We start from the raw sequence: 56,984 nt of genomic DNA on the forward strand, positions 1-56,984 counted from the left end.
GGGAGGGGGGCCGGGGGGGAAGAGGGGGGGGGGGGGGGGGGGGGGGGGGGGGGGGGGGGGGGGGGGGGGGGGGGGGGGGGGGGGGGGGCCCCCCCCCACCGCCAGGGATCCGCAGAGGACGACCAGGACAACCAGCAGACGCACCCGGATATTCGGCATGTTCACCACATTCCGGCGCGCCCCTGACGGCGTCAATACACCTGACTCCGAGGTAAGTTGACCAGCAGTCAGCTCCGGTCGGCTCTCTGCTCAGTCGCCCACCCTGCGGGTCACATTCAGCAGGTACTCCTTCCGGTTCAGCGGGTTGTGATCGGTACGCGGCCGCTCGGGGACCGTGCCCCGGGTGACCGGCGCGTAGTGGTCGAAGGCCGTCTCCAGCTCCCCCTCGCCCCGGGTGAGACCGGGCAGGCGTTGCTCCAGCTCGTGCACCCGGGCGGCCGGCACCGTGCCCTCCAGCACGACGGCCGCGCCGAGTGCGGCGGTGGTCTCCGGTACGGCACCGAGCCGGGCGAGCACCGGGAGCAGCGCGCCGAGTGTGTCGGCCGGGGCATCGAGCCGGAAGCGGTGCAGGGGCTCGTGCACCACGGTGCCGGCCCGGCGCAGCGCCTCGGTCAGGACCAGCGGGGTCAGGCCCCGGAAGTCGTAACCGGTGCTCGACATGCTCTTGTCGAAGCCCTGGTGGGCGTGACTCTGCCGGGGCGAGTAGCCGGAGTGGGTCATGGTGACCGTGCAGTCGGGGACCTGCCAGCCGTGCAGTCCCTGGCCGAGCGTCTCGTGGACGGTGTCCTCGACGGCCTTGAAGAAGGCGTACGGCATCGAGCCCAGCTCCACCTCCAGCCAAAACCGCACCCCGGAGCCGGGCGGTGCGGGTTCGACGCGCAGGCCGACGGTGGCCAGGAACGGGTTGGCGTCCTTCTTGTTGAACTCCACGGCGTGCCCGGTGCCGGCCGGCCGTTCGATGCACAGGGTCGTCGTCTCGCGGAAGGTGACGTCCAGGCCGTACTCCTCGGCGAGGGTCGCCTGGATGACCTCCTTCTGCACCTCGCCGTACAGGGACAGGGAGGTCTCCCCGCGCACGTCGTCGTGGCGGACCGCGATGAGCGGGTCCTGCTCGGCGAGCTGGGTGAGGGCGAGGTGCAGGGAGCGCCGGTCCGTGCCGGGGCCGGGGACGACGACGGTCTCCAGGGTGGGCGGCGCGAAGTGGTGCACGTACGCCGGCCTCGGCAGGCCGAGCGCGTCGCCGATCCGGATACCGCCGAGCCCCCACACCTTGACGATCCGCCCGGCCCCGGCCCTGTCCCGGCGCACGTCCACGCCCCGCTCGAAGACACTGATCCCAGTGACCCGCCCCTCCGCCCGCCCCCGAGCACGCCGCCCGGCCGCCTCAGGCCGACCACGGCCCTCCGGGCTCCCGTCGAGCCCCCGGCCGTTCCGACGGCCGCCGGCACCCCCCGCCACGGCATGACCGTCACAGGGCCGGACCTGCGAACCCTCGCCGGCACCCCGCCCCACCCCACGACCACCTGCACCCCCGGCCACCGCACGACCGTCGGTGATCCGGCCCGCTCCCCCGGCACCGGAGGCACCGCTGCCCGCACGAGGTCCACCAGTCCCCTCCCCTGCCCGGCCGACACCGGCAGCACCTGAAGCCCCGTCCCCGACACGACCGTCACCCGCGCCACCCGCCCGGCCGGCAGACCCGGCTCCCGCGCGACCGCCGCCGGAGCTGCCCTCCACCCGGCCACCGACGGCCCGACCCTCGCCCCGGCCGCCGACGGCCCGGCTCTCGTCGCGGGCGTCGACGAACCGGCTCTCATCCCGGGCGTCGACGGACCGCCTCTCATCCCGGGCGTCGACGGACCGCCTCTCGCCCAGGCCGCCGACGAACCGGCCCTCGTCCCGACCGCCGGCAGGCCAACCCTCGCCCCGGCCGCCGCCCGCAAGAGCCTCCTCAGCGCCCTCCCCGAACGGCACACGGTCGCGGACGCACAAGGTGCCCGAGAAGATCCGGGCGTAGGCCACCCTCTCCCCTGCCGGGCCGCGTTCGACCTTGAAGACGGTGGCCGACAGGGGGCCGGCCGGGTCGCCGTCGGCGGCGGGCAGCAGGTGTTCGATGCCGGCGATCAGCTCCGGTACGCCTGCGCCCGTGATGGCGGAGCCGAAGTACACCGGATGGACCAGGGCGCGCCGGGTCTGCGCGGCCAGGGCGGCGTGCAGGCGGGCCGCGGGCACACCGCCGTCGAGGAATGCGGCGAGCAGGTCGTCGTCGTGGTCGGCGAGCACCTCCGGTGCGGCCGGGCCGAGGCCGGGTACGAAGCGGGCGGCGCGGGTGCCGAGACCGGCGGCCCGGCCCATCGGGACCAGTGGTACGGCCAGCCGGTGGGCCATCTGGCGGAGTACCGCCTCCTCGCGGGCGCCCCGCCGGTCGATCTTGTTGACGAAGATCAGGGTGGGGATGCGCAGCCGGCGCAGGGTGCGCATCAGCACCCGTGTCTGCGCCTGGACGCCCTCGACGGCCGAGACGACCAGGACGGCGCCGTCGAGCACGCCGAGCACCCGCTCGACCTCGGCGATGAAGTCCGGGTGACCGGGGGTGTCGAGGAGGTTGACGGTGACGCCGTCGAGCGGGAACGACACGACGGCGGACTTGATGGTGATACCGCGCTGCCGCTCCAGCGCGAGTGTGTCGGTGGTGGTGCTGCCGGCGTCGACACTGCCGGCCTCGTCGATCACTCCGGCAGTGTGCAGCAGCCGTTCGGTCAGGCTGGTCTTACCGGCGTCGACATGGGCGAGAATTCCGAGATTGAGCAGATGCACTGAGCGTGATGTCCTTCGGCACGGGGCGGGTTTCTACCTGGGTGGACATGCACGCAGCGCGCATCGCTGGTCCTCTCTGTGTGACGACGTACGCCGCGCAGTGCAGCAGACACCGGCACCCGGCAGCAATGGATTAACGATCAACCAAAGCCCGGGCGGTGCACTCGCCCCACCCGGAGCACGGTCGTAGGGTGACCTACATCACGCCAGGTGGCTGAAAACCCTCTTCCGCACGGCCTGGAGGGCCCATGACCCGCATCTCGGTGAAGGTGGACGGCACGACGTACGAGGACGACGTGGAACCCCGTCTGCTCCTGGCCCACTACCTCCGCGACCGCCTCGGCCGCACCGGCACCCCGATCGGCTGCGACACCTCCAACTGCGGAGCGTGCACGGTGGACCTGGACGGAGCGAGCGTGAAGAGCTGCTCGCTGCTCGCCGTCCAGGCGGACGGGTGCGAGGTGACGACGATCCAGGGGCTCGCGCAGGACGGCGAGTGGACGCCGCTGCAGCGCGCGTTCCACGAGAAGCACGGTCTGCAGTGCGGCTACTGCACCCCGGGCATGATCATGGCGGCGCGCGATCTGCTCCGCGAGAACCCGCACCCCGGCCCGGAGGAGGTCCGCAAGGGTCTGGAGGGGAACCTCTGCCGCTGCACCGGCTACCAGAACATCGTCCGCGCGGTGCTCGCCGCGTCCGGACAGCAGGACTCTTCCGGGCAGCAGGCCACCGAGGAGGTCACGGCATGACCGGCCAGGCCGTCGAACGCGAGGTCGGCCGCGCCCGCCTGCGCAAGGAGGACGCCCGGCTGATCACCGGCCAGACCAACTGGACCGACAACATCCAGGTGGCCGGGCTCCTGCACCTGGCGATCCTGCGCAGCCCGATGGCCCACGCCCGCCTCACCCGCGTCGACGTCTCCTCCGCCCTCGAACGGCCCGGTGTCGTCGCGGCGTTCAGCGGCGCCGACCTCGCCGAGGGGCTGGGCTCACTGCCGTGCGCCTGGCCGGTGACCGAGGACATCGTGCTGCCCGACCATCCGCCCGTCGCCGTCGACGAGGTCCGCTACGCCGGCGACCCGGTGGCGGTCGTGGTGGCCCGCGACCGGTACGCCGCCGCCGACGCGCTGGAGGCGATCGAGGTCGACTACGACCCGCTGCCCCCGGTCCTCGACCTGGAGGCCGCGCTCGCCGAGGACGCCCCGCTGGTCCACGCCGACAAGGGCACCAACCGCTGCTACACCTGGCCGCTCGCCACCGGCGAGAGCTTCGAGGCGGTGCGGGAACGGGCCGAGGTGACGCTGAAGCGCCGCTACCACCAGCAGCGCCTGATCCCCAACGCGATGGAGCCGCGCGCCGTGGTCGTCACCCCGCTCGCCGCCTCCGGCGAGTACACGGTCTACTCCGCGACCCAGATCCCGCACATCCTGCGGATCATGCTCGCGACAGTGACCGGGATCCCCGAGCACAAACTGCGGGTGATCGCCCCGGACGTGGGCGGCGGTTTCGGCTCCAAGCTCCAGGTGTACGGCGAGGAGGCCCTCGCACTCGCGGTCGCCCGCAAGCTCGGCCGGCCGGTGAAGTGGACCGAGTCCCGCTCCGAGGGCGCGCTCGCCACCCACCACGGCCGCGGCGTGATCCAGGACATCGAGATCGCCGCCACCCGTGAGGGAAGGGTGCTCGGCCTGAAGGTGGACCTCCTCGCCGACATGGGCGCCTACCTGATGCTCGTCACCCCGGGCATCCCGATCCTCGGTGCCTTCATGTACCCGGCGATCTACAAGATGGACGCCTACGAGTTCACCTGCACCGGCGTGTTCACCACGCGCACCCCCACCGACGCCTACCGCGGCGCCGGACGCCCCGAGGCGACCTTCGCCATCGAGCGGACCATGGATGAGCTGGCGACCGAACTGGGGCTGGACCCCGTCGAGTTGAGGCGTCGGAACTGGATCCGGCACGAGGAGTTCCCGTACACCTCGATCGCCGGGCTGACCTACGACAGCGGCAACTACGAGGCGGCCACCGAGAAGGCCCTCGCCCTGTTCGGCTACGACGGCCTGCGCGCCGAGCAGCGCGAGCGCAACGAGCGCGGCGACCCCGTACGGCTCGGCATCGGCGTGTCGACGTACACCGAGATGTGCGGTCTGGCGCCGAGCCGGGTGCTGCGCGACCTCAGGTACGGGGCCGGCGGCTGGGAGGCGGCGAGCATCCGCATGCTGCCCACCGGCAAGGTCGAGGTCGTCACCGGCACCAGCCCGCACGGGCAGGGCCACGAGACCTGCTGGAGCCAGATCGCGGCCGACGTGCTCGGCGTGCCCTTCGACGACATCGAGGTGGTGCACGGCGACACCAAGGCGGCCCCGCAGGGCATGGACACCTACGGCTCGCGGTCGCTGGCCGTCGGCGGCGAGGCCGTGCACCGGGCCGCGCGAACGGTCGTGGAAAAGGCCCGGAAGGTCGCCGCCCACCTGCTGGAGGCCAGCGAACAGGACCTGGAGTTCAGCGGCGGCGTGTTCTCCGTCAGGGGGTCACCGGAGGCCCGCAAGACCATCCAGGAGATCGCGTTCGAGGCGTTCACCAACCACGACCTGCCCGACGGTGTCGAGCCCACGATCAACGCCGAGCACGTCGTGGACCCGGAGAACTTCTCCTACCCGCACGGCACCCACCTGTGCGCGGTCGAGGTCGACACGGAGACCGGGAAGACCAGGATCCGGTCGTACGTCTGCGTCGACGACGTGGGCCATGTCGTCAACCCGATGATCGTCGAGGGGCAGGTGCACGGCGGTCTCGCGCAGGGCATCGCCCAGGCGCTGTACGAGGAGGCCGTGTACGACGCCGACGGCAACCTGGTCTCCGGCACCCTGGCCGACTACCTCGTGCCGTCGGCGGCCGACCTGCCGGAGTTCACCACCGACCGGACGGAGACACCCGCGACGTCGAACGCCCTGGGCGTCAAGGGAGTCGGGGAGGCGGGGACGATCGCGTCGACGCCCGCCGTGGTCAACGCGGTCGTGGACGCGCTCAGGCCGCTGGGCGTGCGGGACGTACGGATGCCGTGCTCGCCGCACCGGGTGTGGCAGGCCATCCAGGAGGCACGCTCAGGAGGGGCCGACGGGACCAGCACGGCCGGCGGCACGGGCCAGGCCCGGTCCGGGCAGTCCGGACAGGCCGCGCAGTCCGGCGAGCTGGGGCAGTACGGCCAGCCGGGTGAGGAGGGTTCGGCATGATTCCGCCCGCGTTCGAGTACACCCGTCCGATGAGCGTGGACGAGGCGGTCCGCGCGCTCGCCGACGCCGGAGAGGACGCAAAGGTGCTGGCCGGCGGGCAGAGCCTGCTGCCCCTGCTGCGGCTGCGGCTGGCCTTCCCGGAACTCGTCGTGGACGTCGGCCGGATCCCCGAGCTGCGCGGGGTCCGCGAGGACGGCGACACGCTCGTCATCGGCGCGCTGACCACGCACCACGAAGTGGTCCACGACCCGCTGGTGCGCGAGCACGCCGGGCTGCTGGCCGAGGCGGCGGGCACGGTCGCCGACCCTGCCGTCCGGCACCGGGGCACCCTCGGCGGCTCGCTGGCGCACGCCGACCCGGCCGGTGACCTGCCCGCCGTGGCCCTGGCCCTGGACGCCGGCCTGGTCGTGACCGGTCCGGGCGGCCGGCGCACCATCCCGGCCCGGGAGTTCTTCGTCGACTACCTCCAGTCCGCGCTCGCCCCCGACGAGCTGCTGACGGAGGTACGGATCCCGAAGACGGACGGCTGGGACTTCCACTACGAGAAGTTCCACCCGGTCGCCCAGTCCTGGGCCATCGTCGGCGTCGCCGCGCTGGTACGGCGCGACGACGGGCGCGTCACCGACGCCCGCATCGGGCTGACCAACATGGGCTCCACCCCCCTGCGGGCCACGGCCGCCGAGGAGGCGCTGTCCGGCGCCGACGGTCCCGACGCCGTGGCGCGGGCCGCCGAGGCGGCGGCCGAGGGCACCCGGCCGTCGCAGGACCTGTCCGCCTCGCCCGAGTACCGGCAGCACCTGGCACGGGTGCTGACCCGGCGGGCGGTGCTGACCGCCACCGGAATGGGGTGAGCGCCGATCATCCGGATCGACGACCCGGAGCAGGTGGGGGCCCGCCTGGAGGAGACGGGATACCTCGTCGACGAAGGGCTGGCCGTCACCTGTTACCTGGCGCTGAGGCTGCACCGGCCGCTGTTCTGCGAGGGCGACGCGGGTGTGGGCAAGACCGCGCTCGCCGCCGCCCTGGCCAAGGCGCTGGGCGCGCCGCTGATCCGGCTGCAGTGCCACGAGGGCATCGACGCCTCGCAGGCCCTGTATGACTGGGACTTCCCGCGTCAGCTGCTGCACCTGAGAGCCGCCGAGGCGGCCGGGGTGACGGACGCGGACCGGCTAGAGAGCGAGCTGTACGACCGGCGCTTCCTGATCGCCCGGCCGCTGCTGCGCGCGCTGCAGACGCAGCCGTCGGTGCTGCTGGTGGACGAGATCGACCGGGCCGACGACGAGTTCGAGGCGTTCCTGCTGGAGCTGCTGTCCGAGTACTCGGTCACGATCCCGGAGCTGGGCACACTGCGTGCCGAGAACCCGCCGGTCGTCGTCCTGACCTCCAACCGCACCCGCGAGGTGCACGACGCACTGAAGCGGCGCTGTCTCTACCACTGGTTCGACCATCCCTCCTTCGCCCGTGAACTGGCCATCGTGCGGCGCCGGTTGCCCGGGGTGTCGGCGCGGCTGGCGGAGCAGGTCACGGCGCTGGTGCAGGCGCTGCGGGGCGCGGACCTGCTCAAACCGCCCGGCGTGGCCGAGACCCTGGACTGGGCCGAGGCCCTGGACGCGCTGGGGACGAGCGAGGTGGACGCGGAGCTGGCGGTGGCGACGCTGGGCTCGGTACTGAAGTACCGGGAGGACACGGACCGGGCGCGGGGCCTCGATCTCGCGGCGGTCCTCGCGGCCCGGGGCGGGTGAGGGCGATGGCCACGACCGGGAGCGGTGCGAACCCGCCGCCGGGAGCGGACGCCGCGCAGCAGGGCGGGAACCCACGGCTGCGCCCCCCGCCCACGGAACCGCAGGCCGCGCACGCCGAGCGGCTCACGGCGGACGACAGCCGATACGGAACGGCCCCCGACCCACGCGGGACGGACCCCGACCGGCTCAGGACAATCACCGACCCGCTGGGGACGGGCCCCGCACGACCCGACACGGACACCGACCCCCTCGGTGCGCGCCCCGGGCGGCTGGGGGCGGATGCCGTGTTGCTCGGGTTCGTGCGTGCGCTGCGGGCGGCGGGTGTGGACGCGAGCAGCGAGCGTCTGTACGCGTTCCTGCGTGCCGTGAGCGCCCTGCGGCCGGGAGTGCGTGCGGACGTGTACTGGGCGGGGCGCGCGACGCTGTGCGGCGGGCACGACGATCTGGAGCGGTACGAGCGGGTGTTCGCCGCGTACTTCGGGCCCTCCGGCGAGCAGGCCCCGCGCCCGGTGCGCGCCGCTCCCCCGCCCCGGCTCCGGCTGGTCGCCCGGCAGGCGCCGCACGGCGCGCCCGCACCCGGTGAGGGAGAACCGCCGGGACCGCCGGTCGCCGCGCTCGCCAGCTCGGCCGAGGTGCTGCGGCAGCGCGACGTAGCCGAGCTGAACGCCGTCGAGCGTGCCCAACTGCGCCGACTGCTGGCCGCGTTCGCGCTGCACGGGCAGACCCGGCGCTCGGCGCGGCGCAGGCCCGCCCGGCGCGGCGAGGTCGATCCGCGCCGCACCGTGCGGGAGTTGCTGCGGCGGGGCGGGGAGCCGGCCCGGCTGCGGCGGCACACGCGGGTGGCGCGGCCCCGCCGGGTGGTGCTGCTCGTCGACGTGAGCGGCTCGATGGCGCCGTACGCCGACGCGCTGCTGCGGTTCGCGCACGCGGCGGTGCGCACGGGCCGCACCGAGGTGTTCACCATCGGCACCCGGCTGACCCGGGTGACCAGGGAACTCTCGCACCGCGACCCCGATCTGGCGATGGCGGCCGTCGCGGCGGCCGTGCCCGACTGGCGCGGCGGCACCCGGCTCGGCGAGCTGGTGCGCGACTTCCTGAACCGCTGGGGGCAGCGCGGAATGGCGCGCGGGGCGATCGTCGTGCTGCTCTCGGACGGCTGGGAGCGCGGCGATCCGGAACTGCTCGGGCAGCAGATGCGCCGCCTGCATGCCCTGGCGCACCAGGTGGTCTGGGCGAACCCGCGCAAGGCACGCCCCGGTTACGCGCCGCTGGCCGCCGGGATGGCGGCGGCCCTGCCCAGTGTGGACGCCTTCGTGGAGGGGCACAGCCTGGCTGCGCTGGAGCGGCTGGCGGCGGTGGTGCGGGGCGCTCAGGCGGGTGCGGGCCCGGTGGTCCCGCCGGCCCCGGTGGTCCCGGACCCGGTGGTCCCGGTGAAAGGAGCGGATGGTGCGTGAGATCCTGCCGGCGCTGGCTCGCTGGCACGCGGCCGGTGTGCCGTTCGGGCTGGCCACGGTCGTCGCGGTCAGCCGCAGCGCGCCGCGCGGCCCCGGTGCCGCCATGGCGGTGGGCCCGGACGACGAGGTCGTGGGAAGCGTGTCCGGGGGCTGCGTGGAGGGCGCGGTGTTCGAGCTCGCCCAGCAGGTGGTGGCGAGTGGCGAGGCCCGTCTGGAGACGTTCGGCTACAGCGACGAGGACGCGTTCGCGGTCGGGCTCACCTGCGGTGGTGAGATCACCCTGCTGGTACGGCCGGTGACGTCCGAGTCGGATCCGGAGTTCGGTGCGGTCGCCGCGTCGGTCGCCGGGGGCGAGCCGGTGACCGTGGCGACGGTGGTGGACGGACCCGCGCCGCGCGGCGCCACGCGCGCCGTCTGGCCGGACCGGGCGGCGGGCACACTCGGCACGAGCGGCCTCGACGTCGCCGTCACCGCCGACGCACGCGGCGAACTCGCGCTCGGCGCCTCTCTCCTGCGGCACTACGGTCCGCACGGCGAGCGCCGCGAGGACGCCGTGACCGTGTTCCTCCAGTCGTTCGCGCCGCCGCCGCGCATGCTGGTCTTCGGCGCGATCGACTACGCCGCCGCCGTGGCCCGGATCGGTGACTTCCTCGGCCATCGGGTGACCGTGTGCGACGCGCGCCCGGTCTTCGCCACGCCCAAGCGCTTCCCCGCGGGCGTCGAGGTCGTGGCCGACTGGCCGCACCGCTATCTCGCCGGGACGGAGACCGACGACCGCACCGTGATCTGCGTGCTCACGCACGACCCGAAGTTCGATGTACCGCTGCTGGAGGAGGCGCTGCGCCGCCCGGCCGCCTACATCGGCGCGATGGGCAGCCGGAAGACCCACGAGGAGCGCCGCGACCGGCTCATGAAGGCCGGCCTGACCGAGGCCGAGCTGTCCCGGCTGCGCTCGCCGCTCGGGCTCGACCTCGGGGCCCGTACGCCCGAGGAGGTCGCCGTCTCCGTCGCCGCCGAGATCGTCGCCCTGCGCTGGGGCGGCACCGGCGCGCCCCTGACGACGACCGCCGGGGCCATCCACCCCACCCCCGCCTGACGCCTCCGGAAGGAGCAGGTCATGGAGCTGCACCACGAGTTCACCGTCCCCGTCCCGGTCGACGACGCCTGGCGCGCACTCCTCGACATCGAACGGGTCGCGCCCTGTCTGCCGGGCGCGGTCGTGGAGGACTACGACGGCGAGACCGTGACCGGCTCGGTGAAGGTCAAGGTCGGCCCGGTCACGGTCGCCTACCGGGGTACGGCCGTCTTCGAGGAACAGGACGCGGCGGCGCACCGCATGGTGCTGGTGGCGAGCGGCCGGGAGACCCGGGGCCAGGGCACGGCCCGCGCGACGGTCACCGGCACGCTCAGCGAACGCGACGGCGCCACGACGGTGTCGGTCCGAACGGACCTGACGGTGACCGGGCGCCCGGCACAGTTCGGGCGGGGGGTGCTGGCCGAGGTGGGCGACCGCCTGGTGAGCCAGTTCGCGACCTGCCTGGCGGAGCGCCTGACGGAGCCGCCCCCGGCCGCCGAGGAGCCCGCGCGGGCCGACGGCACGCAGCCTCCGCCGGCCGAGGAGCCGGAGCCACTGGACCTGCTGCGCACGGCCGGGCTGCCGGTGGCCAAGCGGGCGACGGCCCTGGCGGCCGTGGTCGGCGTACTGGCATGGGCGGCGGTGCGACTGCGGCGGCGAAGGGGACGCACCACCCGGCGCCGGTGACGGACCGTCCCCCGGAGGGAGGGTTGCCGGTGTGAGCCGTACCTCCGCCGGTACCACCGGTACTGACAGCCCATGCCCGCTACCGCGGCAGGCGGTGCAGGGTGACGTCGGTGAGCGCGCCGTCGGTGACGGTCGCCGTGAGGTAGGTGCAGTGGGGCTGGCGGCGCCGGTCGGTGGGTGAGCCGGGGTTGAGCAGGCGCAGGCCGGTCGGGGCGGTGGTGTCCCAGGGGATGTGGCTGTGGCCGAAGACCAGGACGTCGAGGTCGGGGAAGCGGGCGGCGCAGCGGGCCTCGCGGCCCTGGGCGGGGCCGGTCTCGTGCACGACGCCGAAGCGCAGCCCGTCCAGCTCGGCGTACGCCACCTCGGGGAGCCGGGCACGCAGCTCGGGGCCGTCGTTGTTGCCGTAGACCCCGATGAGCCGGCGGCTGCGGCTCTCCAGCAGGTCGAGGGTGGCGGTGTCCACCCAGTCCCCGGCGTGGAGGACGACGTCCGCGTGCGGGAGTTCGGCCAGCAGCGGCTCGGGGAGCAGCTTGGCGCGCTTGGGCAGGTGCGTGTCGGACATCAGCAGGAGGCGCACCGGACCAGCCTAGGTCGTCCGGGAGGTCAGCCGGCGCAGGCCGGTGACCGCGCCGAGTACGGCGGCGCCGGTGCCGAGGGCGGTGACGGCGGGGTGCCGGGCCAGGGCCTGCTGCCAGGAGCGGGCGTGGGCGCTGTCGTCGAAGGAGCCGTGGGCGCCCTGGTCCGCGGCGGGCTCCGTGTCCACCGGTTCGAAGAGGTTGTCCAGGCCGGCCGGCGGGATGCGGTCGGTCTGCTGGGAGTCGAAGCCGGTGCGGGCGAGGTAGCGGTCGAGCAGGGCCGGGGCCAGGCGGTTGGCCCAGATGGTGGCCACGGTGCTGGCGCCGACGTAGTACTGCTTGCGGCGCGGATGGTCGGCCGCGTACACCACGCCCCGCGCGGCGACCTCCGGCTGGTAGATCGGCGGCACCGGCATCGGGTGCTCGGACAGCCGGGAGCGTACCCATTCGAACTGGGGTGTGTTGACCGCGGGCAGCTGGGCGACGGTGACGTGGACGTTGCTGCCGCGGTGCAGCAGTTCGGTGCGCAGGGAGGAGGTGAAGCCGTTGATGGCGTGCTTGGCGCCGCAGTACGCCGACTGCAGCGGGATCGACCGTTCCCCGAGGGCCGAACCGACCTGCACGATCGTGCCGCGGTCGCGGGGCAGCATGCGCCTGAGGGCGGTCCGGGTGCCGTTGACGAAGCCGAGGTAGGTCACGTCCGTGATCCGGCGGAATTCCTCGGGGGTGATCTCGTCGAACGGCGCGAACACCGATGAGAAGGCGCAGTTGATCCAGACGTCGATCGGGCCGAACTCCTTCTCCGCGGCCTCGGCGACGGCCTCCACCCGGGCCGCGTCGGCCACGTCGGCCGCCTGCACGAGCGGGCGTCCGCCGAGCGCCGCGACCTCGTCGGCCGCCGCCTCCAGGCCGCCCTGGCCGCGCGCGACCAGCACGACGTTCGCGCCGCGCCGGGCGTACAGGCGGGCGGTGGCGCGGCCGATGCCGGCGCTGGCGCCGGTGATGACGACGGTGGGGGGCATGTTCCGCTGTCCTCCTGCTCCGTTCGGTACTGCCGTCTACTCCGTTCGGTACTGCCGTGCCCGCTCCTCGGCGAGGGTCAGGCCCAGCCCGGGTGCCCCGTCGGCGCCCGGTGCGATGCTGCCGCCGCCGGGGTCGAGGACACCGTCGAAGAGGAGCCGCTCGATGCGGACGTGGTCGTGGAACCACTCCAGGTGGCGCAGATTGGGTACGGCCGCGGCGGCATGCGCGTGGGCGTGCGGTGCGCAGTGGCCGGAGACGTCGATCCCGCGCGCGTGGGCGAGGGCCGCGGCGCGCAGCCAGACGGTGATGCCACCGCACCGCGTGACGTCCGCCTGGAGGCAGTCGACCGCGTGGGCGGCCAGCATGTGCTCGAAGTACGGCAGCGTGTAGCCGTACTCGCCGGCGGTGACGTCCATCGGCAGGCGGCTGCGCAGGTCGGCGAGCAGGGTCAGGTGGTCGGAGGAGACCGGCTCCTCGTACCAGGTGACGCCGTGGTCGGTGAGCGCGTCGCCGATGCGCAGGGCCTGGCCGCCGGTGTAGCCGCCGTTGGCGTCCACGTACAGGTCGACGGCGTCGCCGACGCTCGCCCGGGCGCGGGCGACCCGTTCGAGGTCGCGGGACGTGCGGCTGCCCCAGGACTCGGCGATCTTGATCTTGACGCGGGGGATGCCCTCGTCTTCGGCCCAGCCGCGCAGCTGACGGTCCTGGCGCTGGGCGTCGTACGTGGTGAAACCGCCGCTGCCGTAGACGGGCACGTCGTCGTGGGCGGCGCCGAGCAGGCTGACGAGGGGCAGGCCGAGCAGCCGGGCCTTGAGATCCCACAGGGCGATGTCGACGGCGGCGATCGCCTGGGCGGCCAGGCCGGGCAGTCCGGCGTTGCGCACGGCCCGGCACATCCGCTCGTTGGCGCGCGGCACGTCGAGCGCGGTCAGGCCGGTGACCGTCCCGGCGAGGAGTTCACGGACGACGTGGGCGGTGGCGGCCGGGGCGTAGGTGTAGCCGAGGCCGGTGGTGGTGCCGGAGCGGACGGTGGCCAGGACGAGGGTGGTCCTGTCCCAGGCGAGGGTGCCGTCCGCCTCGGGGGTGTCGGTGGGGACGGTGTAGACGGCGGTGTCCACCGCGTCGATGGTCGGCTGGTCGCTCATGCCGCCTCCTCAGCTCCGGCGCCGGAGCAGCCGCAGCCCCAGTGCGGCGCCCACGGGAAGGGCCGTCGCGGCGGCGATCGTCGCCCAGCGGGCCGTGCGCGAGGGTTCGGGCGGGCGGCCGGCCAGGCGTTCCGGGTGGTCGCTGGGCAGGTTGCCGTCCAGGCCGAGCGCGAGGACCTCGGCGAGGTGCAGGGCGCGGCGGCCGGTGCCGCCCTCCTCGATCTGGGTGCGGCAGCTGAAGCCGTCGGCGAGGACCAGGCTGTCGGGTGCCGCTCCGCGTACGGCGGGCAGGACGCCCTGTTCGGCGACGGCCATGGAGACCTCGTGGTGGCCGCGTTCGAAGCCGAAGTTGCCGGCGAGGCCGCAGCAGCCCTCGTCGAGGACCTCGGCGTCCAGGTGGGCGCGGCGCATCAGTTCGCGGTCGGCGTCGAACTTCATGATGGCGTGCTGGTGGCAGTGGGTCTGCACGGTCGCCTGCCGGGCGAGCTGCGGTGGCCGCCAGCCGTCGGGGGCGTGGTGGACGAGCTGCTCGGCGAAGGTGCGGACCTGTCCGGCCAGCCGCTGCACGTCCTGGTCGGCCGGCATCAGCTCGGGGGCGTCGGCGCGGAAGACGGCCGTGCAGGAAGGTTCGAGGCCGATGATCGGGGTGCCCGCCTCCAGGTAGGGGCGCAGCACTCCGAGCGTGCGGGTCAACACCTTCTTGGCGACACGGAGTTGGCCGGTGGAGATCCAGGTCAGCCCGCAGCACACCGGCTCGGTGGGGACGGCGACGCGGAAGCCCGCGTCCTCCAGGACCCGTACGGCCGACTTCGCGATCGAGGGGTGGAAGTAGGTGCTGAACGTGTCGGGCCACAGCACCACGGTGCGCGGGTCGGACGGGTCCGGCTCCTCCTTCCCGCGGGACCGCCACCACTGGACGAAGGACTCCTCGGCGAACACGGGTGCCGAGCGGGCCTCGTCGATGCCGGCGAGCCGCTTGCCGAGGCGGGCCAGACCGGGCGCGTGGAGCGCGGCGTTGACCACGGAGGGGGCGATCCGGGAGAGCCGGGCCCACACCGGCAGGTAGCCCATGGAGTAGTGGGCCATGGGCCGGATGCGGCCCTCGTAGTGGTGAGCCATGAACTCCGCCTTGAGGGTGGCCATGTCGACGCCGGTCGGGCAGTCGGACTTGCAGCCCTTGCAGGCCAGGCACAGGTCGAGCGCGTCGCGTACGGCGGTGGAGCGCCAGCCGTCCTTGACCGCGGAGTCGGCGTGGCCGTCGAGCATCTCGAACAGCAGCCGGGCCCGGCCGCGGGTGGAGTGCTCCTCCTCCATGGTGGCCCGGTAGGAGGGGCACATGACGCCGCCGGAGTGGCTGCGGCAGTTGCCGATGCCGACGCAGCGCATCACCGCGCGGTTGAACGAGTGCTCGTCCTCGGGGAAGTCGAAGTGGGTCGAGGGGGTGGCCGGCCGCCAGGAGGGGCCGAGCCGCAGCTGGCCGTCGACGGGGTTCGGGTGGACGACCTTGCCGGGGTTCATCCGGTTCGTGGGGTCGAACAGCGCCTTCAGTTCGCCGAAGGCGGTCACCAGCCGCTCGCCGAACATACGGGTGAGCAGTTCGCCGCGGGACTGGCCGTCGCCGTGCTCGCCGGACAGGGAGCCGCCGTAGGAGGCGACGAGGTCGGCGGCGCGCTCCACGAAGCGCCGGAAGTGCGCGACACCCTCGGCGGTACGCAGGCCGAACGGGATGCGGGTGTGCACACAGCCCTGGCCGAAGTGGCCGTACAGGGACGGGTGGTCGTAGTCGAACTCGTCGAACAGGTTCTTCAGGTCCCGCAGGTAGTCGCCGAGCCGGTCGGGCGGTACGGCGGAGTCCTCCCAGCCCTCCCAGGTCTCCCGGTCGTCCGGCGGGCGCGCGGTGACGCCGAGTCCGGCCTCGCGGGCCTTGAGCATCTTCTGCTCGCGTTCGGGGTCGTCGGAGAAGGCGACGGTGCGCTCCTTCTCGTCGCGGCCGATGGCCCGGAGCAGGGCGTGGGCCTGCTCGTCGACGTCCTCCTGGCTGTCGCCGCTGTACTGGACCATCAGCCAGCTGTCGCCCTCGGGCAGCACGTTGAGGGAGTCGAGGTAGGCGCCCTCCTCGCGCATCAGCTGGGCCATGCGGCCGTCCAGCGCCTCCAGCTGGCTGGGCGAGCAGTGCTCCAGCAGCCGCGGTACGTCGTCGGCGGCGGCGCAGATGTCGTCGTAGCCGAGGACGAGCAGCGACTGGTACGCCGGCACCGGCACGAGGTCGAGTTCGGCGCGCAGGACCGTCACCAGGGTGCCCTCGCTGCCGACGAGTGCCCTGGCCACGTCGAAGCCGTTCTCGGGCAGCAGGGAGTCGAGGTTGTAGCCGGAGACGCGGCGCGGGATCTTCGGGTAGCCGCGGCGGATGTCGGCGAGGTACTCGGTGGCGATGCGGTCGAGGCCGGCGTAGATCTCGCCGAGCCGCCCGCCGCCGCTGACGATCCGGTCGCGTTCGTCGGGCGGGGTGGGGCCGACCCAGGCGCGCTGGCCGTCGTAGGTGAGGATCTCCAGGCGCCGGACGTTGTCGACGGTCTTGCCGTAGGCCTGGGCGGAGGCCCCGCAGGAGTTGTTGCCGATCATGCCGCCGAGCGCGCAGTGGCTGTGGGTGGAGGGTTTCGGCCCGAACTGCAGCCTGTGGACCGCGAGTTGCCGGTTGAGCTCGTCCAGGACGATCCCGGGCTCCACCACACAGGTGCGCCGCTCGGGGTCGACGGTGATCAGCCGGGTGCAGTACTTGCTCCAGTCCAGCACCACGGCGGTGTTGGTCGACTGTCCGGCCAGGCTGGTGCCGCCGCCCCGGGACAGGACGGGGGCGTCGAAGCGTGCGCACACCGACAGCGCCCGGGCGCCCGCCTCCACCGTGCGGGGGACGACGACACCCAGGGGGACCTGCCGGTAGTTGGAACCGTCCGTGGCGTAGGCGCCGCGGCTGCCGGCGTCGAAGCGGACCTCGCCGTCCACCTCGGCGCGCAGCGCCGCCTCCAGGCCGGTCATGTCCGCAGGGGTCATCTGCGCTCCCTTGAGTTCACCGACGTGCTGCCCCTTCCGGGGACGGGCGAGTACCCGTCAATTCATCAGGCAAAACTGAACAGTCCGAGCTGGACAGTTCCGGCTGTTGGTCCTAGGGTGGACGCCATGGCTGACATCTCCGACTCCGCCGTGCGCACCGCACGCGACCTGCGCGTGGTGTTCAGCCGGCTGCGGCGCCGCATCCGCGAGGTCGCCCAGGACACCGATCTCAGCCCTTCCCAGGAGTCGGCGCTCACCCTCGTCGGCAAGCACGGCGCCGCCACGGCCAGCGCGCTCGCCGCCGCCGAGGGGGTACGCCCGCAGTCGATGGCGACCACACTGGCGGCCCTGGAGCGGCACGGTCTGATCCGGCGCGCCCCCGACCCGGACGACGGCCGCCGCCAGCTGGTCACCCTGACCGACGCCGGGCGGGCCCGTATCGAGGGCAACCGGCAGATCCGCGAGGAGTGGCTGGCCCGCGCCTTCCAGGACCGCTACACCGAGGAGGAACGGCAGACGGTGCGCACGGCGCTGGAGCTGATGCAACGGCTGTCGCAGCCGTGATACCGGGGCTCACCGCCCTGTTGCCGGCGACGACCCAGCCGGACCGCTCGCTCGGCCGGCTCACCACCGCACGGACGACCACCCTTCGAAAGGTCTGACCAGCCCATGTCGCTCACCACGCTCGACCCCCGGACCGCCCTCGTCGCGATCGACCTGCAGCACGGCATCGTGGGCATCCCCGTCAAGCCGCACACGGCGGCGGACGTCGTCTCCCGCACGGCCGAGCTCGCCGACGCCTTCCGCTCACGGGGGCTGCCCGTGGTGCTGGTGCGGGTCTCCTTCGCGCCCGACTGGGCCGACGCGATCCCCGGCCGAACCGAGCACCAGGCACCGGTGGCCGCCTTTCCGGAGGGCTGGGACGTCATCGTCGACGAGTTGTCCGGCCACGACGGCGACATCCATGTCACGAAGCACAACTGGAGCGCCTTCCACGGCACCGACCTGGACGTCCAGCTGCGCCGCCGCGGCATCACGCAGATCGTGCTGACCGGCATCGCCACCAGCATCGGCGTGGAGTCGACCGCCCGCGACGCCTACGCCCACGGCTACCACGTCACCCTCGCCACGGACGCGATGGCCGACGCCTACGCCGAGGCACACGCGAACAGTGTCGAGCGGATCTTCCCTCGGCTCGGTGAGAGCGGCACGACCGCCGGGATCCTGGAGCTGCTCGCCAAGACCTCCAACTGACCGGCCGGCCCGGCCCCTTGCCGCGGGATACCCGCCCGCCGCCGCGAGGGGCCGGGTTAGCATGCGGCCACGCGCACCGTGCCACGGACGCAACGGCCGGCGGACGAGGGGGGCTTGGAACCGGATGCCGGTGAGCTGTTCCGCCGCAACCACCCGCGCTCCGCGGTCGTCGTCGAGCGCTGCGGCTCCGGGGTCGCCGTGCCGGGCGGACGGACCCTGACGACCACGACGACCTGGAAGGCATGAGGCGTGCGACAACTGGGGATAGAGGGTGCCTGGGTGCTGGAGCCCCAGGTGTTCCCGGACGAGCGGGGCAGCTTCCACGAGTGGTTCCGGGGCGCGGACTTCCGCGAGACCACCGGCTACGACCTCGACCTCGCCCAGGCCAACTGCTCGGTGTCCCGGCGGGGTGTGCTGCGCGGCATCCACTTCGCCGACGTGCCGCCCGGTCAGGCCAAGTACGTCACCTGTGTGCACGGAGCCGTCCTCGACGTCGTGGTGGACATCCGCGTCGGCTCCCCCACCTACGGGCAGTGGGAGGCGGTACGACTGGACGACGGGACCCGGCGTGCCACGTTCCTCGCCGAGGGCCTCGGACACGCCTTCATGGCGCTCACGGACGATGCCACGGTGGTGTACCTGTGCTCGACCGGATACGCGCCGAAGCGCGAGCACGGGGTGCACCCGCTGGACCCGGCGCTGGGCATCACCTGGCCCGAGGGGATCGAGCCGGTGCTGTCGGACAAGGACGCCGAGGCCCCTCCACTGGCCGAGGCGGAGCGGTCCGGGCTGCTGCCCACGTACGCGGCCTGCTCCGCCCACTACGAACGGCGGCGCTCGGGCGGGCTCAGCGGCTGACGCCTCGGTCGGCTCAGTCCTCGCCCCGCACGATGTTGTCCTCGCAGACGGTGCCCTGCTGCGCCCGGCCGCGGTCCACCGTCGCGGGGAGACAGGTCCGCACTCCCCGGCCTCGCCGGCGGCGGGCCTTCGCCCAGCCGGTCTCGGCGTAGGGCAGGGCGGGTTTCTCACTGGGATGCGCGGTCACGTCGTCCATCTTCCTTCTGCGTTCTGCCGGCCGGAGCCGGTCCGCCGGCCCTGCGTGGGCCCGTGTGCGGCCGTGCCTCATCGGGGGCCTGTCTGCGATGTGTGCCTCACCGGGTCCCCGGAGCGCCGCGCCCGCAAACCCGGCGCCCCCCGCACCCGCTGAGCCCCCTGCACCAGCGACCCCCTCAGGTCCGGCCGCCGCCTCCGCCGCCGAAGGACCCGCTGGAACCGGGCGACCAGCGGGGGCGGTGCTGGTCGTCGGCGCGCCGGGAGCGGACGTTGCCGATCTGATAGGGAGTGAGCCGCTCGTTGTCATCCCCGGCCTGAGGCAGATCGTCGGGTTCACGCATCTCGACGGTCTCGTGGACCGGGCCGGTCGGCGGCATCGTGGGGTGCTCGTGGGGTCGCGGCGGGGCCGGTTCGCGCTCGCGTACCTTGAAGCCGAGCCGGACGGCCCAGATCAGTCCCGCGACGCAGGCGACCCCGGCCAGCAGGATGAGGACGTATCCGAAGACCTGCGCACCCGCTGCTGCTACGTACATGGCGACGTTCATGGGGCGCCGGGTACCCGGCCGAGCGACGGATACGACCCCCGATACGAGGCGTGGCGCGCCGGAGGCCGAAGGTCACGCGGAGTAGCGTCATCCGCGATGACGGAACTACCCGAATTGCCGGACACCCAGGAGATCGTCGCCCGCTACACGGCACCCGCCCCGCGCCCGGGCCGGGCTGTGCTGCGCTGGCTCTCCACCGCCGACCACAAGGTGATCGGCCGGCTCTACATGGTCACGGCGTTCTGCTTCTTCCTGCTCGCCGGGCTGCTCGCCCTCGGAATGCGCGCGGAACTCGCCCGGCCGGGTCTGCAGTTCCTGAGCAAGCAGGGCTACGACCAGTTCTTCACCATCCACGGCACCATCATGATGCTGCTGTTCGCGACCCCGATGTTCGCCGGGTTCGCCAACGCCGTGATGCCGCTGCAGATCGGCGCGCCCGACCTGGCCTTCCCGCGGCTGAACGCGCTGTCGTACTGGATGTACCTGTTCGGCGGCCTGATGGTGGTCTCCGGCTTCCTGGTGCCCGGCGGGGCGGCGGCGTTCGGCTGGTTCGCCTACGCGCCGCTGAACAGCGCCTACTACTCCCCCGGCGCGGGCGGCGACCTGTGGGCGATGGGGCTGGTGATCTCGGGTGTGTCGACGACGCTGACCGCGGTGAACTTCATCGCCACGATCGTGTCACTGCGCGCGCCGGGCATGACGATGTTCCGGATGCCGATGTTCACCTGGAACGTGCTGTTCACCTCGATCCTGATCCTGCCCGCGTTCCCGGTGCTCGCGGCGGCGCTGCTGGCACTGGAGGCGGACCGGAAGTTCGGGGCGCACGTCTTCGACGCGGCGAACGGCGGGGCGCTGCTGTGGCAGCACCTGTTCTGGTTCTTCGGGCATCCGGAGGTCTACATCGTGGCGCTGCCGTTCTTCGGGATCGTCTCGGAGATCATTCCGGTGTTCTCCCGCAAGCCGCTGTTCGGTTATGTGCCGATGATCGGGGCGACGATCTCGATCACCATGCTGTCGGCGGTCGTGTGGGCGCACCACATGTTCGCCACCGGCGCGGTGCTGCTGCCGTTCTTCTCGATCATGTCGTTCCTGATCGCGGTGCCCACGGGCATCAAGTTCTTCGCGTGGATCGGCACGATGACCGGCGGCTCGGTGTCGTTCGAGACCCCGATGCTGTGGTCCATGGGCTTTCTGGTGTCGTTCCTGCTCGGCGGGTTGAGCGGGGTGCTGATCGCCTCACCGCCGCTGGACTTCCATCTGACCGACACCTACTTCATCGTGGCGCACCTGCACTATGTGCTGTTCGGCACGGTGGTGTTCGCCATGTTCGCCGGATTCTACTTCTGGTGGCCGAAGTTCACCGGGAAGATGCTCGACGAGCGGCTCGGCAAACTGCACTTCTGGCTGCTGTTCCCGGCGTTCCAGCTGACGTTCCTGGTGCAGCACTGGCTCGGCGAGCAGGGGATGCCCCGCCGGTACGCGGACTATCTGCCCACGGACGGCTTCACCCTGCTCAACACCCTGTCGTCGGCGGGCGCGTTCCTGCTGGGCATCTCCACGCTGCCGTTCCTGTACAACGTGTGGCGCACCGCCGCCAAGGGTGAGCAGGTCACCGTGGACGACCCGTGGGGGTGGGGGCGGGGCCTGGAGTGGGCGACGTCGTGCCCGCCGCCCCGGCACAACTTCGTGGCGCTGCCCCGGGTGCGCTCGGAGTCGCCCGCCTTCGACCTGCACCATCCGGAGGTCGAGCAGCCGGCCGGGGAGAAGGAGATCCGATGAAGGCGGAGGCGATGCTGTTCGGCGGGGTCGCGCTGTTCTTCGGCGGGGTCGCCGCACTGTACGGGGTGTGGTCGGGAGAGGAGGCGGGCACGGTCGCGCTGGTCGTCGCGTGCGGGATGGCCGGCCTGGTCGCGTTCTTCTGCCTGATCCAGTACCGGCGCCGCGGGACGCGGGCGCAGGACCGCACCGAGGCGGAGATCGCGGACGCGGCCGGGCCGGTGGCGTTCTTCCCCGACGAGAGCCTGTGGCCGATCGTCACCGCGCTCGGTTTCGCCCTGACGGCGACCGGCGTGGTCTTCGGGCTGTGGCTGTTCCTCATCGGCCTGGGCGTTCTGGCGCGCGGGGTGTTCGGGATGGTGTTCCAGTACGCGCACCGGTGAGCGCTCTGCGCGGGGCGCCGGGCCGGAAGGTCTCCACGGGCTCGTGATCGGTCTCGTAGCCGCCGGTGACGCTCTGCCGGATCTCGCCCGTCGGCACGCCCTCGGCGAGGCGCTCGTTCTCGGCCGCCGTCAGGGCCCGGCACAGCCACCGGGTCACCAGGAAGGCGAGGACGGGTGCCACGATCAGGGCGATGCGCAGGACCCAGGTGATGGCGTTGACGGAGATCCGGAAGGTCTGGGCGATGACGTCGTTGCCGCCGGCCAGCAGCAGCACGCCGTAGAACACGGTGCCCGCCACGCCGAGCCCGGTGCGGACGGGCCGTTCGCGGGGCCGGTCGCACAGGTGCCGTTCGGCCCACCACTCCCCGGTGAGGCGCTGTTCGACGAACGGATAGGCGTACAGCGCGGTGAACAGCAGCCCCGGCAGGACGACCGCGGGGAGCAGGACGTTCCACATGAGGGTGTGTCCCGCGACGTTCGTCTCCCAGGGCGGGACCAGCCGCAACGCGCCCTCCAGGAAGCCGACGTACCAGTCGGGCTGGGAGGCGGTGGACACCTGGTCGGGGCGGTAGGGGCCGTAGTTCCAGACCGGGTTGACCTGGGCGACGCCGGCCAGCAGCACCAGCAGGCCGGAGACGATGACGGCCAGGCCGGCGGAGGTGCCGGTGAACTGCGGCACGAACGGCTTGCCGACGGCGTTGCGCTGGGTGTGTCCAGGACCGCGCCACTGGGTGTGCTTCAGATGCACCACCAGCATCAGGTGCACGGCGACCAGGGCGAGGAGAGCGCCCGGGAGCAGCAGGACGTGCAGCGGATACAGGCGGGTGATGATGTCGTGGGACGGGTACTGGCCGCCGAAGGCGAGGAAGGCCACGTACGTGCCGACGACCGGGATCGACAGCATGATGCCCTGCGCGATGCGCAGCCCGGTCCCGGACAGCAGGTCGTCGGGGAGCGAGTAGCCGGCGAAGCCCTCGGCGAGCGAGACGGCGAACAGGGTCACCCCGATCACCCAGTTCAGCTCGCGGGGCCGGCGGAACGCGCCGGTGAAGAAGATCCGCAGCAGGTGCGCGCCGATCGCGGCGACGAAGACCAGCGCGGCCCAGTGATGGGTCTGCCGCATCAGCAGCCCGCCGCGCACGTCGAAGCTGATGTGCAGGGTGGAGTCGAAGGCGGCCGACATGCGCACACCGCGCAGCGGCACATAGCGGCCCGCGTAGACGACCTCGCGCATCTCCGGCTGGAAGAACAGGGTCAGCCAGACCCCGGTCACGATCAGCACCAGCAGGCTGTACAGCGCGAGTTCGCCGAGCAGGAAGGACCAGTGCTCCGGGAACGCCTTGCGCAGCAGCGGGCCGGCCTCGTACACCGGCAGCCGGGCGTCCGCTGCGTCCACGAGCCGCTCGGCGCGGCGCCCCGTACGGCTCATGCGGTCTCCGGCTCCGCCGCCGCCCGGGCCACCTCGGCCTCGACCTCGGGGCGCGGCCGGCCCGTCTCCTTCGCGTACTCGCTCACCGCGGTCTGCGCGTCCCGGGCCAGGTCCCGCCAGGCGCGCAGCGCGGTCTCGTAGGTGCCCGACTGGGCACCGCTCATCCGCCGTTCGGCGGGCGGGCCGTAGGCGTCCCGCAGCTCCTCGACCGTGGCGTGGGCCGCCTCGGCCGCACGCTGCTTCTGCACGAGTTCTTCGAAGGTGTGTGCCACACCAATCGACCCTAGGCACCGCATCCGGGATACGCCTCTCCAACCTGCCAAAACGCACCCGTGTGGCGGTCAACCACGGGGGACGGCCGGCCGCAGGCGACACGAGGCCGCCCGTGCCGGCCAGCCGCCCGGTACCCGCCCGGCCCCGGCGGTCAGCCGCCCGGTACCAGGTCGGCCCAGACCTGTTTGCCGCCGCTGACCGGGAGGGTGCCCCAGGCTGCCGATACCGCCTCGACCAGGAGGATGCCCCGGCCTCCGGTGGCCTCCCAGCCGATGCTGGCGGGCTTGACCGGACTGCGCGGGGAGGAGTCGGCGACGGCGAGACGGAGACGGTGGTTGACCAGGCTGAGGTCGAGACGGACCTGCCCGCCGGTGTGCACGAGCGCGTTGGTGACGAGTTCGGAGACCACCAGCAGGGCCGTGTCGAGGGTGTCCTGCGAGACGCCCCAGGCATTCAGCGTGCGCCGGGTGAAGCGGCGGGCGTGCCGCACCGCCTCCGGCACCCGCCACACCGTCCAGCTCTCGCGCAGCGGCCGTACGGCCATGCCGTCGTAGCGCATCAGCAGCAGGGCGACGTCGTCGTCGCGGTGCGCTCCGGTGAGCAGCGCGTCGGCGAGCAGGCCGAGGTGGGCCGGGTCGGCGGCGGACAGCTCGCGGGCGAACCGGTCCATGCCGACGTCGATGTCCTCGTCCGGTGACTCCACCAGGCCGTCGGTGGTCAGCGCGATCACCGTGCCGGGCTGCAGCCGCAGCGGGGTCATCGGGAACTCGGCCCGGGCGAGCACTCCGAGCGGCGGGCCGCCCTCGGCCCGGACGATCTCGGCGGTGCCGTCCGGGTGGCGCAGCACCGGGTGGAGGTGGCCGGCGCGCACGCACCAGGCGGTGCCCTGCTCCATGTCGACGTCGACATAGGCACAGGTGGCGAAGAGGTCGGTCTCCATGTCCAGGAGGAGCCGGTTGGCGTGGTCCACGACCACGTCCGGGGCGTGCCCCTCGGCGGCGTAGGCGCGCAGCGCGGTGCGCATCTGGCCCATCAGGGTCGCGGCGCCCGCGTTGTGCCCCTGGACATCGCCGATGACGAGGGCCACATGGTTGTCGGCGAGCGGGATGACGTCGTACCAGTCGCCGCCGACCTCCAGGCCGGCCGTGGTGGGCAGGTACCGGGCGACGGCGACCGCACCGGGCAGCCGGGGCAGGCGGCGCGGCAGCAGGGTGCGCTGGAGCATGCCGACGAGTTCGTGCTCGGCGTCGAAGGCGTGGGCGCGCAGCAGGGCCTGGCCGGTGAGGCCCGCGCAGGCGGTGAGCAGGGCGCGTTCGTCGGGGCCGAAGTCGCGCGGGCGGTCCCAGCCGATCAGGCAGGCGCCGGCCATGCGGCCGCCGGCGGGCAGCGGCAGCACCGCGAGGCCCCCGGGGCCGACCTCGGCGAGGGCGGGCTCCAGCTCGGTGCCGGCCGGCCAGATCCGGGCCCGGCCCTCGCGCAGCGCGGCGGCCAGGGTGGGCATGGTGCGCACCGGCGCGTCGGGCCACTCGGTGCGCCACTCGCTGCGCCACACCTCGGGCCAGGCCTCGGGCTGGGGCGGGTCGAGGACGGTGACGACGAGCCGGTCGTTCTCCAGTTCGGCGAGCGCGATCCGGGAGGCCTGCAGCGGCCCGCGCAGGGCGGCGACGACGGCGTTGCCGACGTCCTTGACCGTGCCGGCGGTGGCGAGGGCGGCGGCCAGGCGCTGCACCCGGGCCACGTCGGTGACGTCGGAGCGCAGGGTGGAGGCGTCGGCGACGGTGCCGACGAGACGGGCGGAGCGGCCCTCGCCGGCGGGCTCCAGCCGGCCGCGCAGCCGCAGCCACCTCGGTGCGCCGGACGGCTGCAGGATGCGGAACTCCAGCTCGCGCTCGCCGATGGACATGTGGTCCGCCTCGACCACGGACATCAGCGCGGGCAGGTCCTCGGGCACGGTGCGCCCGAGCAGGGTCTCCACCCGGCCGTCGAAGGCGTCCCGGGCGAGCCCGAACAGGCGCAGGATCTCGTCGCCGACCTCGACCCGGCCGCTCTCCATCACCAGGCTGAAGGCGTCCGGCGGCAGCTCGCCCCGCTCGCCGGCGGGCGCGGCCGGAACGGGTACGGCAACGGCACGGACGATCAGTTCCAGGCAGGCACGGTCGTCGGCGCCGAAGCCGCCGGGGTGCTCGCTGACGGCCAGCAGACAGCCGCCGCCCGCCGGGCCGAGCGGCAGGGCGGCCAGGGAGAAGTCCGGGGACGGGGTGCGCCGTGCCTCGGGGCAGCCGGCCAGCTGCTCGGGGGCGAGCCACAGCGGGCGTCCGGTGCGGTGGGCCTCGGCGACCGGGGAACTGCTGTCGGCCGGATAGGCGTCGCGCAGTCCGTACAGGGTGCGGGGCAGGCCCGCGGACTCGGCGAGGAACAGCTCGGACGGGAAGTCGCCGGGCACGTACACCCCGGCGAAGGACGCCCCGGCGAAGACCAGCGCCTGTTCCAGGACCCGGTGGAGCCGGTCGGGCGTGTCGGGGGCCGTGGCGAGCGTGTCCAGGGCGGCTTCGGCACGCTCCGGCGCCGTTCGCGTTCCGCTGATCGCAGCGCCCTCACTCACCACGTTCGCCATTACAGCGCGTACGGGCCCGCGGCGCAGCCCCTGCGGACGTTCCGGGTGTTCCCGGCGCGTGCCCGTGTCGTTCGAAAGCCGCCGAACGCATCTTGACGCGTGAGTTCCGCACGGTGTCCTCGTGACAGACGTGACTGTCCGCACCCGGCCGGCTCCTGCGAGTGTCTTTTCCGGTCACACGACGAGGGGCGGGAGGCGCATGGACAAGCGGTACGAGGTGTACGCGCTCGCCGACGGGCACTTCTACGACACGCCCGACCGGCTCCCCGGGGCGGACGGGGCACCGGCGGCGCTGTTCGCGACGGCGCGCCGCACCGTCCCGGAGGGCTGGCACGCGGCGCGCTCCGGCGACTGGCTGACGCTGACCCCGCTCGACGCCGACGGGGCGCCGCTTCCGTCGCCGGCGCAGGGCTGGAAGGTGCACTCCTCGGCGACCGCCGCGAACGCGGAACGGATCGCGGACATCGTGTGGGACTACTGCGTGCCGCGCCGCATCCCGTTCAAGTTCGTGCCCGGCCCGCATCTGCTGCACCTGCGCAACGCCAAGTACGCGGGCCGTGACACCAGCGGCAAGTTCGTCACCGTCTACCCGGCGGACGAGGATCAGCTGCAGCGGGTGCTGCGGGAACTGGGCGCACTGCTGGAAGGCTTCGAGGGGCCGTACATCCTCACCGACCTGCGCTGGCACGACGGCCCGCTCTACGTCCGCTACGGCGCTTTCGCCCGCCGGTACGTCGTCGACGAGCGCGGCTCGCTGGTCCCGGCGGTGACCGACGGCACGGGCCGGCTGGTACCGGACCGGCGGGCCCCGTCCTTCCAGGTGCCCGCGTGGGTGACGCTGCCGGAGTTCCTGCGGCCGCACCTGGAGGCGCGCAACACCACGACGGTCGGCGAGCTGCCGTACCGCATCGAGAAGGCGCTGCACTTCTCCAACGGCGGCGGCGTGTACGTCGGCACCGACACCCGGGACGGGCGCCGGGTGGTATTGAAGGAGGCCCGGCCGCACGCGGGGCTCGCCGCCGACGGCGCGGACGCGGTGGCCCGGCTGGAGCGGGAGAAGGCGGCGCTGGAACGGGTCGCCGGCACCGGTGTGGTGCCAGAGGTCCGGGACTGGTTCACGCTCGGCGAGCACCGGTTCCTGGTCATGGACCACTTGGCGGGCCGCCCGCTGAACTCCTTCTTCGCCGAACGGCATCCGCTGCTCACGCCCGACCCGGACCCGGCGAAGGTCGCCGCGTACACGGCGTGGGCACTGCGGATCAACGCGGCGGTGGAGCGGGCGGTGGCGGCCGTGCACGCGCGCGGGCTGGTCTTCAACGACCTGCACGTCTTCAACATCATGGTCTCCGAGGACGACCAGGCCGGGGACGAACGGGCCGGGGACGAACGGGCCGGGGGCGAACAGGCCGAGGACCAACAGTCCGTGCATCTCATCGACTTCGAGGCCGCCGCCCCCGCCGAGGCGAACGCCCGGCAGACCGTCGCCCACCCCGGTTTCTTCGCCCCGCCCGACCGCCGCGGCACCGACGTCGACCGCTATGCGCTGGCCTGTCTGCGGCTCGCCCTGTTCCTGCCGGTGACCACGCTGTTCGTGGTGGACCGGGGCAAGGCCGCGCATCTCGCCGAGGTGATCGCCGAGCAGTTCCCGGACGTGCCGCGTGCCTTCCTGGACGAGGCGGTCGCCGAGATCACCCGGGACGCGGCGGGCGGGCGGCGCAGCCGGCCGGCCCCGCCGGTGGTGCCCGGCGACTGGCCCTACAGCCGGGACTCGATGGTGAAGGCGATCCTCGCCTCCGCCACCCCCGAACGCGACGACCGGCTCTTCCCCGGTGACATCGCCCAGTTCTCGGACGGCGGCGGCCTCGGCCTCGCGCACGGCGCGGCCGGGGTGCTGTACGCCCTCCAGGTGTCCGGGGCCGGACGCTACGAAGAGGGCGAGCGCTGGCTGCTGGCCCACACCGCCCCGCCGCCGCCCGGCACCCCGCTCGGCCTGTACGACGGCCTCGCGGGTGTCGCCCTGGTCCTCGACCAACTCGGCCACAGGCAACGGGCGTTGGACCTGGTCGACGGCATCCTGCGGGAGAACTGGCGCAGCCTCGCCTCCGACCTGCACGGCGGACTCGCCGGCCTCGGCCTGGTCCTCGGCCGGCTCGCGGACACGACCGGCGAGCCGGCCCTGCGGCAACACGCCGCCGAGGCCGCCGACATCCTCGTACGGCGACTCACCGAGCCTCTTCCTGACACCCCGCGCCGACGCGCCGGGCTGCTGCGCGGCGCGACCGGGCCCGCGCTGTTCCTCCTGCGCCGGTACGAACAGACCGGTGAGGACCGCTTCCTGACTGCGGCGGCCGAGGCGATCCGCCGTGACCTGGACTGCTGTGTGACCCAGGAGGCGGGCGGCGGCCTGGAGGTGGACGAGGGCTGGCGGACGCTGCCCTACCTCGGTGACGGCAGCGTGGGCATCGGACTGGTCCTCGACGACTATCTGGCGCACGCGGACAGCGCGGAGTTCGAGCGCGCCCGGACCGGCATCCTGACCGCCGCCACCTCCCGTTTCTACGCCCAGCCCGGTCTCTTCCAGGGCCGCGCGGGAATGATCCTGCACCTCGCCCGCGGCACCGCGCCGGGCGTCACCCGGGAACGGCTGGAGCAGCAGATCGCCGGGCTCGGCTGGTTCGCGATGGACTACCAGGGCCAACTCGCCTTCCCCGGGCATCAGATGATGCGGCTGTCCATGGACCTCGCCACCGGTACGGCAGGCTGCCTGCTCGCGCTCGCCGCGGCCCGCGACGACGCCCGCACCGCGCACCTGCCGTTCCTTCCGCCGCCACCGGCGGCCCCCGCACGCGGCTCCGCACCGACGGAGCCGTGACACACAACCCCCGTCCCCAACCAGGAAAGGACAACGTCATGGCACTGCTCGACCTGCAGACCCTTGAGTCCGAGGAGTACACCCACACCGGCGCGAGCACCGCGAGCCTGCTCTCCTGTGTGTCCGCGGCGAGCGTTCTGCTCTGCCTCTGACCGGGTGAGTCCACGGCTCCGGACGGCACCGTCCCGTGGGGGCGGTGCCGTCCGGAGCCTTCCCGTTCCCGCCCGACCCGAGCGAGGTCGCAGCCGATGAACTCCCGCCCCGACCGCGCCACTTCGGCAGCCGCCCGTGCCTTGTCGCGCGCGGTGCTGCGCCAGGGCGGCGCCCGCTGTGCCGTGCTCTGCGCGGTGAGTACGGCGGCCACGGCGGCCGGTCTGCTGCTGCCCGCCGTGCTGGGCCACACCCTGGACCTGCTGCTGGCCCGCGCCCCGGCCGCCCTCTGGGTCGCCGGCTGCGCCGGGCTCGTTCTGCTGCTCGCCCTGCTGGACGGCTGCGCGGGTGTGCTCAGCGGCACCGTCGACGCGCAGGCCACCGCATGGCTGCGCCGGTATCTCACCGGCCACGTCCTGGCGTCGGGTCCGCGTGCGGCGGCCCGGTTCGGCGCCGGGGATCTGGTGGCGCGGCTGGTCGGCAACGCGGCACAGGCGGGGACGGCGCCGGGTGCGCTGGCCGCCCTGCTCGCCGCGCTCGCCGGACCCGTCGGGGGCGTGGTGGCGCTCGCTCTCATCGACCCCCGCCTGGCGGCCGTCTTCCTCATCGGGGCTCCGGTCCTGGCCCTGTTGCTGCGCGCCTTCACCCGGGACACCTCCGCGTGCGTGGCCGACTACCAGCGGGTGCAGGGCCGGATCGCCGGCGCGCTGGCGGAGGCGGTCGACGGTTTCCGTACGGTCCGGGCCGCGGGCATCGAGGACCGCGAGACCGCCCGGATCCTCAGGCCGCTGCCCGAACTGTCGCGTGCCGGGCACCGCATGTGGCAGGTGCAGGGGCGGGCCGCCGCGCGGGCGGTCGCCGTGGCACCCCTGCTGAACCTGGGCGTGCTGGCGGTGGCGGGGCTGCTGCTGGCGCGGCACCGCCTGTCCGTGGGCGAGGTGCTGGCCGCCTCCCGGTACGCGGTGCTCGTCACGGGCGTCGGCGCGCTGGTCGGGCAGCTGGCCGCACTCGCGCGGGCCCGCGCGGCGACCGGCCGGCTCGCCGAGGTACGCGCCGAGCCGGCACCCGGACACGGCACACGCCGCCTGCCGCCGGGCAACGGCCGGCTGGAGCTGCGGGCGGTCAGCGCGCTCCGGGGCGGACGAACCGTCCTGGACGGCGTCGACCTGACCGTCCCGGGCGGCACCACCCTGGCGGTCGTCGGACGTTCCGGCGCCGGCAAGACCCTGCTCGCACAGGTCGCCGGCCGGCTCGCCGACCCCGACACGGGCGAGGTCCTCCTCGACGGCGTCCCGCTGCGCGACCTCGCCCACGCCGAACTGCGCCGCGCCGTCGCCTACGCTTTCGAGCGCCCCGCCCTGCCGGGTACGACCATCGAGGACACCATCGCCTTCGGTCTCACGCCCGCGACACCTGCCGCCGTCCGCGCCGCCGCCCGGCGCGCCCAGGCCGACGGCTTCGTACGGCGCCTCCCGGACGGCTACGCGACCCGCACCGCAGACGCACCCCGCTCCGGCGGCGAGTCCCAACGCCTCGGCCTGGCCCGCGCCTTCGCCCAGGGCGGCCGGCTGCTGATCCTCGACGACGCCCTGTCCAGCCTGGACACGGTCACGGAACACCACATCAGCCGGACCCTGCTGGCCCCCGACCCGTCCCGCACCCGCCTGCTGATCGCCCACCGCGCGACGACCGCGGCCCGCGCCGACCGGGTCGCCTGGCTCGACGCCGGACGCGTCAGGGCGGTCGGGACCCACCGGGAACTGTGGCGGCGGGAGGCGGAGTACCGGGCGGTGTTCAGCGGCGACGGAGAAGAGGAGAGGGAGAGCGCGACGGGGGCGGCACGGACCACCGGCACCGGGGTGCCACGGGAGACCACGGCCGGGCGCGGGAACGCAGGCGCCGTCGAGAGCGGGGCCGGGGCGGAGGGCCACTGACGGCGGCGGGGACACGGGACGGACACCGCTCCGGGAGCCGGAGCCGCCGCGCATGCCGGGCGGGGACCGGGAGCCGGCAGATACGCCGGACCAGGACCGGAAGCCGACGAAAGGGCGGAGCAGGACCACAGGCGGGACTGGCACACCGGGCCAGGACCCGAAACCGACACACACCGGGAGCGGAAGTTGGGGAGCGAGGGCGGGGAGCGGGAGGCGGCGGGAGTGCCGAGCGGGGGACGCCGGTCCCGGCTCGCCGGTCGGTCCGGTGCCGTGGCCGCGGGCCGGATCCCCGGGGACCCGGTGTCCGTCCGTGTCCGAGCGGGCCGGTTCGTGCGGGAGCGGTGGCGGGTGCTGGTCCGGCTCGGCGTGTGGTCCGTGCTGGAGGCGGGACAGACCTTCCTCGTCGGATACGCCCTCGCACGGGCCCTGGACGCCGGGTTCCTCGCCGGGAACACCCGGGCCGGGCTGCTGTGGCTGGGCGCCGCGGGACTTTCGGTGTGTGCCGGGGCGTACGGGACCGGACGGGTGTACGGCGTGGTCGCCGAGCTGGTGGAGCCGGCCCGGGACCGGCTGGTGACGGCGGTGGTCACGCGCGGGGTGCGGGAGGCGGACACGGGTGCGCTGTCCGGGCTCACCCAGCAGGTGGAGATCGCCCGGGACACGCTCGCCGGTGTGGTGATGGTGACCCGCTCCTTCCTGTTCACCGCCGCCGGCGCCCTGATCGGCCTGTTCTCACTGGCCCCGCTGCTCCTCTCGGTCGTCCTGCCGCCGCTGCTCGCCGGGGTGGCCCTGTTCGCCGCGACGCTTCGGCCACTGGCCCGCCGCCAGGAGGCGTTCCTCGCCGCCGACGAGGCACTGGCCCAGGAGCTGGGCGCGCTGCTTCCGGCGCTGCGGGACGTCACCGCGGCCGGTGCCGAGGAGCGGGTCGCCGACACCCTCGGCGAACGCACCGACACGGAACTGCGGGCCGCCCGCTCCCTGGCGCGCTGGAGCGTGGCCCGGGTGGCCGCCCTGGCGGTCGGCGGCGAACTGCCGGCGGTCCTGCTGCTGGTCACTGCGCCGTGGCTGCTCGACCACGACGTCACCCCGGGCGCCCTGGTCGGCGCGCTCGCCTACGTCACCCAGTCCCTCCTCCCGGCCCTGCACACCCTCGTCCACGGCCTGGGCACCAGCGGCTCCCGCCTGACGGTCGTACTGCGCAGACTGAACCGGGACTCTCGACCCCGGGCAGAGCAGCCCCCCAAGGGGCGCGGGGCCGTGTCCATCAGCGGCTCCGCCGCGGGGCGCGACCAGCCACGGCAGACCGGCACCCGCCACACGACCGCACTCGCCCTTTCCTCCCAGTCCCCGCCCGCCCTTTCCCTTTCCTCCCTCACCTTCGCCTACGGCCCCGCCAGTGAACCCGTCCTGCACAACCTCGACCTCATCCTCCAGGAGGGCGCCCACCTGGCGGTCGTAGGGCCGAGCGGAATCGGCAAGTCGACGCTCACCGCCCTCATCGCCGGTCTGCTCACCCCGCAGCACGGCACCATCCGGGTGTACGACCACCCCGTCCCCGCGCCGCAGGCGACCGTGCTCATCCCCCAGGAGGCCTACGTCCACACCGGCACCCTGGCCGAAAACCTCACCCTCTTCCGCAACGGTCCCGTGCCGGAGGCCGAACTTCTGGCAGCCGCCGACGCGGTGGGACTCAGCCCGCTCCTGGGGACACTGGGCGGCCTGAGCGCCACGGTCACCCCGGCGGAGCTGTCCGCAGGCGAGCGGCAGCTGATCGCGCTGACCCGCGCCTACCTCTCGCCCGCCCCGCTGGCCCTCCTGGACGAGGCGACCTGCCATCTCGACCCGGAGGCGGAAGCGCGCGCCGAACGGGCCTTCGCGGCGCGTGCGGGCGGCACGCTGATCGTCGTCGCCCACCGGATCAGTTCGGCCCGCCGCGCCGAGCGCATCCTCGTCATGGACGGCCCGCGCACCGCCTGCGGCACCCACGGCGAACTCCTGCGCACCTCGGACCTGTACCGGGAGCTGGCCGGCGGCTGGACGACGCACCCGGCGCCGCAGCCCGGCTAGTCACGCCCTCCCCCGCGCACCCAGTCCTCCCCCGCACACCCAGCCCTCACCGTCACACCCACCCCTCCCCCTGCGATATGCGAATCGCGTCGATCCGGTTGCGTGCGCCCGTCTTACGGGTGATCGACGCCATGTAGTTGCGGACCGTGCCGAGGGACAGGTGCAGGCTGCCGGCGATCTCCGCGATGGAGGCGCCCGCAGCCGCGAGGGACAGCACGCTCAGCTCACGTCTGGTCAGTGGCATCTGGGCCGCCTTGAGGAAGCCGAAGCCCAGCGAGGCGTCGACGAAACGTTCCCTCTTGGCGACGGACCGGATGGCCCCCACCAGCCGGTCCGGTGAACCCGCCTTGTCGACGAAGCCGAGCGCGCCCGCCTCGGCGGCCCGCTTCAGCAGTCCCGGCCGGTTCCCCTGGGCCAGCACCACGAGCGCGGGCGGCCTGCCGCCGGTGCCGGGCGGGCACAGGTCGCCGAGCGGCGGCATCCCCTGGCCGTCGGTACAGTCGAGGTCTGCCGCGCACACGTCCGGGCATAAGGACCGCACCCGGGTGGCGGCACCCTGCCACGGCGTGTCGTGCACATCCAGTCCCGGCTCCCGGCGCAGCCACTCCGCCAGGACCGATCGCACCAGACACGCGTCGTGCACCAGAAGCACCCGGATCACTGCCCGCCCCCTCGGCTGTTCGTCTACACCCGTTCTCGTCGCCGCCCGTGTCGTGCCACGGCACAGCGCGTGCCCATTCTTGGGCGCCGTTACCATTCGCGGGCGCGGAGATCCGGCCATCGGGGTGCGCGGGGGCGCACGCGAGGCGCCCGTACGCCGCCCGCGCTTCCACCACAGGGGCATGGAGGCGGGCGGAGCGGGTATCCGGAGGCATCCATCGCTACGGGACCACACACCGCGGCCGGGGCACTCGCCATGCGCGGGGCGCTGCCGTGAGGGAATCTTGTCCCCAGGATGCGCGGCGCGGCCGTACGAGGAGGTGGTCGGCGTGTCCGAGGGGCCGGGCCGGGGACCGGCACCGGCGGCCGACGGGGCGCCGGCCGCCCAGCCGGTGCTGTCGCTTGCGCTTGTGTCGATGATGCACGAGGTGCGCGCGCACTCCGGCGCGGTCTACCTGCTCAGACCCGACGAGCCGGTCCTGGAGATGGCGCTGATGGCGGGCATGCCCCGCGCCTTCGCGGCGCCCTGGCAGCGGGTCGGGCTGAGCGCGCCGATACCGGTCGCCGACGCGGCGCGCGAGCGGCGGTTGGTGTGGGTGGGCAGCGAGGAGGAGATGGCCGGCCGCTATCCGCGGATCGCCGTGGTGCTGCCGTACCCGTTCGCGCTGGCCGCGCTGCCCGTGGCGACGGAGCGCCGGTTGTACGGCGCGGTGTTCGTGACCTGGCCGGGTGCGCACGCGCCGGAGCTGTCCGACCGGGACCGGGACCGTCTGTGGGCGGCCTGCGACCGGCTGGCGCTGCGGCTGGAGCGGGCCGCGCGGGACGACCGGCCGCTCGGGGGCGAGGCCGATGTGGTGGCGGAGCCGGTGGCGGGCGTGGCCGACACGCTGGGCTCGGCGGAGGCGGCGCGGATGGTGTCCCGGCTGCCGTACGGGCTGGTGTCGCTGGATCTGCACGGCCGGATCGGGTTCGTCAACACGGCCGCCGCCGAGCTGCTCGGCAGACCGGCCGGCGAACTGCTCGGCACGCTGCCGTGGGTGTCGGTTCCCTGGCTGAACGACCCGATGTACGAGGACCGTTACCGGGCGGCGCTGCTCAGCCAGCAGGTGACGTCGTTCGTGGCGCTGCGTCCGCCGGGCGAGTGGCTGTCGTTCCGGTTGTATCCGAGCACGACCGGGCTGAGTGTGCGGATCAGCCGGGCCCGGGCGGTGGCGGACATGGCGCGGGGTACGCCGCAGGAGGGCGCGTCCCCGTCCCGGCTGGTGACGATCTCCCAGGTGCTGAGTCTGGCGGGCGCGCTGACCGAGGCGGTCGGGGTGCAGGACGTGGTGCAGCTGGTCTGGGACGAGGTGGCTCCGGCGGTCGGCAGTCAGGCGATGATGATCCTCGGCTCGCAGGGCGGGCGGCTGCACGTGCTCGGGCATCGCGGGTACGGCGACCCGCACACGGTGGAGCGGTTCCACGGTGTACCGCTGACCGAGCGGACCGCGGGCACCCAGGCGCTGAACAGCGGGGTGCCCGCGTTCTTCGACTCCCGAGAGCAGCTGGAGCGGCTGTATCCGCGCCGGAACGAGATCCCGGACGGCTTCGCGGCCTGGGCGTATCTGCCGCTGATCGCGTCCGGGCGGCCGGTGGGCACCTGTGTGCTGGCGTACGCCGAGCCGCACGTCTTCCCGGCCGACGAGCGGGCCGTACTGACATCGCTGGGCGGGCTGATCGCGCAGGCGCTGGAGCGGGCGTTGCTGTACGACGCCAAGCTCCGGCTCGCGCACGGGCTCCAGCAGGCCCTGCTGCCGCACTCCCTGGCACCGCCGCCCGGCATCGAGGCGGCCGCCCGCTATGTGCCGGCCACCCAGGGCATGGACATCGGCGGCGACTTCTACGACCTGGTGCCGACGCTGCCGCTGGCGGCGGCGGTGATCGGGGACGTGCAGGGGCACAACGTGACCGCGGCGGGCCTGATGGGGCAGATCCGCACCGGTGTCCGGGCGTACACCACGGTCGGTCAGGCGCCGCACGAGGTGATGAGCAGCACCAACCGGCTGCTGATCGATCTGGGTGCCGACCTGTTCGCCAGTTGTCTGTATCTACGGCTGGACCCGGCGCGTGGGCGGGCGGTCATGGCCCGGGCGGGGCATCCGCCGCCGCTGCTGAGACGGCCGGACGGGCGGGTGCGGGTGCTGGACCTGGCCGGCGGCCCGCTGCTCGGGATCGACGCGGCGGCGGTGTATCCGACGACCGAGGTGTCCCTCGCGCCCGGCTCCGTGCTCGTGCTGTACACCGACGGTCTGGTGGAGGCGCCCGGCATCGACATCGAGGACGCGCTGGCCGGCCTCGGCGGACTGCTGACGGAGATCGGCGACCAGCCGCTGGAGCAGCTGGCGGACGAGGTCGTCCGGCACAGCGCGGCGGCGCGGGAGCGGGTCGACGACGTGGCGGTGCTGCTGCTGCGGGCCCGCGAGGGCGCATGAGAGGGGATGAGAAGGGTCCGGCCCTCCCGCCGGAGGGCCGGCCCACCCCGGCCGGCCGGAACCGCGGGTGAGGCCGGCCGGGGAGCTGGGTGACGTTCGGGTCAGCGACTGCCGGTCAGGGACGATCCGTCGTGGGCCGAGCCGGCGCCGGACTGGTCGCTTCCGCTGCCGGACTGGTCGCCGGAGCCCGCGCCGTTCCCCGATGGGGCAACGGTGCCGTTCCCGGACTGGTCACCGGCCGAGGCGGACGGGTCGGCGGATCCGGACTGGTCGCCGGCGCCGGACTGGTCACCGCCCGCGCCGGACTGGTCGCCCGCCGAGGCCGACGGGGCGGCGGAACCGGACTGGTCGCCCGCGCCGTTGCCGTTGTCGCCGGCGCCGCCGTTCCCGCCGTTGCCCGCGTTTCCTCCGTTGCCCGCATTCCCTCCGTTGCCCGCATTCCCTCCGTTGCCCGCATTCCCTCCGTTGCCCGCGTTGCCGCCGTTGCCGAGGGTCGCGCCGGTCGCCTGCAGGGCGGCGGTGACCGGCTGGAAGAAGGTCTCGCCGCCGCTGGTGCAGTCACCGCTGCCGCCGGAGGTGAGGCCGACGGCGCCGCCGTCCTGGGTGAACAGGGAGCCGCCGCTGTCGCCGGGCTCCGCGCAGACGTTGGTCTGGATGAGGCCGTTGACGGTGTCGACACCGCCGGGGTTCGTCTCGCTCTGGAAGTTCACGGTGGCGTCGAGCCCGGTGACCTGGCCGTCGTGCAGTCCGGTGGTGGATCCCATGCGGAACACGGTCTCGCCGACGGTCGCGTCGGCGGCCTGGGTGATCTGCACGGTCTGGCCGTTGCCGGTGTTGACCTCGCTGGGCGCCTGGGTGGTCGCGTCGTTGTACTTGACGAGCGAGAAGTCGTTGCCGGGGAACTTGGCCTGGTCGACGGTGGCGATCGGCTGACCGTTCTGGGAGTCGGACCAGTCCTTGGCGGCGACTCCGCAGTGACCGGCCGTCAGGAAGGCGGGGCTGCCGTCGGAGGCGGTGACGTTGAAGCCGAGGGAGCAGCGCACGCCGCCCTGCTGGGTCTGGGAGAAGATGGCGTCGCCGCCCGAGACGAAGGTCTTGAAGGTGCCGGCGGACTTCTTCAGGGTGGCCATGCCGGAGCCGAGGCTCTGGACGGTCGACTGCAGTCTGTTCCACCGGGCACCGGTGACGGTGGAGTCGGCGGTGACCAGGATCTTGTTGGTGCGCGGGTCGACGGCCCAGGAGGTGCCCGGGATGGTCGCCCTGGTCTTCAGCGTTCCGGCGGCTGCCTTCAGGGCGCGGGTGCTGTTCTTCACCTGGCGGACGACCGCGCCCGCCTGCTGTGCCTGGGCGATCGTGTTGCTGTCACCGCCGACCACGTCGACGACGAGCTGCTGCTTGCCGCTGTCGAAGTACGACCCCGCGAAGGCGTCACCGAGGGACTTCTGGAGCTGCGCGGCCAGGTTCGAGGCCTGAGTGGCCTTCAGCGTCTTCGCCGTGCCGGTGGTGCCCGACGCCTGGTCCTTGTCCTGCGACGCGTTGGCGTTCGGCAGCAGGAGGGCCGCCGCTCCGAGCGCCGCGACACCGCCCACCGCTATCGCGGCCTTGCGCTTGGGCATTCGCTTGTGACTCAAACTTCTCGACCTCCTGGGGACGGGGGCTCTGCCACTGACGGGCAGTTGATTGCGGGGCGCCTGGATGGCCGTACGTACGGACCGGCTGCGCGGTGTGTTCAATTCCGTTTCCCAACAGCCGTACCGGACGGGCGAATCGGCCATGGTCCGCGTGTCGTGGGAGGCCGCCGGGAACAATCCCCCGTATGACGATGACCCCCGCCGAAGCCGACAAGATCCTCTCCGCCAACTTCGCCCCCTGGGTGCTCGATCTCGGACTGACCGTCGAGACGCTGGGCGAGGACCGGGCCGTGCTGCGACTGCCCTGGTCGGAGCGGCTGGCCCGGGAGGGCGGCGGGCTGTCGGGGCAGGCGCTGATGGCCGCCGCGGACACCGCGACGGTGATCGCGGTGTCCGCCGCGCGGGGCGGCTTCGTGCCGATGACGACGGTTCAGCAGTCGACGTCGTTCCAGCGCGCGGTGACCGGTTCGGATGTCCGGATCGAAGCGATCCTGACGAAGCTGGGCCGCCGGATGGCGTTCGCGGACATCACGCTGAGCGATGCCGGTTCGGGGGCGCTCGCGGCCCGGGCGAGCACGGTGTACGCGATTCTGGGCTGACACGCTCCGCTACTGATCAGTAACGGTCCGTTCTGAGCACGATGTGGAATCCCTGCTTCAGGGAATCTACACATTGAATACTCAACCAAGTCACCGCCGACCGGGGATCTGCACATCCGCGCGCCCCCCGGCACACCTTTGGCGTGGAGTGCCGGTTTCGCCGTCCGGCGGGCAAGGGACCGGACGCGCCGATGCGGTGCCGCATGTGAAGGAGTCGCCGACACCGCGTGCACACGCCTGCACGGATGGCCCCTTTCCACCGTCAAATTCCCAGGTGAGAGCCCTGGTTGATTGGAAGCGCGCCCCGTGTGCGTGCTTTGATCCATCGCACCGCGGGGGTCGCGGCGGGCTCCCGGAGACGGGGGTCCGGCGCCCGCGGCCGCGGCCGTCCGTCTGTCCCCAGAGGGGGCCGCTCTCCCCCTTGTGAAATATCCATCAGGAAGGGAAGTTCCACCATGAACTCCACCCCCCAGGTTGAGACCGTCGAGATCTCGGACGCCGAGCTGGACAACGTCTCCGGCGGTCTCTCCGTGAACGCCCTCAACACCGTGACCGGTGCTGTGAACGGCGTCGCCCCGGTTTCCGGCGTTGCCGACACCGCCATCAGCACGGTCGAGGGTGTCACCGGTCTGAACGTCGCCCCGGTCACCAACCTGGTCGCCGGTCTCTGATCGCACCTCGTTGCATCGGAAGTCCCGGAGCCGTTCGTCGGTTCCGGGACTCTCGGATGCCCTGAAACACCAGCGTCTCTCCCACAGGTGAGGGAAGTCCCGTGCAGTTCCGCCAACAGGCCCTCGCCAAGCTCCAGTCGCCCGAAGAGCTGGACCTTCCGGTACGGCTGGCCCGCCCGCAGGGCTGGCTCGCCCTGGGTGTCACCGTCGTCGTCATGGCGGCGGCCTCCGTCTGGGCCGTGACCGGTTCGGTCGCCTCCACCGTCGGCGCACCGGCCGTCCTCACCCACGGGCAGGGCAGTTATCTGCTGCAGAGCCCGGTGTCCGGCCAGGTGACGGCCGTCCTCGCCAAGCAGGGCGAGCGGCTGCCCGCGAACGCGCCCGTCCTCAAGGTCCGTACCGGCCAGGGCGATTCCGTGGTCCGCACGGTCGCCGCGGGCCGCGTCACCGCGCTCGCCGCCACCATCGGGCAGATCATCCGGACCGGCACGAATGTCGCCGCGGTGGAGAAGGTCGCGCACGCCTCCGACCCGCTGTACGCGACCGTGTACGTCCCCGCCGAGAACGCCGCCGCAATCCCGGCGCACGCCGCCGTCGACCTCACCGTCTCCTCGGTGCCGACCCGGACGTACGGCGTGTTGCGCGGCCATGTGAAGGCCGTGGACCGCACCGCGCAGTCCGCCCAGTCGATCTCCGCGTTCCTCGGCGACAGCCAGCTCGGCGAGCAGTTCACCCGCAAGGGCCGCCCGGTGGCCGTCCTGGTCGCACTCGATGAGTCGACGGCCACCAAGAGCGGTTACCGCTGGTCCACCACCGACGGGCCGCCGTTCCGGCTGGACTCCATGACGCTCGCCTCCGGTTCGATCAAGCTGGCCGACCAGCATCCCGTCGATTGGCTCCTGCCGTGACCGTTTCGACCGAAGGCCCGCGGGCTGCCCGCAGACGCGCCGCCCCGGCCAAACGGCGGCCGGTCCCCAAGCCCCGTGGCGGCACGGTCCGTACTCCCACCGTGCTCCAGATGGAGGCCGTCGAGTGCGGCGCCGCCTCCCTCGCGATGGTCCTCGGCCACTACGGCCGGCACGTCCCGCTGGAGGAACTGCGCATCGCCTGCGGTGTCTCCCGCGACGGCTCGCGCGCCTCCAACCTGCTGAAGGCCGCCCGCGGTTACGGCCTCACGGCCAAGGGCATGCAGATGGACCTGGCCGCCCTCGCCGAGGTGCGGGCACCGGCCATCCTGTTCTGGGAGTTCAACCACTACGTCGTCTTCGACGGCATGGGCCGCCGCTTCGGCCGGCGCGGCGTGTACATCAACGACCCTGCCAAGGGCCGTCGGTTCGTGCCCATGGAGGAGTTCGACGGCAGCTTCACCGGTGTGGTGCTGGTCATGGAGCCGGGCGAGGGCTTCGCCCGGGGCGGCCGCAGGCCCGGGGTGCTCGGCGCGATGCCGGCCCGGCTGCGCGGCACCGCCGGCACCCTGCCCGCCGCCGTCCTGGCCAGCCTGCTGCTGGTCGCGGTCGGCGCCGCCGTACCCGCACTCAGCCGCACCTACATCGACACGTTCCTCATCGGCGGCCAGACGTCCCTGCTGGGCGTGCTGTTCGCATCGATGGCGACCTGCGTCCTGCTCACCCTGGTGCTGACCTGGCTGCAGCAGGCCAATCTGCTGCACGGCCGGATCATCTCCTCGACCCTCTCCAGCGCCCGCTTCCTGCGTCATCTGCTGCGGCTGCCGGTGACGTTCTTCGCCCAGCGCTCCCCCGCCGACCTGGTGCAGCGGCTGCAGTCCAACGACCAGGTCGCCGAGACCCTGGCCCGCGACCTCGCGGCAGCGGGCGTCGACGCGATCGTCGTCGTGCTGTACGCGGTGCTGCTCTACACGTACGACCCGCAGCTGACGTTCGTCGGCATCGGCGTGGCCCTGCTGAACGTGGTCGCCATGCGGCTGGTCGTACGGCTGCGCGCGACCCGTACGGCGAAGCTGCGCGCGGACACGGCGCGGCTGACCAACACCTCGTACACCGGCCTGCAGCTGATCGAGACGATGAAGGCGACCGGCGGTGAGGACGGCTACTTCCGCAAGTGGGCGGGGCAGCACGCCGCCACGCTGGAGGAGCAGCAGCGGCTCGGTGTGCCGAGCGCCTGGCTGGGTGTGGTCGCTCCCACCCTCGCCACCTTCAACAGCGCGCTGATCCTGTGGATCGGCGGCCTGCGCGCGGTCGAGGGGCACATCTCGGTGGGTCTGCTGGTCGCCTTCCAGGCACTGGTGACCCGGTTCACCGCACCGCTGACCCGGCTCAACGGCGTGGCGGGCCGCATCCAGGACTTCGCGGCCGACGTGGCCCGGCTGAAGGACGTGGAGAACTTCCAGACCGACCCGCTCTACGCCCGCCCCGGCGGCGCCGACTCCACCCGCCGGCTGCACGGACATGTCGAGCTGGAGAACGTCACCTTCGGCTACAGCCCGCTGGACAAGCCGCTGCTGAGCGGCTTCGACCTGACCGTGGGACCGGGCCAGCAGGTGGCGCTGGTGGGCGGCTCGGGCAGCGGCAAGTCCACGGTGTCCCGGCTGATCTCGGGCCTGTACACCCCGTGGGACGGCGTGATCCGCATCGACGGCCGCCGCCTGGAGGACATTCCGCGCGGCGCGCTCGCCGCCTCCGTCTCCTTCGTCGACCAGGACGTGTTCCTCTTCGAGGGCTCGGTCCGCGACAACGTGGCGCTGTGGGACCCGTCGATCCCGGACGAGGCCGTGCTGGAGGCGCTGAAGGACGCGGCCCTGTACGACGTGGTGATGCGCCGGCCCGGCGGCATCCACAGCAAGGTCGAGCAGGACGGACACAATTTCTCCGGCGGTCAGCGCCAGCGCCTGGAGATCGCGCGGGCGCTGGTGCGCCGGCCCAGCATCCTGGTGCTGGACGAGGTGACCAGCGCGCTGGACGCGGAGACCGAGCTGGTCGTGATGGACAACCTGCGCCGGCGCGGCTGTGCCTGCGTGGTGATCGCGCACCGGCTGAGCACGGTCCGCGACAGCGACGAGATCGTCGTGCTCCAGCACGGCACGGTCGTCGAGCGCGGGCGGCACGAGGAGCTGGTGGCGCGCGGCGGTGCGTACGCCGCGCTGGTCAGGGAGCGATGAGATGACGACCGTTCAGGAGGGCTACGACGGCGACCTCGTCCTCGGTGCGCTGGGGTCCCTGGGCACCCGCATGGACTGCGCCGGTCTCAACCGCCTCGACCTCGAAGGCCCGCAGGTGCTGTGGCTGGTAGCGGCCGGCGCGCTCGACCTGTTCGCGGTGGACGCCGTCCAGCAGGGCCACTGGCACCACCTGGGCCGGCTGGAGGCGGGGGCGCTGCTGCTCGGCCCGGTCGCCGGGCCCCAGCACACCCTGGTGGCCCGCCCGGTCCGCGACTGCGTGGTGCACCGGATCAGCCTGCGCGAGCTGTACCAGCCGGCCAACACCCAGACCTGGTCGTACGACGAGTACGGCAACCCCCAGTACGTGCCGCCCGCCACCAGCCCGCTGGAGTACGCGGTCGCGCTCGGCGTAGGGCGCGGTCTGTCCGTGCTCTTCCAGGCGCCGATGGCGGAGGAGCGGGCCCAGGCGCCCACCGACGACGACGTGTTCTGGATGCAGGTGCCGCCGGGCAGCGTCCAGTACGGCTCGCTGTACGGCGCGGAGGCCGCCGCCGACCTGCTGATGGACCCGGCGCTGTGGCAGTCCATGGTGGACCAGCAGTACCGGCTGCTGACCGCGCTGGACCGGTGGATCGAGCAGCTGGAACGCACCCACGAGACCCGTACGGCGGCCGGGATCAAGGCCGGTGAGGCGGTGCGCGCCGAGGCGGACCAGACGCTGCTGGCGTCCATCGGCAAGCGCTCGGCCCGCCGCACGACGGCCGCCGACGCCGACGCCGGGTACGCGGCCTGCAAGCTGGTCGCCGAGGCGGCCGGGATCAAGCTCGCGGAGCCCGCGCAGAGCGGCACCGAGAGCGAACGCCTCGACCCGGTCGAACGGGTGGCGCTCGCCTCCCGGGTGCGCACCCGGGCCGTACGGCTGCAAGGACGCTGGTGGCGGGAGAACGTCGGCCCGCTGGTCGGGCACCGGGCGCTGTCCGGGGCACCGGTCGCGCTGCTGTGGCGGCGCGGCGGGTATGTGGCCGTCCATCCGGGCACCGGCCGCGAGACGCCGGTCGAGAAGGCGAACGCGGAGGAGTTCGAGCCGCGCGCGGTGATGTTCTACCGGCCACTGCCCGACAAGGGGCTCTCGCCGTTCGGCCTGCTGCGGTTCAGCCTTCAGGGCACCCGCGGGGACCTGCTCGGTCTGCTGCTCGCCGGGCTGGTGACGGTGGCGATCGGCGCGCTGGTGCCGATCGCGACGGGCAAGGTGCTCGGCGAGTACGTGCCGCGCGCCCAGGAGGGCCTGATCGTCCAGGTGTGCCTGGCCGTGATGGTGAGCGGCGTGGTGGCGGCGGCGTTCACGCTGCTGGAGAACCTGTCCATCCTGCGTCTGGAGGGCCGTATCGAGGCCGCGCTGCAGCCGGCCGTCTGGGACCGGCTGCTGCGGCTGCCCACCCGGTTCTTCACCCAGCGCTCCACCGGTGAACTCGCCAGTGCCGCCATGGGCATCAGCGCGATCCGCCGGCTGCTGGCGGGCGTCGGCCCGGTGGTCGCGCAGTCGGTGACCGTCGGCGCGATGAACCTGGGCCTGCTGTTCTGGTACAGCCCGTCGATGGCCCTGGCGGCGATCGGCATGCTCGTCGTCATCGCCGCCGTGTTCCTGGGGCTCGGGCTGTGGCAGGTGCGCTGGCAGCGGAAGCTGGTGGTGCTCGGCAACAAGCTGAACAACCAGGCCTTCCAGACCCTGCGGGGGCTGCCCAAGCTGCGGGTGGCGGCGGCCGAGAACTACGCCTACGCGGCCTGGGCCCGGGAGTTCGCACACAGCCGTGAACTGCAGCAGAAGGTCGGCCGGATCAAGAACCTCACCACGGTGCTCGGCGGGATCTATCTGCCGGTGTGCACGCTGCTGATGTTCATGCTGCTGGCGGGCCCGGCCAAGGGCGCGATGTCGGCGGCCGACTTTCTCACCTTCAACTCCTCGGTGACGATGGTCCTGACCTCGGTCACCCAGCTGACCGGATCGTTCGTCTCGGCGGTGGCCGCGCTGCCGCTGTTCGAGGAGATCAAGCCGGTCTTCGAGGCGACCCCCGAGGTGCGCACGTCGAGCACCCGGCCGGGCCCGCTGTCCGGCGCGATCGAGGCCCGCCGGCTCTCCTTCCGGTACGCCGACGACGGCCCGCTCGTCCTGGACGACGTGTCCTTCGCCGTCCGGCCGGGCGAGTTCGTGGCGGTCGTCGGACCCAGCGGCTGCGGCAAGTCCACGCTGCTGAGGCTGCTCATCGGCTTCGACAAGCCGGTCTCCGGCAGTGTCCTGTACGACGGCCAGGACCTCGCGGCGCTCGACCAGTCGGCGGTGCGCCGCCAGTGCGGGGTGGTGCTCCAGCACGCGCAGCCGTTCACCGGCTCCGTCCTGGACGTCATCTGCGGCACCGAGCCGTACACGCCGGAGGAGGCGATGGCGGCGGCGGAGCTGGCGGGTCTCGCGGAGGACATCAAGCGGATGCCGATGGGCCTGCACACCATCGTGGCCGCGGGCGGGGCGATCTCCGGCGGTCAGCGGCAGCGCCTGATGATCGCCCAGGCGCTGATCCGGCGACCGCGCATCCTGTTCTTCGACGAGGCCACCAGTGCCCTGGACAACGACACCCAGCGCATCGTCATCGACAGCACCCGCAAGCTGAACGCCACCCGGGTCGTCATCGCGCACCGGCTGTCGACGGTCCTGGACGCCGACCGGGTGATCGTGATGGAGGAGGGCAAGGTCGTCCAGCAGGGCACCCCGGCCGAGCTGCTCGCCGACACCACGGGCCGGCTGCACGAGCTGGTGCGCCGGCAGCTGGCCTAACCGGGCTCCTCCTCGGCATCCGGGTGGTCGTCGTGGTGCGGCATCCAGTGGTGCTCGCAGAACCAGCGGCCGAACAGGGCACCGCCGTAGATGACGAAGCCGACGCCGATGAGCCAGGACTCCACCACGAGCACGGTGCCGACGGCGCCGTAGCTGAGCGCGTTGGTGACGATGAGCGGGGTGAAGACGAGGTGGGAGAAGGCTCTCAGGCCGACCAGGCCGATGACCGTGGCCACGGCCCCCGGGAACAGCGAGCGCCAGTGGATCTGGCCGCCCAGCAGGAAACGCTGCCCCCACCAGAAGAACAGCACGCCGCTGACGGCGGACAGGGCGATCCGCTGGCCCCCGTGCAGCGAGTTCTTCGTCGCCACCTCCTGGTAGAGGTAGGCGGTGAGCACCACCAGCCAGGTCGCCTGTCGCCAGATCCGGTGCCAGGGGCCGGGGGGCACGCCCCAGATCCGTTCGTAGGCGTTCTGCACGCTGCCGCCGAAGGACACGCCGAACACGGCCAGCAGGACACCGCCCAGGACGCTGGTCGTGCCGATGACCTTGCGCGGCGGGCTGATGACGTCGGTGATCACACGGGCGGACGGGCCGGACAGGCCCATGCCGTCGGTGAGCCACGAGGCGAAACCGCCCCGCACCAGGGGATCGGCGGCGGCGACCACGATGAGCAGCGGTGCCAGCGTCACCAGCGCCAGGGTGGCGAAGCCCATGGCCCGGTGCATCAGTTCCAGCTCGCGGCCGTGTTCGAGCAGGGCTCCGGCCCGGAGCCACTCCCAAGCGCGGTGCAGCCCGCGCCGCAACCGCCTCACGGCTCCTCCCGTGCTCGCCGCCCACACGCTGTCCTGTGCCGATTCATCCACCCCGGCGCGCTCCGGGCAACTCACGCCGGTGCCGTGTCGCGTGCCCGTGCTGTCGGTGACACGGCGGCGGAGTGAGCGGTTTGCGGGCGGTGCGCACCGGAGAATCGGAACCCGTGCGTACTCCTGCCGAGGTGCCCTGCCCGGAACCGGCCATGCCGGGCGTCCGGCGACGCCCGCTGATCCTGAGCGCGAGCATGGGAGCCGGTCACGACACCGTGGCCGCCGAACTGGCGCGGCGGGCCGCGGCGTGCGGACACGAGCCGCAGGTGGCCGACGTGCTGCGGCTGCTGCCGTACGGCCTGGGCGGCGGGCTGCGCCGCTCGTACCAGGCGTCGGTACGACACTTTCCCTGGGCGTACGCCGGTGTCTACGGCGCCTTCCTGCGCGGCGGCACGGGGCCGCGCCCGAGCGGAGTACCGCTGGCCCGGCTCGCCGCTGACCGGCTGACGGACCTCGTGCGGCGGCTGGACGCCGATGTGGTGGTGTCGGTCTTCCACCTGGCCGCGCAGCTCACCGGTCATCTCCGGGTCCGGGGCCGGCTGCGGGTGCCGAGCGCCGTCTTCCTCGTCGACTTCGCCGTGCACCGGCAGTGGCTGCACCCCGGCAACGACCAGTATCTGTGCCTCACGGACGGGGCGGCGGCCGAAGTGCGCCGGGCCGTGGGCAGGCCCGTCGTGACGACCGGTCCGGCGGTCGCACCGCAGTTTTGTGCACCGGCACCCGGTGCGGCCCGGTGGCGGGAGCGCTTCGCCGGGCAGGCGCCCGGCCGGCGGCCTGTCCTGCTGTCCGCCGGCGCCTGGGGCGCGGCGTCCCGGGCGGAGACCACCGCCCGGCTGCTGGCGGGGGCCGGATATCTGCCGGTGGTGCTGTGCGGGCGCAACGCCGGGCTGCGGGAGCGGGTGGCCCGGGTGCCCGGGGTGCTGGCCCTGGACTGGGTGGACGACATGCCCGGGCTGCTGTCGGCCGCGTACGCCCTGCTGGACAACGCGGCCGGCCAGACCGCCGTACAGGCCCTGGCCGCCGGGCTGCCGGTGATCGGGTACCGGCCGCTGCCCGGCCATGGGGTGGACGGGGTCCGCCGGATGGCCGACCTCGGCGTGTCGGAACTGGCTCCGGACGTGCCCGGTCTGCTGAGGGCCCTGGACAGGCTCACGGAAGGCAGCCCGGAGCGGGCGGAACGGGTGGCCTGGGGGCGGGCGCTGTTCCGGGGTGACCCGATGGCGCATGTGACGGCGCTGTGACGCGACGGCGCACATGTGACCGCGCTGTGACCCGACGGCGCACATGTGACCGCGCTGGGACCCGACGGCGCTGTGACGCAGGAACACGGAACGCCGACGCCCGCACCACCGCGGCCCACCGCGCCGGTCAGCCGACGGGAGGCTGGGGGCCAGGGGCTTGGGGCTCCGGGGCGCGGGCTCGGGGCCAGGGCTCGGGGGCTCCGGAGCTCGGGCTCGGGGACAGGGCTCGGGGGCTCCGGAGCTCGGGGCTAGGGCTCGGGGCTCCGGGGCGCGGGCTAGGGCCAGGGCTCGGGGGCTCCGGGGCGCGGGTCAGGGAGCTTGAGCCCCGGGCTCGGAAGTCAGGGGTTGGGCTCCAGGGTCGGGGCCCCGGGCTCGGGCCAGGGAGCTTGAGCCCGGGCTCGGGGCCCGGCTCGCGTTCGGCTCCTCAGCCTCTGCCCGGCCACACGTCGGGCGACTCCCCGGCCCCTGCCCGGCCACCGCCTCGGGCGATTCGCCCGCGTCTGCCGGCCACACGTCGGGCGACTCCCCGGCCCCCGACCCCGCATCAGCGCCCCGCGTCCACCCAGCCACGCGGCAGGGAGTTCTCAGTGAAGTGCCCCGTGGTCGCGCAGGGGGCCGATCGACAGGCCGGCCTCACGGCAGTCCGTCACCAGGGCGGGCAGCGCGCCGAGGGCCGAGCGCCAGCAACCGGGGGCCGCGAAGCGGTCGGAGTCGTGCAGCAGGACGGTGCCACCACCGCGCAGATCCGCCGCGACCCGGTCCCGTACGGACGCCGGGGTGGCGTCGGCCGTCCAGTCCTTGCCCCACGCCGACCACAGCACCGGCCTCAGCCCGGCCCGGCGTGCGGCCAGCCAGCGTCCGGAGGTGAGGATCCCGTAGGGCGGCCGGTACCACTGCGGCAGGTGGCCGCAGATGTCGTGCACCGCGCGGACGGTCCGGGCGACCTGCGCGGCGTCCCGGGCGGGGGCGGGCTGCCAGGGGCGGTCGTGCGTCCAGCCGTGCACCGCCAGTTCGTGTCCGCGCCGGGCGGTCTCCCGGGCCAGCGCGGGATGGCGCACCACGTTCTCGCCGAGCACGAAGAAGGTCGCCCGCACGCCGAGCTCGTCCAGCGCGTCCAGGAAACGTGGCGTAGAGGCGGGGTCCGGGCCGTCGTCGAAGGTCAGCGCGACGTGCCGGCGGCGGCCGGTGCCGCAGAGCCCGGGGAACAGCAGCAGCCGTACGCCCGGGAGCCAGGTGGCCGCCGGTCCGATGTGTGCGGCCGCGACCCCGACCGGGAGCAGCAGGGCCGCCTTCCGCCATGGGCGGCCGGACATCAGGGACATCGCTGAACTGCCCTCCTGGTGGTGGGGCCCCGCTCTCTCACGGCGCCGTCCTAACGGTGTGCTCGGTTCGAGTGACGTGTCCTGCGGTCCCGGCGGTCCCGCACGTGCGTGTCCCACTCCTGTCCCTCGGCCGACGCGTGGCCGAGCCCGAGGCTGCCCGCACCGATCAGCCCGACACCGATGACTTCCGGAATCACGCGCAGTCCGAGATGGATCACCTCGTCGAACAGCACCCAGCCGAGGATGACGCTGGTGATCGCGTCGCCGAGGGTGAGGGCAGGCTGGGAGGCCGTCAGGGAACCGGCGCCGAACGCGCTCTGCAGCAGCAGGAAGGCGACGATCCCGACGGCGCCGGTGGCGTACAGCGACCAGTGGCCGAACATCGCGTCCGGCCCCTGGCCGAGCCGCCCCACGGCCTCCTTGAGCAGTGCGGCGGTGGTCGCGAAGGACACGGCCGAGGCGAGGCCGAGCAGCGCGGCCCGGGCGGCACCCTTCGTCGGACGGGCGGCCGCCACCAGCAGCACCACGGCACCGAGCGCTCCGCAGCCGCCCACCAGCCAGGACCGGGGCGATGCCGTGGGCAGCCCGGCGGACGGCGACGCGGCCACGAGGAAGAGGGCCAGCCCGACGGCGAGGGCGGCGAACGCCAGCCAGGTCCGGCGGTCCGGCGCACGCCGGAAGACGACACTGCCCACGACCAGGGTGAACAGCAGCTCGGCGGCGAGCAGCGGCTGGACGAGGGACAGGCTGCCGGTGGCCAGCGCCCCGCCCTGCAGCACGCTGGACAGCGCCAGCAGCCCGGTGCCCGCCAGCCAGTTGGGGCGCTGCAGCAGATGGGTGAGCCGGCGCAGGGCGGCCCGCGCTCCGGTGCCCTCGTCGGATTCCTGCACGGCGGCCCGGCGCTGCAGCACCGAGGCGGAGGCGTTGGAGAGCGCCGCGAGCAGGGCGAGCAGCACGGTCACGGCGGTCATGGCGGTTCATCCGAAGCGCGCGGCGAGCCGCCGGTAGAGCCCGGGCGCGACGCCGCGCACCCGGGCGGGGAAGCCCAGCCAGCCGGGGACGTACACCTCGTCCTTGCCGTGCAGCACGGCACTCCAGACGGCGTCCGCCACCCGTTCGGGTGACACAGGGCGGGGCCAGGCCCTGGTGTAGGGGGCGCCCCGCCGCTCGAAGAAGGGGGTGTCGACCACGCCGGGGATCACATGGGTGACGCCCACCCCGGTACGGCGCAGCTCGTAGCGCAGGGAGTCGGCGAAGGCGGCCAGGGCGGCCTTCGCGGCGGAGTACACGGCCTCGCCGCGCACGCCGAAGCTGCCCGCGACGGATCCGATGAGCACGATGCGCCCCGAGCCGGCCGCGACCATGTGGGGCAGCAGAGCGCGCACGAGGTGCAGCGTGGCCAGCAGGTCGACGCCGACGACCTCGTCGATGCGGGCGTGGGGCATTCCGGTGAAGTCGCCGGCCCAGCCCACGCCGGCGCCGGCCACCAGCAGGTCGAGGCGTCCCGCGTGGTCCAGGACGAGATCGGTGAGCAGACGGCCGGCGCCCGGCCCGGTGAGGTCCGCCGGCAGGGCCAGGGCGCCGACCTGGGCGGCCACCTGCTCCAGGCGTGCGGTGTCGCGTCCGTTCAGCACCAGCCGCCAGCCGCCCTCGGCGGCGAGCCGGCGGGCGACGACGGCGCCGATGCCCGAGGAGGCACCCGTCACCAGGGCGGCGCGGTGCCGGCCGGCCTGGTCCCGGGATCGTGGGGCGGGACCCGGCTCGGGGACGGAGGTCGCGACCGGCCCGGTGCGGTCCGACGGTCCTGCGGGGGGCGGGGCATGGGACATGGTGACGACCTCACTGCGACGTGTGTGCACGGGCTCGCGAGTTCCGGGGCCGAACCCTCGCGGTGTATCCAGGGCGCCACACACTGAAACACCGCGCACGGCGGAACCCCGCCGAACGCCTGCGTCGGCCGGAACCGAGGTGCCGAAATCGCCGGATGGTGCGGGCGGGGTACCGCCTGGCTGCGCACGACTCCTCTTCGTCCTGGGCGGCGCGGCCGTGCTGGTGCCGGGGTGGCCGACCGGTGGCTGACGGGCCGGTCAGGGGTGGCCGCCGCTGGAACCGGGGCTGGTGCGCCGGTCCGGTGACGCCTGCGAGCGGTAGGGCGGGCGGTGCCGGCCCGGTGTACCCGGCGCATTCCCCGGCGGGACGCTTGAGACGGCACGGGCGGGTAACCCGTGGTGGATCAAGACGTCGGCGAGGACGGGAGGAGGCGCCATGTCCGGCGGGAACGGTGGCAACGAGCACGAGGACCGGCCCGAGTCGGCGCTGGAGGAGGTGCTCCGGGAGGTCGAGGAGGCCGAGAAGCGCGACGAGGCCGAGGCTTCGGGTGCGGCCGGGGACGCCATCACTCCGAACACCGCGGCGCAGGAGCAGGCGGAAGGAGAGTGAGACGGCCGGACCGGCGGCTCACCGAAACGTTCCGGAGGGACCACCGGCGGCTCAGAGGAAGACGGCTCTGAGGAAGCACGGCGGCTGTGAGGAAGCACCGACGGCTCCGGAGGGACCACCTGATGCCTCATTGATGCCTTGCGGAGGCTGGGGTACCCGAGCCTCATGAGCAGCCATCCCCGAGGCCCCCAGTTGCCCCCGCCCCGAGGCCCTCTGTCCGCCGCGATCACCGCGTACCTGCGCGGTGCGGGCTCCCTCCCCCGCCCCGAGGAGACGAAGGCGGCGGATCCCTACGGCGACGACCTGCAGCTCGCGCTGTATCTGTGCTACGAGCTGCACTACCGGGGTTTCGCCGGTGTCGGCCCGGAGTTCGAATGGGACCCGGACCTGCTTCGCGTCCGCGCCGCGCTGGAGCGGCGCTTCCTGTCCGCGCTGCGCGCCGACACGCCGTGCCATGACAGCCTCGACGACGCGCTCGCCGCGCTCCTCGTCGAACCGGCCGAGGGGACCGGGGTGACCCATTTCCTCCACGCCGAAGGCGAGTTGTGGCACCTGCGCGAGTACGCCGCCCAGCGCTCCCTGTACCACCTGAAGGAGGCCGACCCGCACGCCTGGGTGCTGCCCCGGCTGTGGGGGCGGGCCAAGGCGGCGATGGCGGCGGTGGAGTACGACGAGTTCGGCGGCGGCCGGGCCGACCGGGTGCACGCGCGCCTGTTCGCCGCGCTGATGACGGACCTGGGCCTGGACACCGCCTACGGCCGCTATCTGGACGCGGCCCGCGCCGAGATGCTGGCCGTCGTCAACCTGATGTCCCTGTTCGGCCTGCACCGGGAGCTGCGCGCCGCGCTGGTGGGCCATTTCGCCGAAGTGGAGATCACCTCTTCGCCGGGCTCCCGCCGGCTCGCCGAGGCGATGCGCCGCACCGGCGCCGGAGCCGCTGCGGAGTTCTTCTACGACGAGCACGTCGAGGCGGACGCGGTGCACGAACAGGTCGTACGCCATGACGTGATCGGCGGACTGCTCGCCGAGGAGCCGGAGCTGGCGCCGGACGTCGCCTTCGGGATCGACGCCACCGAGTATCTGGAGGACCGTCTGGCCCGTCGGCTGCTCGCCGACTGGCGCGCCGGGCGCTCCTCCCTGCGAGCGCCCCTGAAGCCGGAAATGGCCCATACATCCTGAATGCCGGGGTACTCGCGCGATGTGATCACTTTGGCGCTACCGGGCGTGTACGCCCCCCAGGACGACACGGAGTTGCTGGTCGAGGCCCTCCGCGAGGAGGCTGTGCCGCCCGGTGCCCGCGTCCTCGACGTCGGGACCGGCAGCGGGGCGCTGGCCCTGGCGGCGGCCCGGCAGGGCGCCGAGGTCACGGCAGTGGACGTGTCCCGGCTGGCCGTGCTGACGGCACGGGTGAATGCGTGGCTGGCCCGGCTGCCGGTACGGATCCGGCGCGGCAACCTCTTCGCGCCGGTCCGGGGCCGTACGTACGACCTGATCCTCGCGAACCCGCCCTACGTTCCGGCACCCGATGCCGGCCGGGGCCCGCGCGGCAGGTCCCGGGCCTGGGACGCGGGCCAGGACGGACGGCTGCTGCTGGACCGCATCTGCCGGGACGCACCCGCGCTGCTGCGCCCCGGAGGCGTGCTGCTGACCGTGCACTCCTCGCTGAGCGATCCCTATCGCACGCTGGAACTGCTGCGCGCCGCGGGTCTGAAGGCCGCGGTGATCCGGCGCCGCTGGATCACCTTCGGGCCGGTGCTGCGCTCCCGGGAGGAGTGGCTGCGCGGGCGCGGCCTCATCTCCCCGGACGAAGACAGGGAGGAGCTGGTGGTCGTCCGTGCCGAACGAACGCGCTGACCGGGCCCGTCGGATCACGGTGCAGCGGCGGGGGCCGCTGCTGGTGGAGGGACCGGTCGAGATCGAATTGGAGGACGGCACGACGGTGTCTTCGGACCGTTTCCGTGTCGCTCTGTGTACCTGTCGGCGCAGTCGCCGCTACCCCTGGTGCGACACGAGTCACCGGCGCAAGGCCAAGGACAGCGACTGAAACCGCTTGTTTTTCGCCGCTCCCCGGGAAAGGCCCCCCACGGGCCTGCCCGGGGAGCGGCTGTGTGCCCGGAATCCGGCGGGCGGCCCCACTCCGCCCGTCGGTTCCGGTGCGAGATCGCAGGTACCCCGCTCCAGGGGCCGCACTCCCCAGTTGCGGACCTGATCCGGCGTGTGCGGGGACACGTGCGATCCCGGTCTCTAGAAGGCGAAGACGCCGTCGCCGATGGCGTCACGCTCACAGCTGTTGCCGAAGGTGCGCTCGTACGAGACGCGTTTGCCCTGCCAGACGCCCTGGACGGTGACGACGACCGGGTTGTACAGCTTGTTGCACCACACCTCGCCGGCCTTCAGGGCGTTGAAGTCGCCGCCGGTGCCGCGCAGTGCTGCGCAGGCCTGGGCTGCGGCCGGGTGGGTGCCGGAGGCCGTGGGGGCGCACGTCAGAGTGACGGCGCGCTCCGGAGTGGCCGTGGCCGCGTCGTTGCCGTGGCCGGTGGTGAGCACCAGCGCCGAGGGGGCGTAGAGCGACGACGGGGCGGCGCCCGGTGCAGCGACGGCGGCCCCGGTCAGGGGTCCGCAAACGGCGGCGGCCGTGAGGCCGAGGGCCGCTGCCCAGCGCGCGGTGTTCCGCATTGTGTGCATCCTTCCGCTCGAACAGACGAGTTGCCGGCCCGGACCCGGTCGGGCGCCGGGGCGGCGAGCGCCACTCTGCCGAGTCCGCCGTGGAAACTCACATCGAACGCATGGGTTTCGGTAACCTTTCGTGTTGAAGTAGTGGCGTGAAGTCACGGAATCCGCACACCGTGACCCAGGAACTGGGCGGGTCCGGGGCTTCCGGGCCTTCCGGATGGCTGAAAATCAGCGCTTCGTTAATCGTCCTGAAACATTCCGACTCCGTCCGCGCCGGACCCCTTCGTGACGCCTTGTGTTCATGAAATGATCACCATGATCGGTGGCCCCGCCGGACCGGGCGACGACGCCCCGCAGGGCGGGCGGGAGTGTGACGGCAGGGCCTAGGCGTGCCGTCCCAGCGTTGCCGGCCGCGCCATTGGGCCCCCCGTACCCGCGACCGACAGGGAGCCGGGGCTCGCCGAGGTCGTGTCGGGTGTCCAGCGCTGGCCTGCGGAGCGGTCGCGGACCTTGACGACGAGGTCGGCGCCGGCGTTCTGGCCGGAGCTCGCGAGGGCGAGGGTCCGGTCCCAGTGGGGCAGCAACTCGCCCTGCTCGGTGCGGTCGTAGCGCACGTCGTCGCCCCGCGGGGAACCGGCGTCGGCGCAGGTGCCGAGGATCACCACACCGGCGTCGGCGTGCGAGTCCAGGCACAGTCCCGAGTCGGCCGCGCTGCGCAGCAACCCGTCGGCGTCGTACGTCCACTGCTGGGTGAGGGCCGAGGAGCAGACGGCGAGGGCGGTGCTCGCCCCCGCCTTCGGTGTGCCCTTGATGTCCAGGCACAGCCCGGTGGCGGCGTTGCGCAGCCGGGTGGGACGGCCGGCGGTGGGCAGTTGCGCGGGGCCGGTGGCGGAGGACGGCGGGGACTGGCCCGTGGCGGTGCCGGGGACGGCGCTGGTCGAGGCGACCGGATCGGTGCCGTCGCCGCCGTCCGGCCACGCGCTGATCGCGAGGACGGTCGCCAGCAGCCCGGCCGAGGCGACGCCGACCCCGGTGAGCAGCGTCCTGGAGGACCAGGCGGTACCGGGCATCCGGGCGAGCGGACCGGGCTCGCCGCCGCGCCGCCGGCCGCGCGGGGCGGGGTCGAGGGCCCCGGGTTCGCCGTCGCCGCGCCGCCGGGCGCCGGTCAGGGCGGCGCGGGCGAGCAGGCCGGGCTTGCCGCCGCGCCGGCGTCCGCCGGAGCGCCGGGAGCCACCACGGCCCCGGGAAGGGCCCGGACGGCGGCCGGGGCGGGATTCGAGGTAGCGGCGGGCGCCCCAGCCGAGCACGGCCTCGGCGAGCAGGACGCCCAGGGCTGCGTCTGCATGGCCCAGCTGCTCGGCGGCGTGCCGGCAGTAGGGGCAGGCGGACAGGTGCTCCTGGACGTCGGGCAGCAACGCGCCGGCACCGCCGCGGCGGATCGGAACGTCGAGCAGGCGGTTGTAGTAACGGCATTCCTTGCCGGGCGCGAGTTCCCGATGGGCCCGCACCAGGCCCTCCCGGAATTTCTCCCGCGCCTGCTCCAGTGCGACCGCCGCGCTCTCGATGTCCATGCCGAGCAGGGCCGCGGGAACGGTTATCGGCTCGGCCTCGACCTCGATGTGCCACAACAGCGCCTGCTCCGGCCGGGGAAGGGCGTGGAAGGAGCGTTCCGACAGCGCGCGGTTCTCCGGTATCAGGGTCTTCGCGGCGCGCATCCCACGGCCCCCGGCGGGTTTTCCCAGTCCGGGCAGTACGGCGGCGATCCGGTCGGTACCGGACCAGTTGACGACCGTGTCCCGGACCGTCACCAGCAGCCGGGGGCGCAGCGCTTCGGCTCCTTCGCCGAGCGCGAGCCGGCCGAGGACCTGGTGGAAGGCGGTGGCGGTGACCATGTGGGCGAGCGGCCCGGACAGCGCCAGGCAGACGACCGCGTAATCGTGGGCCGGCTGCCAGTGCCGGGCCATCAGCAGGGCGGCGGAGCGGGAGCCCTCCGCGTCGGAGCCGGCCCGCAGCGGACCGGCGAGCAACTCGTCGGACTCCCCGGAGTCGTCGCCGGGCGGCGGATAGGGCGGACGAGGGGGGTGGGGGGTGAGCACTGAGCGTGTTCCTTATGGTGCGTGCTGCGTCGATGCGTACCTCTGCGGCGCGCGGAGAGGGGAATGGGCCGGAGTTCGGCCGGTGAAGTTCCGCTTCTGCCGGAGGAACCCCGGACTCTACCCCCCGCACGGGCGTTTCAACCCTCGCACAACTTCCACACGAGCAACAGAGCACCCGCACAACATCGGAAGTTTTGAAAGAAAGTCAAACAGCGGGCAGGGGCTCTGGTTTCATGACCGGCTTTCGAGAAGTCATGCGCCCCGTGTGAAGCGTGCGCACGAACCGGCCGGCCGCGCACGCTTCCGGAGGGTGCGGGCCGGTAGTGGACTGGGAGGCCTCCTGGGAAAGGCCCCGCGCGGGTGAGGGAGGTGCGCCCGCGTGAAACCGGCCGCCGGCCCCGTTCCTCCCGCCCTCGGCCGGCGGTCTCGCTCACCCTGCCCCGGCCGGCGGCCCCGGCGGCTTCCCCCGCCGGCCGGGACGGGCTGGGCCCCGCCACCGGAGTCCCGCCGTCCGCCGGCAGGGCGGAACCCAGGTCGGTTGCAGGCCTCCTCAGATCTGCCAGGAGCGCAGCCGGTCGGCCGCGCCGTACACGTCCGCCTTGCCCGACATCAGATCGCGGGCGAGGTCGACGAGTGCGCCGTACGGCGGGTCGATGCCGACGCCGCTGACGAACATGTAGGCCACGGCGGTCGCACAGGCGAAGCGGGCGTTGGCCGCGGGCAGGGGCTTGAGCACGGCGAGGGTGTGCAGCAGGGCGGCGGCCCGCCAGGCGGGGTCGGAGTCCACGCCGAGCCGGGGCGGATCCACGCGGTGCCGGGCGACAGCGGCGACCAGCGCGGAGAAGTCGTCGACCGCGGGCTGGTCGGGCAGGACCTCCTCGTGGCGCTGAAGCAGCCAGGGGACGTCGATATGGATGACGGAAGGCATGCGTCAGGCGGCCTCGTCCTTCGCAACGGGTTCGTCGTCGGGGAAGGCCGCCGCGAACTCCTCGGCGTGCGCGGCGAAGAACTGCCGGAAGGCCTCGGCGCCTTCCTGCAGGGCCCGGTGGCGCGCTATGTCGGCGGCTGCTGCCTCGCGCACGAGGGCCTTCATCGACGTACCGCGCTCCTTGGCGATCTGCCGCAGGTCCTCGAGTTCCCGTTCGCTGAACTCCACGTTGAGAGCTGGCATGTCCCTCACGGTACCGCGCGGGTACTCACC

At 73.4% G+C, this 56,984-nt stretch carries 48 protein-coding genes and 1 pseudogene; 28 read left to right on the forward strand and 21 right to left on the reverse strand.

Going from position 1 to position 56,984, the window contains the following annotated elements:
* Window positions 1-249: 249 nt before the first annotated feature.
* Window positions 250-1,974: a hypothetical protein gene (locus tag ACZ41I_RS26075; RefSeq protein ID WP_468515343.1), complete on the reverse strand. Its 1,725-nt coding sequence runs from the start codon at window positions 1,972-1,974 to the stop codon at window positions 250-252.
* Window positions 1,972-2,817, reverse strand: a pseudogene (locus ACZ41I_RS26080) (GTP-binding protein); the annotation flags it as partial. The pseudogene ACZ41I_RS26080 and the gene ACZ41I_RS26075, both read right to left, overlap by 3 nt.
* A 248-nt stretch (window positions 2,818-3,065) precedes the next feature.
* On the opposite strand from ACZ41I_RS26080, the gene ACZ41I_RS26085 reads away from it, so the two are divergent.
* The 7 genes from ACZ41I_RS26085 to ACZ41I_RS26115 are packed head-to-tail and all read left to right on the forward strand — an operon-like array spanning window position 3,066 to window position 11,007.
* A complete protein-coding gene (locus ACZ41I_RS26085) occupies window positions 3,066-3,566 on the forward strand; it encodes a (2Fe-2S)-binding protein (protein ID WP_468515163.1) in 501 nt (166 codons plus the stop codon).
* Window positions 3,563-6,049 carry a xanthine dehydrogenase family protein molybdopterin-binding subunit gene (locus tag ACZ41I_RS26090; protein ID WP_468515164.1) on the forward strand — a complete coding sequence of 829 codons (2,487 nt, stop codon included), beginning with the start codon at window positions 3,563-3,565 and terminating at the stop codon, window positions 6,047-6,049. The genes ACZ41I_RS26085 and ACZ41I_RS26090 overlap by 4 nt, the downstream gene beginning before the upstream one ends.
* Window positions 6,046-6,900 (forward strand): FAD binding domain-containing protein, encoded by an 855-nt coding sequence (locus tag ACZ41I_RS26095; RefSeq protein WP_468515165.1) that lies wholly within the window; start codon window positions 6,046-6,048, stop codon window positions 6,898-6,900. The genes ACZ41I_RS26090 and ACZ41I_RS26095 overlap by 4 nt, the downstream gene beginning before the upstream one ends.
* A gap of 33 nt (window positions 6,901-6,933) precedes the next feature.
* Complete coding sequence (locus tag ACZ41I_RS26100; RefSeq protein WP_468515166.1) at window positions 6,934-7,791, forward strand: AAA family ATPase; 858 nt, start codon at window positions 6,934-6,936, stop codon at window positions 7,789-7,791.
* A gap of 5 nt (window positions 7,792-7,796) precedes the next feature.
* Complete coding sequence (locus tag ACZ41I_RS26105) at window positions 7,797-9,245, forward strand: vWA domain-containing protein (protein WP_468515167.1); 1,449 nt, start codon at window positions 7,797-7,799, stop codon at window positions 9,243-9,245.
* Window positions 9,238-10,341: an XdhC family protein gene (locus ACZ41I_RS26110; protein ID WP_468515344.1), complete on the forward strand. Its 1,104-nt coding sequence runs from the start codon at window positions 9,238-9,240 to the stop codon at window positions 10,339-10,341. The genes ACZ41I_RS26105 and ACZ41I_RS26110 overlap by 8 nt, the downstream gene beginning before the upstream one ends.
* Window positions 10,342-10,362: 21 nt before the next feature.
* Entirely contained in the window at window positions 10,363-11,007 is a 645-nt protein-coding gene (locus tag ACZ41I_RS26115) for an SRPBCC family protein (protein ID WP_363218860.1), read from the forward strand.
* A 79-nt stretch (window positions 11,008-11,086) separates the two neighbouring features.
* Here ACZ41I_RS26115 and ACZ41I_RS26120 read toward each other — a convergent pair whose 3' ends face one another.
* Genes ACZ41I_RS26120 through ACZ41I_RS26135 form a run of 4 tightly spaced genes read right to left on the reverse strand, consistent with a single transcriptional unit; the run spans window position 11,087 to window position 16,801 of the window.
* A complete protein-coding gene (locus tag ACZ41I_RS26120) occupies window positions 11,087-11,584 on the reverse strand; it encodes a metallophosphoesterase family protein (protein WP_363218861.1) in 498 nt (165 codons plus the stop codon).
* Window positions 11,585-11,593: 9 nt separating this feature from the next.
* Window positions 11,594-12,604 (reverse strand): SDR family oxidoreductase, encoded by a 1,011-nt coding sequence (locus ACZ41I_RS26125; protein ID WP_399775187.1) that lies wholly within the window; start codon window positions 12,602-12,604, stop codon window positions 11,594-11,596.
* 36 nt (window positions 12,605-12,640) lie between these two features.
* Entirely contained in the window at window positions 12,641-13,750 is a 1,110-nt protein-coding gene (locus ACZ41I_RS26130) for an enolase C-terminal domain-like protein (RefSeq protein WP_399775185.1), read from the reverse strand.
* A 9-nt stretch (window positions 13,751-13,759) separates the two neighbouring features.
* Window positions 13,760-16,801: an FAD-binding and (Fe-S)-binding domain-containing protein gene (locus ACZ41I_RS26135; RefSeq protein WP_468515168.1), complete on the reverse strand. Its 3,042-nt coding sequence runs from the start codon at window positions 16,799-16,801 to the stop codon at window positions 13,760-13,762.
* Between the two features lie 126 nt (window positions 16,802-16,927).
* Between ACZ41I_RS26135 and ACZ41I_RS26140 the strand changes: the two genes are divergently transcribed.
* The 4 genes from ACZ41I_RS26140 to rfbC all read left to right on the forward strand — a co-directional run bounded on the left by ACZ41I_RS26140 (window position 16,928) and on the right by rfbC (window position 18,913).
* Window positions 16,928-17,365 carry a MarR family winged helix-turn-helix transcriptional regulator gene (locus ACZ41I_RS26140; protein ID WP_363218865.1) on the forward strand — a complete coding sequence of 146 codons (438 nt, stop codon included), beginning with the start codon at window positions 16,928-16,930 and terminating at the stop codon, window positions 17,363-17,365.
* Between the two features lie 105 nt (window positions 17,366-17,470).
* Window positions 17,471-18,055, forward strand: coding sequence for a hydrolase (locus ACZ41I_RS26145; protein WP_399775180.1), 585 nt, complete (start codon window positions 17,471-17,473; stop codon window positions 18,053-18,055).
* A gap of 114 nt (window positions 18,056-18,169) precedes the next feature.
* Window positions 18,170-18,301 (forward strand): hypothetical protein, encoded by a 132-nt coding sequence (locus tag ACZ41I_RS26150; RefSeq protein ID WP_363218867.1) that lies wholly within the window; start codon window positions 18,170-18,172, stop codon window positions 18,299-18,301.
* Between the two features lie 3 nt (window positions 18,302-18,304).
* Window positions 18,305-18,913, forward strand: a complete 609-nt coding sequence (gene rfbC / locus ACZ41I_RS26155; protein WP_468515169.1) for a dTDP-4-dehydrorhamnose 3,5-epimerase — start codon at window positions 18,305-18,307, stop codon at window positions 18,911-18,913.
* Between the two features lie 13 nt (window positions 18,914-18,926).
* On the opposite strand, the gene ACZ41I_RS26160 is transcribed toward rfbC, so the two are convergent.
* Together ACZ41I_RS26160 and ACZ41I_RS26165 are read right to left on the reverse strand one after the other, a co-directional pair.
* The gene (locus tag ACZ41I_RS26160; RefSeq protein ID WP_399775173.1) at window positions 18,927-19,109 is read right to left on the reverse strand and encodes a hypothetical protein; all 183 of its coding nucleotides are present in this window, start codon (window positions 19,107-19,109) and stop codon (window positions 18,927-18,929) included.
* A 175-nt stretch (window positions 19,110-19,284) separates the two neighbouring features.
* Complete coding sequence (locus ACZ41I_RS26165; protein WP_468515170.1) at window positions 19,285-19,653, reverse strand: DUF6479 family protein; 369 nt, start codon at window positions 19,651-19,653, stop codon at window positions 19,285-19,287.
* A gap of 96 nt (window positions 19,654-19,749) precedes the next feature.
* On the opposite strand from ACZ41I_RS26165, the gene ctaD reads away from it, so the two are divergent.
* Entirely contained in the window at window positions 19,750-21,432 is a 1,683-nt protein-coding gene (gene ctaD, locus ACZ41I_RS26170; protein ID WP_363218871.1) for an aa3-type cytochrome oxidase subunit I, read from the forward strand.
* The gene (gene ctaF / locus ACZ41I_RS26175; RefSeq protein WP_468515171.1) at window positions 21,429-21,812 is read left to right on the forward strand and encodes an aa3-type cytochrome oxidase subunit IV; all 384 of its coding nucleotides are present in this window, start codon (window positions 21,429-21,431) and stop codon (window positions 21,810-21,812) included. The genes ctaD and ctaF overlap by 4 nt, the downstream gene beginning before the upstream one ends.
* Here ctaF and qcrB read toward each other — a convergent pair.
* The 3 genes from qcrB to ACZ41I_RS26190 form a co-directional block, all read right to left on the reverse strand.
* Window positions 21,748-23,241, reverse strand: a complete 1,494-nt coding sequence (gene qcrB / locus ACZ41I_RS26180; protein WP_468318469.1) for a cytochrome bc1 complex cytochrome b subunit — start codon at window positions 23,239-23,241, stop codon at window positions 21,748-21,750. The genes ctaF and qcrB overlap by 65 nt on opposite strands.
* A complete protein-coding gene (locus tag ACZ41I_RS26185) occupies window positions 23,238-23,513 on the reverse strand; it encodes a hypothetical protein (RefSeq protein WP_363218874.1) in 276 nt (91 codons plus the stop codon). The genes qcrB and ACZ41I_RS26185 overlap by 4 nt, the downstream gene beginning before the upstream one ends.
* A 152-nt stretch (window positions 23,514-23,665) precedes the next feature.
* Window positions 23,666-26,128, reverse strand: a complete 2,463-nt coding sequence (locus ACZ41I_RS26190) for a SpoIIE family protein phosphatase (protein ID WP_468515172.1) — start codon at window positions 26,126-26,128, stop codon at window positions 23,666-23,668.
* A gap of 199 nt (window positions 26,129-26,327) precedes the next feature.
* On the opposite strand from ACZ41I_RS26190, the gene lanKC reads away from it, so the two are divergent.
* The 4 genes from lanKC to ACZ41I_RS26210 all read left to right on the forward strand — a co-directional run bounded on the left by lanKC (window position 26,328) and on the right by ACZ41I_RS26210 (window position 33,151).
* Entirely contained in the window at window positions 26,328-29,000 is a 2,673-nt protein-coding gene (gene lanKC / locus ACZ41I_RS26195; protein ID WP_468515173.1) for a class III lanthionine synthetase LanKC, read from the forward strand.
* Window positions 29,001-29,038: 38 nt separating this feature from the next.
* Window positions 29,039-29,152, forward strand: a complete 114-nt coding sequence (locus ACZ41I_RS26200) for a SapB/AmfS family lanthipeptide (protein ID WP_363218877.1) — start codon at window positions 29,039-29,041, stop codon at window positions 29,150-29,152.
* A 96-nt stretch (window positions 29,153-29,248) separates the two neighbouring features.
* Window positions 29,249-31,084 (forward strand): ATP-binding cassette domain-containing protein, encoded by a 1,836-nt coding sequence (locus ACZ41I_RS26205; RefSeq protein ID WP_468515174.1) that lies wholly within the window; start codon window positions 29,249-29,251, stop codon window positions 31,082-31,084.
* 348 nt (window positions 31,085-31,432) lie between these two features.
* On the forward strand, window positions 31,433-33,151 hold the full coding sequence (locus ACZ41I_RS26210) for an ATP-binding cassette domain-containing protein (RefSeq protein WP_468515345.1): 1,719 nt from the start codon (window positions 31,433-31,435) through the stop codon (window positions 33,149-33,151).
* 52 nt (window positions 33,152-33,203) lie between these two features.
* Here ACZ41I_RS26210 and ACZ41I_RS26215 read toward each other — a convergent pair whose 3' ends face one another.
* Complete coding sequence (locus ACZ41I_RS26215) at window positions 33,204-33,812, reverse strand: response regulator transcription factor (protein ID WP_363218843.1); 609 nt, start codon at window positions 33,810-33,812, stop codon at window positions 33,204-33,206.
* 319 nt (window positions 33,813-34,131) lie between these two features.
* Here ACZ41I_RS26215 and ACZ41I_RS26220 point away from each other — a divergent pair, with 319 nt between their 5' ends.
* Window positions 34,132-36,282, forward strand: a complete 2,151-nt coding sequence (locus tag ACZ41I_RS26220; protein WP_468515346.1) for a SpoIIE family protein phosphatase — start codon at window positions 34,132-34,134, stop codon at window positions 36,280-36,282.
* 101 nt (window positions 36,283-36,383) lie between these two features.
* Here ACZ41I_RS26220 and ACZ41I_RS26225 read toward each other — a convergent pair whose 3' ends face one another.
* Window positions 36,384-37,898 carry a S1 family peptidase gene (locus ACZ41I_RS26225; RefSeq protein WP_468515347.1) on the reverse strand — a complete coding sequence of 505 codons (1,515 nt, stop codon included), beginning with the start codon at window positions 37,896-37,898 and terminating at the stop codon, window positions 36,384-36,386.
* A gap of 200 nt (window positions 37,899-38,098) precedes the next feature.
* Between ACZ41I_RS26225 and ACZ41I_RS26230 the strand changes: the two genes are divergently transcribed.
* The 5 genes from ACZ41I_RS26230 to ACZ41I_RS26250 all read left to right on the forward strand — a co-directional run bounded on the left by ACZ41I_RS26230 (window position 38,099) and on the right by ACZ41I_RS26250 (window position 45,146).
* Window positions 38,099-38,512 (forward strand): PaaI family thioesterase, encoded by a 414-nt coding sequence (locus ACZ41I_RS26230; protein WP_363218845.1) that lies wholly within the window; start codon window positions 38,099-38,101, stop codon window positions 38,510-38,512.
* Window positions 38,513-38,967: 455 nt separating this feature from the next.
* On the forward strand, window positions 38,968-39,183 hold the full coding sequence (locus ACZ41I_RS26235; RefSeq protein ID WP_363218846.1) for a type A2 lantipeptide: 216 nt from the start codon (window positions 38,968-38,970) through the stop codon (window positions 39,181-39,183).
* A 101-nt stretch (window positions 39,184-39,284) separates the two neighbouring features.
* Complete coding sequence (locus tag ACZ41I_RS26240; RefSeq protein ID WP_363218847.1) at window positions 39,285-40,091, forward strand: HlyD family efflux transporter periplasmic adaptor subunit; 807 nt, start codon at window positions 39,285-39,287, stop codon at window positions 40,089-40,091.
* Entirely contained in the window at window positions 40,088-42,319 is a 2,232-nt protein-coding gene (locus ACZ41I_RS26245; RefSeq protein WP_468515175.1) for an NHLP family bacteriocin export ABC transporter peptidase/permease/ATPase subunit, read from the forward strand. The genes ACZ41I_RS26240 and ACZ41I_RS26245 overlap by 4 nt, the downstream gene beginning before the upstream one ends.
* A gap of 1 nt (window position 42,320) precedes the next feature.
* A complete protein-coding gene (locus tag ACZ41I_RS26250; RefSeq protein WP_468515176.1) occupies window positions 42,321-45,146 on the forward strand; it encodes an NHLP bacteriocin export ABC transporter permease/ATPase subunit in 2,826 nt (941 codons plus the stop codon).
* Here ACZ41I_RS26250 and ACZ41I_RS26255 read toward each other — a convergent pair.
* On the reverse strand, window positions 45,143-45,961 hold the full coding sequence (locus ACZ41I_RS26255) for a ribonuclease BN (protein WP_468515177.1): 819 nt from the start codon (window positions 45,959-45,961) through the stop codon (window positions 45,143-45,145). The genes ACZ41I_RS26250 and ACZ41I_RS26255 overlap by 4 nt on opposite strands.
* Before the next feature lie 203 nt (window positions 45,962-46,164).
* Here ACZ41I_RS26255 and ACZ41I_RS26260 point away from each other — a divergent pair, with 203 nt between their 5' ends.
* The gene (locus ACZ41I_RS26260) at window positions 46,165-47,253 is read left to right on the forward strand and encodes an MGDG synthase family glycosyltransferase (protein ID WP_468515348.1); all 1,089 of its coding nucleotides are present in this window, start codon (window positions 46,165-46,167) and stop codon (window positions 47,251-47,253) included.
* A 584-nt stretch (window positions 47,254-47,837) separates the two neighbouring features.
* On the opposite strand, the gene ACZ41I_RS26265 is transcribed toward ACZ41I_RS26260, so the two are convergent.
* The 3 genes from ACZ41I_RS26265 to ACZ41I_RS26275 are packed head-to-tail and all read right to left on the reverse strand — an operon-like array spanning window position 47,838 to window position 50,404.
* Complete coding sequence (locus tag ACZ41I_RS26265) at window positions 47,838-48,575, reverse strand: polysaccharide deacetylase family protein (protein ID WP_468515178.1); 738 nt, start codon at window positions 48,573-48,575, stop codon at window positions 47,838-47,840.
* A 50-nt stretch (window positions 48,576-48,625) separates the two neighbouring features.
* Window positions 48,626-49,546 (reverse strand): DMT family transporter, encoded by a 921-nt coding sequence (locus ACZ41I_RS26270; RefSeq protein ID WP_363218852.1) that lies wholly within the window; start codon window positions 49,544-49,546, stop codon window positions 48,626-48,628.
* A 6-nt stretch (window positions 49,547-49,552) separates the two neighbouring features.
* Entirely contained in the window at window positions 49,553-50,404 is an 852-nt protein-coding gene (locus ACZ41I_RS26275; protein WP_468515179.1) for an SDR family NAD(P)-dependent oxidoreductase, read from the reverse strand.
* Between the two features lie 436 nt (window positions 50,405-50,840).
* Here ACZ41I_RS26275 and ACZ41I_RS26280 point away from each other — a divergent pair, with 436 nt between their 5' ends.
* From ACZ41I_RS26280 to ACZ41I_RS26295, 4 genes are all read left to right on the forward strand, one after another.
* Window positions 50,841-51,014, forward strand: coding sequence for a hypothetical protein (locus ACZ41I_RS26280; protein WP_399775149.1), 174 nt, complete (start codon window positions 50,841-50,843; stop codon window positions 51,012-51,014).
* Between the two features lie 165 nt (window positions 51,015-51,179).
* A complete protein-coding gene (locus tag ACZ41I_RS26285; RefSeq protein WP_468515180.1) occupies window positions 51,180-52,193 on the forward strand; it encodes an iron-containing redox enzyme family protein in 1,014 nt (337 codons plus the stop codon).
* 45 nt (window positions 52,194-52,238) lie between these two features.
* Window positions 52,239-52,868: a HemK2/MTQ2 family protein methyltransferase gene (locus ACZ41I_RS26290; RefSeq protein WP_468515181.1), complete on the forward strand. Its 630-nt coding sequence runs from the start codon at window positions 52,239-52,241 to the stop codon at window positions 52,866-52,868.
* Window positions 52,849-53,058: a CDGSH iron-sulfur domain-containing protein gene (locus ACZ41I_RS26295; protein ID WP_468515182.1), complete on the forward strand. Its 210-nt coding sequence runs from the start codon at window positions 52,849-52,851 to the stop codon at window positions 53,056-53,058. Before ACZ41I_RS26290 ends, ACZ41I_RS26295 begins: the two co-directional genes overlap by 20 nt.
* Window positions 53,059-53,258: 200 nt before the next feature.
* Here the strand turns inward: ACZ41I_RS26295 and ACZ41I_RS26300 are convergent, their stop codons facing one another.
* The 4 genes from ACZ41I_RS26300 to ACZ41I_RS26315 all read right to left on the reverse strand — a co-directional run bounded on the left by ACZ41I_RS26300 (window position 53,259) and on the right by ACZ41I_RS26315 (window position 56,954).
* Window positions 53,259-53,690 (reverse strand): subtilase-type protease inhibitor, encoded by a 432-nt coding sequence (locus ACZ41I_RS26300; protein ID WP_399775140.1) that lies wholly within the window; start codon window positions 53,688-53,690, stop codon window positions 53,259-53,261.
* 380 nt (window positions 53,691-54,070) lie between these two features.
* Window positions 54,071-55,783 (reverse strand): ricin-type beta-trefoil lectin domain protein, encoded by a 1,713-nt coding sequence (locus ACZ41I_RS26305; protein WP_468515183.1) that lies wholly within the window; start codon window positions 55,781-55,783, stop codon window positions 54,071-54,073.
* Window positions 55,784-56,333: 550 nt separating this feature from the next.
* The gene (locus tag ACZ41I_RS26310; protein ID WP_351241009.1) at window positions 56,334-56,711 is read right to left on the reverse strand and encodes a toxin Doc; all 378 of its coding nucleotides are present in this window, start codon (window positions 56,709-56,711) and stop codon (window positions 56,334-56,336) included.
* 3 nt (window positions 56,712-56,714) lie between these two features.
* A complete protein-coding gene (locus tag ACZ41I_RS26315) occupies window positions 56,715-56,954 on the reverse strand; it encodes a hypothetical protein (protein ID WP_363220462.1) in 240 nt (79 codons plus the stop codon).
* Between the last annotated feature and the right edge of the window lie 30 nt (window positions 56,955-56,984).

Source organism: Streptomyces sp. NPDC030799 (assembly GCF_055572255.1).

Coding starts and splice junctions, on each gene's coding strand:
- ACZ41I_RS26085 (WP_468515163.1), top strand. CDS start 3,066: ATGACCCGCATCTCGGTGAAGGTGGACGGCACGACGTACGAGGACGAC.
- ACZ41I_RS26090 (WP_468515164.1), top strand. CDS start 3,563: ATGACCGGCCAGGCCGTCGAACGCGAGGTCGGCCGCGCCCGCCTGCGC.
- ACZ41I_RS26095 (WP_468515165.1), top strand. CDS start 6,046: ATGATTCCGCCCGCGTTCGAGTACACCCGTCCGATGAGCGTGGACGAG.
- ACZ41I_RS26105 (WP_468515167.1), top strand. CDS start 7,797: ATGGCCACGACCGGGAGCGGTGCGAACCCGCCGCCGGGAGCGGACGCC.
- ACZ41I_RS26115 (WP_363218860.1), top strand. CDS start 10,363: ATGGAGCTGCACCACGAGTTCACCGTCCCCGTCCCGGTCGACGACGCC.
- ACZ41I_RS26125 (WP_399775187.1), bottom strand. CDS start 12,604: ATGCCCCCCACCGTCGTCATCACCGGCGCCAGCGCCGGCATCGGCCGC.
- ACZ41I_RS26130 (WP_399775185.1), bottom strand. CDS start 13,750: ATGAGCGACCAGCCGACCATCGACGCGGTGGACACCGCCGTCTACACC.
- ACZ41I_RS26135 (WP_468515168.1), bottom strand. CDS start 16,801: ATGACCCCTGCGGACATGACCGGCCTGGAGGCGGCGCTGCGCGCCGAG.
- ACZ41I_RS26140 (WP_363218865.1), top strand. CDS start 16,928: ATGGCTGACATCTCCGACTCCGCCGTGCGCACCGCACGCGACCTGCGC.
- ACZ41I_RS26145 (WP_399775180.1), top strand. CDS start 17,471: ATGTCGCTCACCACGCTCGACCCCCGGACCGCCCTCGTCGCGATCGAC.
- ACZ41I_RS26160 (WP_399775173.1), bottom strand. CDS start 19,109: ATGGACGACGTGACCGCGCATCCCAGTGAGAAACCCGCCCTGCCCTAC.
- ACZ41I_RS26165 (WP_468515170.1), bottom strand. CDS start 19,653: ATGAACGTCGCCATGTACGTAGCAGCAGCGGGTGCGCAGGTCTTCGGA.
- ctaD (WP_363218871.1), top strand. CDS start 19,750: ATGACGGAACTACCCGAATTGCCGGACACCCAGGAGATCGTCGCCCGC.
- ctaF (WP_468515171.1), top strand. CDS start 21,429: ATGAAGGCGGAGGCGATGCTGTTCGGCGGGGTCGCGCTGTTCTTCGGC.
- qcrB (WP_468318469.1), bottom strand. CDS start 23,241: ATGAGCCGTACGGGGCGCCGCGCCGAGCGGCTCGTGGACGCAGCGGAC.
- ACZ41I_RS26190 (WP_468515172.1), bottom strand. CDS start 26,128: ATGGCGAACGTGGTGAGTGAGGGCGCTGCGATCAGCGGAACGCGAACG.
- lanKC (WP_468515173.1), top strand. CDS start 26,328: ATGGACAAGCGGTACGAGGTGTACGCGCTCGCCGACGGGCACTTCTAC.
- ACZ41I_RS26200 (WP_363218877.1), top strand. CDS start 29,039: ATGGCACTGCTCGACCTGCAGACCCTTGAGTCCGAGGAGTACACCCAC.
- ACZ41I_RS26205 (WP_468515174.1), top strand. CDS start 29,249: ATGAACTCCCGCCCCGACCGCGCCACTTCGGCAGCCGCCCGTGCCTTG.
- ACZ41I_RS26225 (WP_468515347.1), bottom strand. CDS start 37,898: ATGCCCAAGCGCAAGGCCGCGATAGCGGTGGGCGGTGTCGCGGCGCTC.
- ACZ41I_RS26230 (WP_363218845.1), top strand. CDS start 38,099: ATGACGATGACCCCCGCCGAAGCCGACAAGATCCTCTCCGCCAACTTC.
- ACZ41I_RS26235 (WP_363218846.1), top strand. CDS start 38,968: ATGAACTCCACCCCCCAGGTTGAGACCGTCGAGATCTCGGACGCCGAG.
- ACZ41I_RS26250 (WP_468515176.1), top strand. CDS start 42,321: ATGACGACCGTTCAGGAGGGCTACGACGGCGACCTCGTCCTCGGTGCG.
- ACZ41I_RS26260 (WP_468515348.1), top strand. CDS start 46,165: ATGCCGGGCGTCCGGCGACGCCCGCTGATCCTGAGCGCGAGCATGGGA.
- ACZ41I_RS26265 (WP_468515178.1), bottom strand. CDS start 48,575: ATGTCCCTGATGTCCGGCCGCCCATGGCGGAAGGCGGCCCTGCTGCTC.
- ACZ41I_RS26270 (WP_363218852.1), bottom strand. CDS start 49,546: ATGACCGCCGTGACCGTGCTGCTCGCCCTGCTCGCGGCGCTCTCCAAC.
- ACZ41I_RS26275 (WP_468515179.1), bottom strand. CDS start 50,404: ATGTCCCATGCCCCGCCCCCCGCAGGACCGTCGGACCGCACCGGGCCG.
- ACZ41I_RS26280 (WP_399775149.1), top strand. CDS start 50,841: ATGTCCGGCGGGAACGGTGGCAACGAGCACGAGGACCGGCCCGAGTCG.
- ACZ41I_RS26285 (WP_468515180.1), top strand. CDS start 51,180: ATGAGCAGCCATCCCCGAGGCCCCCAGTTGCCCCCGCCCCGAGGCCCT.
- ACZ41I_RS26300 (WP_399775140.1), bottom strand. CDS start 53,690: ATGCGGAACACCGCGCGCTGGGCAGCGGCCCTCGGCCTCACGGCCGCC.
- ACZ41I_RS26310 (WP_351241009.1), bottom strand. CDS start 56,711: ATGCCTTCCGTCATCCATATCGACGTCCCCTGGCTGCTTCAGCGCCAC.
- ACZ41I_RS26315 (WP_363220462.1), bottom strand. CDS start 56,954: ATGCCAGCTCTCAACGTGGAGTTCAGCGAACGGGAACTCGAGGACCTG.